Annotated in this window: 49 protein-coding genes and 1 tRNA gene (1 of these 50 running past the window's edge); 28 read left to right on the top strand and 22 right to left on the bottom strand. The window is 64.5% G+C overall.

Going from position 1 to position 57,553, the window contains the following annotated elements; translation table 11 throughout:
- The 6 genes from Y88_RS15610 to Y88_RS15580 form a co-directional block, all read left to right on the top strand.
- Positions 1 to 623: the 3' portion of a serine hydrolase domain-containing protein gene (locus Y88_RS15610; protein ID WP_232281112.1), read on the top strand. It extends 928 nt beyond the left edge of the window; only the last 623 of its 1,551 coding nucleotides appear in the window; its start codon lies off the left edge, out of view; its stop codon occupies positions 621 to 623.
- Between the two features lie 55 nt (positions 624 to 678).
- The gene (trmD, locus tag Y88_RS15605; protein ID WP_018075852.1) at positions 679 to 1,425 is read left to right on the top strand and encodes a tRNA (guanosine(37)-N1)-methyltransferase TrmD; all 747 of its coding nucleotides are present in this window, start codon (positions 679 to 681) and stop codon (positions 1,423 to 1,425) included.
- Positions 1,422 to 1,802, top strand: a complete 381-nt coding sequence (gene rplS / locus Y88_RS15600; RefSeq protein ID WP_008070959.1) for a 50S ribosomal protein L19 — start codon at positions 1,422 to 1,424, stop codon at positions 1,800 to 1,802. Before trmD ends, rplS begins: the two co-directional genes overlap by 4 nt.
- Positions 1,803 to 1,937: 135 nt before the next feature.
- Positions 1,938 to 4,259, top strand: coding sequence for a S9 family peptidase (locus Y88_RS15590; protein ID WP_008070958.1), 2,322 nt, complete (start codon positions 1,938 to 1,940; stop codon positions 4,257 to 4,259).
- Positions 4,260 to 4,346: 87 nt separating this feature from the next.
- Positions 4,347 to 5,372, top strand: coding sequence for an aspartate-semialdehyde dehydrogenase (locus Y88_RS15585; RefSeq protein ID WP_026166983.1), 1,026 nt, complete (start codon positions 4,347 to 4,349; stop codon positions 5,370 to 5,372).
- 136 nt (positions 5,373 to 5,508) lie between these two features.
- Entirely contained in the window at positions 5,509 to 5,709 is a 201-nt protein-coding gene (locus Y88_RS15580) for a hypothetical protein (RefSeq protein ID WP_008070955.1), read from the top strand.
- Between the two features lie 12 nt (positions 5,710 to 5,721).
- Here Y88_RS15580 and Y88_RS15575 read toward each other — a convergent pair whose 3' ends face one another.
- From Y88_RS15575 to Y88_RS15555, 5 genes are read right to left on the bottom strand one after another with little or no spacing between them, the layout of a single operon-like run.
- Complete coding sequence (locus tag Y88_RS15575) at positions 5,722 to 6,654, bottom strand: 2-hydroxyacid dehydrogenase (protein WP_008070954.1); 933 nt, start codon at positions 6,652 to 6,654, stop codon at positions 5,722 to 5,724.
- 10 nt (positions 6,655 to 6,664) lie between these two features.
- Complete coding sequence (locus Y88_RS15570) at positions 6,665 to 7,423, bottom strand: class II aldolase/adducin family protein (RefSeq protein WP_018075851.1); 759 nt, start codon at positions 7,421 to 7,423, stop codon at positions 6,665 to 6,667.
- Positions 7,423 to 8,613: a TauD/TfdA family dioxygenase gene (locus tag Y88_RS15565; protein ID WP_008070952.1), complete on the bottom strand. Its 1,191-nt coding sequence runs from the start codon at positions 8,611 to 8,613 to the stop codon at positions 7,423 to 7,425. The genes Y88_RS15570 and Y88_RS15565 overlap by 1 nt, the downstream gene beginning before the upstream one ends.
- A gap of 12 nt (positions 8,614 to 8,625) precedes the next feature.
- Positions 8,626 to 9,204, bottom strand: a complete 579-nt coding sequence (locus Y88_RS15560) for an HD domain-containing protein (RefSeq protein ID WP_008070951.1) — start codon at positions 9,202 to 9,204, stop codon at positions 8,626 to 8,628.
- Between the two features lie 42 nt (positions 9,205 to 9,246).
- Positions 9,247 to 10,338, bottom strand: coding sequence for a TauD/TfdA family dioxygenase (locus tag Y88_RS15555; RefSeq protein ID WP_008070950.1), 1,092 nt, complete (start codon positions 10,336 to 10,338; stop codon positions 9,247 to 9,249).
- A 173-nt stretch (positions 10,339 to 10,511) separates the two neighbouring features.
- Here Y88_RS15555 and Y88_RS15550 point away from each other — a divergent pair, with 173 nt between their 5' ends.
- On the top strand, positions 10,512 to 11,504 hold the full coding sequence (locus Y88_RS15550; RefSeq protein ID WP_008070949.1) for a GlxA family transcriptional regulator: 993 nt from the start codon (positions 10,512 to 10,514) through the stop codon (positions 11,502 to 11,504).
- A 27-nt stretch (positions 11,505 to 11,531) separates the two neighbouring features.
- Positions 11,532 to 12,755: an MFS transporter gene (locus Y88_RS15545; protein ID WP_008070946.1), complete on the top strand. Its 1,224-nt coding sequence runs from the start codon at positions 11,532 to 11,534 to the stop codon at positions 12,753 to 12,755.
- A gap of 16 nt (positions 12,756 to 12,771) precedes the next feature.
- Here the strand turns inward: Y88_RS15545 and Y88_RS15540 are convergent, their stop codons facing one another.
- Together Y88_RS15540 and Y88_RS15535 are read right to left on the bottom strand one after the other, a co-directional pair.
- On the bottom strand, positions 12,772 to 13,827 hold the full coding sequence (locus tag Y88_RS15540) for an alpha/beta fold hydrolase (protein ID WP_008070945.1): 1,056 nt from the start codon (positions 13,825 to 13,827) through the stop codon (positions 12,772 to 12,774).
- Positions 13,824 to 15,290, bottom strand: coding sequence for a purine-cytosine permease family protein (locus tag Y88_RS15535; protein WP_008070944.1), 1,467 nt, complete (start codon positions 15,288 to 15,290; stop codon positions 13,824 to 13,826). Before Y88_RS15535 ends, Y88_RS15540 begins: the two co-directional genes overlap by 4 nt.
- 270 nt (positions 15,291 to 15,560) lie before the next feature.
- Between Y88_RS15535 and Y88_RS15530 the strand changes: the two genes are divergently transcribed.
- The 8 genes from Y88_RS15530 to atzF all read left to right on the top strand — a co-directional run bounded on the left by Y88_RS15530 (position 15,561) and on the right by atzF (position 27,247).
- Complete coding sequence (locus Y88_RS15530) at positions 15,561 to 16,457, top strand: BKACE family enzyme (RefSeq protein WP_008070939.1); 897 nt, start codon at positions 15,561 to 15,563, stop codon at positions 16,455 to 16,457.
- Positions 16,458 to 16,459: 2 nt separating this feature from the next.
- Positions 16,460 to 17,956, top strand: a complete 1,497-nt coding sequence (locus Y88_RS15525) for a carnitine 3-dehydrogenase (RefSeq protein WP_050805640.1) — start codon at positions 16,460 to 16,462, stop codon at positions 17,954 to 17,956.
- Positions 17,957 to 18,063: 107 nt separating this feature from the next.
- Entirely contained in the window at positions 18,064 to 18,987 is a 924-nt protein-coding gene (locus Y88_RS15520) for a LysR family transcriptional regulator (protein WP_018075849.1), read from the top strand.
- Between the two features lie 123 nt (positions 18,988 to 19,110).
- A complete protein-coding gene (locus Y88_RS15515; protein ID WP_232281111.1) occupies positions 19,111 to 20,202 on the top strand; it encodes a putative urea ABC transporter substrate-binding protein in 1,092 nt (363 codons plus the stop codon).
- A 42-nt stretch (positions 20,203 to 20,244) separates the two neighbouring features.
- Positions 20,245 to 21,063, top strand: coding sequence for an ABC transporter permease (locus Y88_RS15510; RefSeq protein ID WP_008070932.1), 819 nt, complete (start codon positions 20,245 to 20,247; stop codon positions 21,061 to 21,063).
- A complete protein-coding gene (locus Y88_RS15505; protein WP_008070929.1) occupies positions 21,060 to 21,842 on the top strand; it encodes an ABC transporter ATP-binding protein in 783 nt (260 codons plus the stop codon). The genes Y88_RS15510 and Y88_RS15505 overlap by 4 nt, the downstream gene beginning before the upstream one ends.
- Positions 21,843 to 25,475: an urea carboxylase gene (uca, locus tag Y88_RS15500; protein ID WP_008070926.1), complete on the top strand. Its 3,633-nt coding sequence runs from the start codon at positions 21,843 to 21,845 to the stop codon at positions 25,473 to 25,475.
- Positions 25,476 to 25,483: 8 nt separating this feature from the next.
- Positions 25,484 to 27,247, top strand: coding sequence for an allophanate hydrolase (gene atzF, locus Y88_RS15495; protein ID WP_008070924.1), 1,764 nt, complete (start codon positions 25,484 to 25,486; stop codon positions 27,245 to 27,247).
- Here the strand turns inward: atzF and Y88_RS15490 are convergent, their stop codons facing one another.
- Genes Y88_RS15490 through Y88_RS15480 form a run of 3 tightly spaced genes read right to left on the bottom strand, consistent with a single transcriptional unit; the run spans position 27,248 to position 29,620 of the window.
- Entirely contained in the window at positions 27,248 to 27,493 is a 246-nt protein-coding gene (locus Y88_RS15490) for a hypothetical protein (protein ID WP_008070922.1), read from the bottom strand. It lies immediately after the preceding gene.
- Positions 27,490 to 28,902: a radical SAM protein gene (locus tag Y88_RS15485; RefSeq protein ID WP_018075848.1), complete on the bottom strand. Its 1,413-nt coding sequence runs from the start codon at positions 28,900 to 28,902 to the stop codon at positions 27,490 to 27,492. The genes Y88_RS15490 and Y88_RS15485 overlap by 4 nt, the downstream gene beginning before the upstream one ends.
- A complete protein-coding gene (locus Y88_RS15480; protein ID WP_008070919.1) occupies positions 28,835 to 29,620 on the bottom strand; it encodes a prolipoprotein diacylglyceryl transferase in 786 nt (261 codons plus the stop codon). The genes Y88_RS15485 and Y88_RS15480 overlap by 68 nt, the downstream gene beginning before the upstream one ends.
- Before the next feature lie 139 nt (positions 29,621 to 29,759).
- Between Y88_RS15480 and Y88_RS15475 the strand changes: the two genes are divergently transcribed.
- The 4 genes from Y88_RS15475 to Y88_RS15455 all read left to right on the top strand — a co-directional run bounded on the left by Y88_RS15475 (position 29,760) and on the right by Y88_RS15455 (position 34,619).
- The gene (locus tag Y88_RS15475) at positions 29,760 to 32,222 is read left to right on the top strand and encodes a TonB-dependent receptor (protein WP_008070918.1); all 2,463 of its coding nucleotides are present in this window, start codon (positions 29,760 to 29,762) and stop codon (positions 32,220 to 32,222) included.
- 217 nt (positions 32,223 to 32,439) lie between these two features.
- Positions 32,440 to 33,267, top strand: coding sequence for an urea amidolyase associated protein UAAP1 (locus tag Y88_RS15465; RefSeq protein WP_008070917.1), 828 nt, complete (start codon positions 32,440 to 32,442; stop codon positions 33,265 to 33,267).
- Between the two features lie 9 nt (positions 33,268 to 33,276).
- A complete protein-coding gene (locus Y88_RS15460) occupies positions 33,277 to 33,918 on the top strand; it encodes an urea amidolyase associated protein UAAP2 (protein WP_008070916.1) in 642 nt (213 codons plus the stop codon).
- 35 nt (positions 33,919 to 33,953) lie between these two features.
- Entirely contained in the window at positions 33,954 to 34,619 is a 666-nt protein-coding gene (locus Y88_RS15455) for an HNH endonuclease signature motif containing protein (protein ID WP_008070915.1), read from the top strand.
- 60 nt (positions 34,620 to 34,679) lie between these two features.
- On the opposite strand, the gene Y88_RS15450 is transcribed toward Y88_RS15455, so the two are convergent.
- Together Y88_RS15450 and Y88_RS15445 are read right to left on the bottom strand one after the other, a co-directional pair.
- Entirely contained in the window at positions 34,680 to 35,309 is a 630-nt protein-coding gene (locus Y88_RS15450) for a ParB-like protein (RefSeq protein ID WP_026166981.1), read from the bottom strand.
- On the bottom strand, positions 35,257 to 36,939 hold the full coding sequence (locus tag Y88_RS15445) for a SulP family inorganic anion transporter (protein WP_008070913.1): 1,683 nt from the start codon (positions 36,937 to 36,939) through the stop codon (positions 35,257 to 35,259). Before Y88_RS15445 ends, Y88_RS15450 begins: the two co-directional genes overlap by 53 nt.
- Before the next feature lie 314 nt (positions 36,940 to 37,253).
- Here Y88_RS15445 and Y88_RS15440 point away from each other — a divergent pair, with 314 nt between their 5' ends.
- Positions 37,254 to 38,777 (top strand): hypothetical protein, encoded by a 1,524-nt coding sequence (locus Y88_RS15440; RefSeq protein WP_008070910.1) that lies wholly within the window; start codon positions 37,254 to 37,256, stop codon positions 38,775 to 38,777.
- Between the two features lie 25 nt (positions 38,778 to 38,802).
- Here Y88_RS15440 and msrA read toward each other — a convergent pair whose 3' ends face one another.
- Entirely contained in the window at positions 38,803 to 39,330 is a 528-nt protein-coding gene (msrA, locus tag Y88_RS15435; RefSeq protein ID WP_008070908.1) for a peptide-methionine (S)-S-oxide reductase MsrA, read from the bottom strand.
- Between the two features lie 110 nt (positions 39,331 to 39,440).
- Between msrA and aguB the strand changes: the two genes are divergently transcribed.
- The 3 genes from aguB (at position 39,441) to Y88_RS15420 (ending at position 40,898) form a co-directional block, all read left to right on the top strand.
- Positions 39,441 to 40,295, top strand: a complete 855-nt coding sequence (gene aguB, locus Y88_RS15430) for an N-carbamoylputrescine amidase (RefSeq protein WP_008070905.1) — start codon at positions 39,441 to 39,443, stop codon at positions 40,293 to 40,295.
- Positions 40,292 to 40,867, top strand: coding sequence for a 2-amino-4-hydroxy-6-hydroxymethyldihydropteridine diphosphokinase (gene folK / locus Y88_RS19015; protein WP_008070903.1), 576 nt, complete (start codon positions 40,292 to 40,294; stop codon positions 40,865 to 40,867). Before aguB ends, folK begins: the two co-directional genes overlap by 4 nt.
- Positions 40,823 to 40,898, top strand: a tRNA-Lys gene (locus Y88_RS15420). Before folK ends, Y88_RS15420 begins: the two co-directional genes overlap by 45 nt.
- 219 nt (positions 40,899 to 41,117) lie before the next feature.
- On the opposite strand, the gene Y88_RS15415 is transcribed toward Y88_RS15420, so the two are convergent.
- Positions 41,118 to 42,881 (bottom strand): putative bifunctional diguanylate cyclase/phosphodiesterase, encoded by a 1,764-nt coding sequence (locus tag Y88_RS15415; protein ID WP_018075844.1) that lies wholly within the window; start codon positions 42,879 to 42,881, stop codon positions 41,118 to 41,120.
- A 389-nt stretch (positions 42,882 to 43,270) separates the two neighbouring features.
- Between Y88_RS15415 and Y88_RS15410 the strand changes: the two genes are divergently transcribed.
- On the top strand, positions 43,271 to 46,381 hold the full coding sequence (locus tag Y88_RS15410) for a DUF748 domain-containing protein (protein ID WP_008070901.1): 3,111 nt from the start codon (positions 43,271 to 43,273) through the stop codon (positions 46,379 to 46,381).
- Between the two features lie 52 nt (positions 46,382 to 46,433).
- Here Y88_RS15410 and Y88_RS15405 read toward each other — a convergent pair whose 3' ends face one another.
- The 5 genes from Y88_RS15405 to Y88_RS15385 form a co-directional block, all read right to left on the bottom strand.
- On the bottom strand, positions 46,434 to 47,204 hold the full coding sequence (locus tag Y88_RS15405) for an anti-sigma factor family protein (protein ID WP_008070900.1): 771 nt from the start codon (positions 47,202 to 47,204) through the stop codon (positions 46,434 to 46,436).
- On the bottom strand, positions 47,201 to 47,785 hold the full coding sequence (locus tag Y88_RS15400) for a sigma-70 family RNA polymerase sigma factor (RefSeq protein WP_008070894.1): 585 nt from the start codon (positions 47,783 to 47,785) through the stop codon (positions 47,201 to 47,203). Before Y88_RS15400 ends, Y88_RS15405 begins: the two co-directional genes overlap by 4 nt.
- A 16-nt stretch (positions 47,786 to 47,801) precedes the next feature.
- A complete protein-coding gene (locus tag Y88_RS15395) occupies positions 47,802 to 48,173 on the bottom strand; it encodes a c-type cytochrome (protein WP_008070892.1) in 372 nt (123 codons plus the stop codon).
- A 15-nt stretch (positions 48,174 to 48,188) separates the two neighbouring features.
- Positions 48,189 to 49,145 carry a metallophosphoesterase family protein gene (locus Y88_RS15390; protein ID WP_008070891.1) on the bottom strand — a complete coding sequence of 319 codons (957 nt, stop codon included), beginning with the start codon at positions 49,143 to 49,145 and terminating at the stop codon, positions 48,189 to 48,191.
- A gap of 67 nt (positions 49,146 to 49,212) precedes the next feature.
- The gene (locus Y88_RS15385; RefSeq protein WP_232281110.1) at positions 49,213 to 50,997 is read right to left on the bottom strand and encodes a sensor domain-containing diguanylate cyclase; all 1,785 of its coding nucleotides are present in this window, start codon (positions 50,995 to 50,997) and stop codon (positions 49,213 to 49,215) included.
- 332 nt (positions 50,998 to 51,329) lie between these two features.
- Between Y88_RS15385 and Y88_RS15380 the strand changes: the two genes are divergently transcribed.
- The 3 genes from Y88_RS15380 (at position 51,330) to epsC (ending at position 54,282) form a co-directional block, all read left to right on the top strand.
- On the top strand, positions 51,330 to 52,370 hold the full coding sequence (locus Y88_RS15380) for a mannose-1-phosphate guanylyltransferase (RefSeq protein ID WP_008070886.1): 1,041 nt from the start codon (positions 51,330 to 51,332) through the stop codon (positions 52,368 to 52,370).
- The gene (locus Y88_RS15375; RefSeq protein ID WP_008070884.1) at positions 52,367 to 53,170 is read left to right on the top strand and encodes a class I mannose-6-phosphate isomerase; all 804 of its coding nucleotides are present in this window, start codon (positions 52,367 to 52,369) and stop codon (positions 53,168 to 53,170) included. The genes Y88_RS15380 and Y88_RS15375 overlap by 4 nt, the downstream gene beginning before the upstream one ends.
- A 167-nt stretch (positions 53,171 to 53,337) precedes the next feature.
- On the top strand, positions 53,338 to 54,282 hold the full coding sequence (gene epsC, locus Y88_RS15370; protein ID WP_232281109.1) for a serine O-acetyltransferase EpsC: 945 nt from the start codon (positions 53,338 to 53,340) through the stop codon (positions 54,280 to 54,282).
- 119 nt (positions 54,283 to 54,401) lie between these two features.
- Here epsC and Y88_RS15365 read toward each other — a convergent pair whose 3' ends face one another.
- The 3 genes from Y88_RS15365 to Y88_RS15355 all read right to left on the bottom strand — a co-directional run.
- Positions 54,402 to 55,268 (bottom strand): hypothetical protein, encoded by an 867-nt coding sequence (locus Y88_RS15365; RefSeq protein ID WP_232281108.1) that lies wholly within the window; start codon positions 55,266 to 55,268, stop codon positions 54,402 to 54,404.
- 152 nt (positions 55,269 to 55,420) lie between these two features.
- Entirely contained in the window at positions 55,421 to 56,506 is a 1,086-nt protein-coding gene (locus tag Y88_RS15360; RefSeq protein WP_008070876.1) for a calcium-binding protein, read from the bottom strand.
- Positions 56,507 to 56,667: 161 nt separating this feature from the next.
- Positions 56,668 to 57,553 (bottom strand): hypothetical protein (locus tag Y88_RS15355; protein ID WP_232281107.1); only part of this gene is annotated, 886 nt, incomplete at its 5' end.

The following is a 57,553-nucleotide window of genomic DNA, read 5'->3' as shown; positions in this document are numbered from 1 at the left end:
TTGCCCAGGGGCTGAATTTCCAGTCGGTGTTCCGCCGGTTCGGTGCGAGCGGTGCCAGCGCCTGTCCGGGCGCGCTCGCCTATGGCATGGGCTGGCGCGTGGTGCAGGATTGCGATTTCGGCCTGACGCTCAACCACGGCGGCGGCTTTCCGGGCTATGGCAGCCACGTCCTGCTCTTGCCCGAATTCGGCGTTGCCCTGTTCGCGCTCACCAACCGGACCTATTCGGGACCATCGGCGCCGGTCTGGGATTCGGCGGTGCTGCTGTTGCAGAAGGGATTGCTCAAGCGGCCCGAAGCGCCGGTCTCGCCCGAGCTTGCCGGGTTCTATGTTTCTGCCCGCGATGTCTGGGCCGAGGGCAACGTGGGGCCGCTTGCCGGGCGCGTGGCGATGAATTTCGCGATGGACCGCAGCGACGGCAACTGGGTGCGGTATCTTGCCGAGACCAAGGTCAAGGCCGGCCTCTGCGACACTTCCGCGCCGATCGTTCCGGGCGGGGCCATGGCGGGGACGTTCACCTGGCCTTGCACCCATGGGCACATCGACGGCACGGTCCTGCTTGCGCCGACGCACCCGGTGACGCTTCAGGCCTTGCGATACGTCTACGTGCCGTCCCAACCGTGACCGGGGCGACGAACCGCCTCGACAGCGGGCGGCTCAGGGGGCAATGGGCCAAGCCATGACTTTTGCCGCCACTGTCCTGACGCTTTATCCCGACATGTTCCCCGGACCGCTGGGGCACAGCCTTGCCGGTCGTGCCCTGGGGGAAGGGACGTGGACGCTCGACCGCGTGCAGATTCGCGACTTTGCCGCCGACAAGCACCGCACGGTCGACGATACGCCCGCTGGCGGCGGGGCCGGGATGGTCCTGCGCGCGGATGTGCTGGCCAAGGCGATCGACCACGCCCGCACGCTTCATCCCGATGCGCCGGTCGTGGCGATGACACCGCGCGGGCGACCGCTGACGCAGGCGCGGGTGCGCGAACTGGCAGCGGGGCCGGGGGTCACCGTGCTGTGCGGACGATTCGAGGGGTTCGACGAGCGCATCTTCGAAGGGCGCGAGGTCGAGGAGATTTCGGTCGGCGACATCGTGCTTTCGGGCGGCGAATGTGCCGCACTGATGCTGCTCGATGCTTGCATTCGACTGCTTCCCGGAGTAATGGGCGCGGCTTCCAGTGGGCACGAGGAGTCGTTCGAGAACGGCCTTCTCGAATACCCCCACTATACCCGACCCGTTGACTGGGAAGGGCGCACGATCCCTGAAGTGCTGCGATCGGGGGATCATGCGAAAATCGCCGCCTGGCGCAAGCAAAGGGCGGACGATGATACTCGGCTACGCAGGCCGGACCTTTGGGAACGCCATGTCGGCGTTCGGGGCCAGCCTGCCTCTGGCGCGCAGCGTGGAACGACGGACGTTAGAAAATGAACCTGATTCAGCAGCTTGAAGCTGAAGCCATTGCCGAGTTCAAGGCGAAGAAGGAAATCCCGAACTTCCGTGCGGGTGATACCGTTCGCATTGGCGTGCGCGTCGTCGAAGGCGAACGTACCCGCGTGCAGGCTTTCGAAGGCGTGGTGATCGCGCGTTCGAACCGTGGCCTTGGCTCGAACTTCACCGTTCGCAAGATCTCGTTCGGCGAAGGCGTCGAACGCGTGTTCCCGCTCTATTCGCCCAACATCGATTCGATTACCGTCGTCCGTCGGGGCGTCGTGCGTCGGGCGAAGCTCTACTACCTGCGCGGCCGCACCGGCAAAAGCGCCCGAATTGCCGAGCGGCGCGAAACCCGCTCCGGCGCCGAGGGTTGACCAGGACGGGCTGACAAGGCCCGTAGCCGCGACACGAAACACACGTGAAAAGGCGTCCTGGCAAAACAGCCGGGGCGCCTTTTTGCCTGTTCAAGCCTCGCTTGTCGAAGATCCCACTTGTCGAGTTTGCGCCGGATGCGTTTTCCCCTCCGTCCGTTTTCACGCCCGCGTGCCGGAGCCGGTCTTGCCGCGCTCCTTGTGGGCATGACGGCGCTGTCCGGTCTCGCTTCGCTTCCTGTCCATGCCCGGGAGACTGCCGTGTCCTCTGCCGCGCCTGCAAAGCTGACGCTCGAGCGTGTCTTCGCCAGCCCCGGTATCGCCGGGGCGACGCCGCGCGCCTTGCGCCTGTCGCCGGACGGACGTTTCGTCACCGTCCTGCGCAACCGGGCCGAGGATCGCGACCGCTATGACCTGTGGGGGTTCGACCGCCATACCGGGCACTGGCGGATGCTGGTCGATTCGGCGCGCCTGTCGAGCGGGCACGAGCTTTCCGAGGCGGCCAAGATGCAGCGCGAGCGGCAGCGGATCGGCGGGATCAAGGGCGTGGTCAGCTATGACTGGTCGCCTGACGCGCAGAGCGTGCTGGTCCCGGTCGACGGGCAGCTGTTCCTCGCCCATGTCGCCGGCAAGGATGCGGGCAAGGTCGTGCCGGTGGCGGCGGCGACCGGGGGCGAAGTGCTCAATCCCGGGCTCGGTCCCAAGGGCGGGCACATCGCGTTCGTGCGCGACCGACGCCTGTGGGTTGCCCCGCTCGACGGCGCGGCACAGGACAGCGCGGCACAGGCGGTGACGCCCGAGGAAAGCAATGCCGACGTCCATTGGGGCGAGGCCGAATTCGTCGCCCAGGAAGAAATGAACCGCATGGCGGGGTTCTGGTGGGCGCCGGATGAAACACAACTGGTGGTCGAACGCTTCGACGAAAGCGGCGTCGGCATGGTGACCCGCGCCGCGATCGGGGCCGGGGCGACCAAGGTGACGCAGCAACGCTATCCGGCGGCAGGAACCCCCAATGCGGCGGTTTCGCTGTTCGTGATCTCTGCCGATGGCAAGAGCCGCGTGGCGATCGATCTGGGTCCGGACAAGGACATCTATGTCGCGCGGGTCGATTGGGCCAAGGACGGCAAGACCGTCTATGTCCAGCGGCTCAATCGCGTGCAGGACCGGCTCGACATGCTCGCGGTCGATCCCGCGACCGGGGCCTCGCGCGTGCTGTTTTCGGAACAGGCCGCGCCCCACAGCTGGGTCAACCTGTCGAACGACTATCGCTTCCTTGCCGACGGCAGCCTGATCTGGTGGTCCGAACGCGACGGTCACGGCCATCTCTATCGTTTCCGTGACGGGCAGTGGCAGCAGCTGACGCAAGGAAACTGGGAAGTCACCGGCCTGGTCGGTGTCGATGAAAAGGCCGGGCGGGTGATCCTGACCGGCAATCGCGACGACGTGCTGGCAGGCCAGCTCTATGCGCTCGATCTTGCGCATCCGGGCACGCTGACCCCGCTTGGCGATCCGGGCTATGACAATGCCGCGAGTGCCGATCCCAGCGGTCGCACGCTGATCGTGACGCGCAGCGCCGACCGGCAGCCGCAGCAGTCCTATCTTGCCGACGAGACCGGCAAGCGGCTGGCGTGGATCGAGGAGAACCGGGTCGAGGGCGATCACCCCTATGCCCCGTTCCTTGCCACGCATCGCCCGGCACAGTTCGGCACGATCAAGGCGGCGGACGGTTCGGACCTGCACTGGGTCATGATTACCCCGCCGCTCGAACCGGGGAAGACCTATCCGGTCTTTACCTATCACTATGGCGGGCCGACCGTGCAGGTGGTCAAGCGCGGGTGGCAGGGCGCTCTGGCGCAGGCGGTGGTTGCGCGCGGCTATATCTGGTTTGCGATCGACAATCGCGGCTCGGACAACCGGGGCGTCGCCTTTGCCAGCCAGATCCACCACGCGATGGGCACGGTCGAAGTCGAGGACCAACTGGCCGGGACGCAGTATCTCAAGACGCTGCCGTTCGTCGATCCCACCCGGATTGCGACGTTCGGCTGGTCCTATGGCGGCTACATGACGATCAAGATGCTGGAAAAGCACGCGCACGTCTGGGCCGCAGGGATCGCGGTCGCGCCGGTCACGCGCTGGGAGCTGTACGACACTGCCTATACCGAACGCTATCTGGGCGATCCCAAGGCGCAGGGCGGGGTCTATGAGCGCGCGGGCGCGATTGCCGAAGCGGCGAAGATCCGCGATCCGCTGCTCGTCATTCACGGCATGGCGGACGACAACGTCGTGCTCGACAACACGACCGCCTTTGCCGCGACGATGCAGGCAGGGGCGGTGCCGTTCGAGATGATGCTCTATCCCGGCCAGACCCATGCCATCGGCGGGCCGAAGATCAGCGTGCATCTCTACGAACGGGTATTCGATTTCCTCGATCGCCACGGGGTTGTCCCGGGCGGCAAGTAAACGGTGGATGGGCGGCACTTGCCCGCTCGATGAGGCCCTCACCAAGCGGTTCGCGTGTTTGCGGCCGGGGCCAAGGGAGTAAAGACGATGGGTTATCGGGTAGTGGTCGTTGGCGCGACGGGTAATGTCGGGCGCGAAATGCTCAACATCCTGGCCGAGCGTGAGTTTCCGATCGATGAGATCGCGGCTCTGGCTTCGTCGCGTTCGCAGGGCTCCGAAATCGAGTTCGGCGAAACCGGCAAGAAGCTGAAAGTGCAGAACGTCGAGCACTTCGACTTCACCGGCTGGGACATTGCGCTGTTCGCCGCCGGGTCGGGTCCGACCAAGATCTATGCGCCCAAGGCCGCCAGCCAGGGCTGCGTGGTGATCGACAACTCGTCGCTCTATCGCATGGACCCGGACGTGCCGTTGATCGTTCCGGAAGTGAACCCGGAAGCCATCGACGGATACAAGGCACGCAACATCATCGCCAATCCGAACTGCTCGACCGCGCAGATGGTTGTCGCGCTCAAGCCGCTGCATGACCGCGCCAAGATCAAGCGCGTTGTCGTCTCGACTTACCAGTCGGTGTCGGGCGCGGGCAAGGAAGGCATGGACGAACTGTTCGAACAGAGCCGCGCGATCTTTGTCGGCGATCCGGTCGAACCCAAGAAGTTCACCAAGCAGATCGCGTTCAACGTGATCCCGCACATCGACGTCTTCCTCGACGATGGTTCGACCAAGGAAGAGTGGAAGATGGTGGTCGAAACCAAGAAGATCCTCGACCCTGCGGTCAAGGTCGTCGCCACCTGCGTGCGCGTGCCGGTCTTCGTCGGCCATTCCGAAGCGCTTCATGTCGAGCTCGAAAACGAACTGAGCGCGACCGAAGCCCAGGAAATCCTGCGTGAAGCGCCCGGCGTCATGCTCGTCGACAAGCGTGAGAACGGCGGATACGTCACCCCGATCGAATGCGTGGGTGACTATGCCACGTTCGTCAGCCGCGTTCGCGAAGACCCGACCGTCGAAAACGGTCTCGCGCTGTGGTGCGTTTCGGACAACCTGCGCAAGGGCGCGGCGCTCAACGCCGTGCAGATCGCTGAACTGCTCGGACGTCGTCACCTGAAGAAGGGTTGATCCCTTTTGCCCCACCCGCCTTCCTCGTGACGGGGAAGGCGGGTGGGCGCTCTATCCCCACGATCCATCCCCGGCATCATGGACGGATTGCTGTTCCTGTGCCTAAGGGGCGCTCCTTCAACGACAGGGGACCGCAGTGGCCAAGTCTATCAAACTGACCCTTACCGAGGACGAAGCTGAAATCCTCGTGGACGCACTCGAAGCGGACATGGAAGGCTACCTCGAATCCGCCAAGGAAGCGCGCGGCAACGGCAATCGCGCCGACGTCGAAACGTTCAGCGAAGCGGCTGAACGCATCGGCGCGCTGCTCAAGAAGATTCAGACCCTGCTCGACTGAAGCAGGTCGAATTCAAAGGCCGAGTGCGGCGCGCTCGGCCTTGAGAATTTCGACGCCGCGACCGACCAGGCGCGTGACTGCTTCCGGACTGTACCAGCCGGTATGGGCAGTGAGCACGGCGCGCGGCGCACGGCGCATGGGATGGTCGACCGGGAGCGGCTCCCGCAAAAAGACGTCGAGCCCGGCGCCTGCCAGATGGCCGTCTTCGAGCATGGCGAGGATTTCCGCTTCGTCGGTCAGCTCGGCCCGCGCCGTGTTGATGAAGACCGCGCCGCGCTTCATCGAGCGCAATTTGGCAGCATCGAGAATACCTGCAGTTTCCGGCGTGAAAGCCAGGTGGGGCGACACGATGTCCGCGCGCGCCAGCAAAGTGTCGAGATCGACTTGCTTGACGCCGGGAAGATCGATCGGGCGCCGGGCCCATGCGATCACGGTCATGCCGAGGGCCGACGCGATCCGCGCGACTTCCTGCCCGATCGCGCCAAGTCCGACAAGGCCGATGGTCTTGCCCAGCAGTTCCCCGATGGGCGCGCCGTGCCAGCCGCCGCTGCGGATGGTGGCGTCTTGGGCGGGAATATCGCGCCAGACCGCAAAGAGCAGGGCGATTGTGTGTTCGGCCACTGCGCGGTCGCCATATCCCTTGATCGTGTGAACGGGGATGCCGCGCTGCGCGGCTGCGTCGAGATCGACGAAATTGGCCGCCCCGGTACCGAGGAAAAGGATCTGCCGGAGCGCCGGATTGGCGTCCATGACGCGTGCAGTGACGCAACTGTCATTGACGACGATTACCGGATAGCCCGCCGTCCGCGCGATCATGGTCTCCTCGTCCGGTTGGCCGTGAAAATGCGTGACCAGCGTTTCATCGGCACCGGCGGCCGCAAAGGCTTTGACCAGAAGGTCGGAGGAATCCGCGATGACCGCGAAACTGGCGGGCGTGCTTGTCATGCCGAGATCCTCAGTCCGCGAAATCGGGATCGGTCAGGGCAAGATCGCGCAACAGGGCCGTCCATTCGGGCACGCCGGTTTCCTGACCAGCGAAACCGACGGTCTGCTGGGCCGTGAGTTCGCAGATGTGGTCGGGAATGGGATAGAGTTCTGCGCCACCGGTCATTGCCGCGATCTGGATCTGGCAGGCCCGTTCGAGATTGTACATCGCTGCAAAGGTTTCAGCGATCGTGGCATAGGCGGTCAGCAGCCCGTGATTGCGCAGGACCAATGCGCCGTGCGTGCCCAGATCCTTGACGAGCCGGGGTTTTTCATCGTCGAGAAGGGCAATGCCCTCGTAGTCGTGATAACCGATGCGGTTATAGAATTGCAGCGCGTGTTGGCTGATCGGCAGCAGGCCCTTGGTCTGGCAGGCAACCGCGATGCCCGCGACGGTGTGGGTGTGCATGACGCAGCCGACATCGTGGCGCGCGCCGTGGATGGCCGAATGGATCAGATAGCCCGCCGGATTGACGTCCTGTTCCGAAGGTGTGTCCTCGATCGTGAACTTGACGAGATTGGAGGCTTTCACTTCGTGGAACATGTCGCCGAAGCGATTGATGAGGATTTCGTTGGTGCCCGGGATGCGCGCGGAAATATGGGTATAGATGATGTCGGTCATGCCGTAGCGCGCGGCCAGGCGATAGCACGCGGCCAATTCATAGCGCGTCTGGCGCTCGGCATTGTCGAAACGGCCAAAATCCTGACGATCGGCGGGCACTGTAGCCATCAGCAAGGTTCTCCCAACTGACGCGAAAGCACGCGCCAGCGTGAATTGATCTCGTCGCGGTCGACATAGGCCCCCTGCAGGTGGCGCTCCCCGGTCTGGGGGTCGAATTCGCGGCGGGCATGCATAACCCGGCGGTTGTCGAATGCCCACATATCGCCCGAAGAAAGGCGGCGTTCGATGAAGAAGCGCGGATCGCGGGTCATCGCCTGGAACAGGCGCAGCGCGGCATAGATTTCGCCCATCCGTTCGGCGGGGGCATCGATCGGCCCGCGCAGGAAATTGGCAAAGCGCACTTCGTCGAGATCGCCTTCGACGTTGAGCGCGATGGCGGGCGCCGTCCAGCGATAGTCGGTGCGGTCGTCGCGGTTCCAGAACGCCATGGGGGCGGTGGTGATCGTCGCGAATTCGTCCGGGTGCTCGGCGCGCATGGCTTCACCGATGGCAAAACCGTCGACGAACACGCTTTCCCCGCCGACCGCCTCGTTTTTAAGGCAATGGAGGAACTGCACTCCCGGCTGCAATTCGCGGGTGGGGAGGTCGGTGTGCGGAGGCAGGTTGACGCTGGTATAGGCGGCGCTGTCGGCACGCGGCTTGGATTTCACATCGAACACGCGGCCGAAATTGGTTTCGCGCAAATGCGAGATGCGGGAAATCGGGGCGAGCAGGGCCTCTTCCTCGACCGGCACGTTGCGGACGAGCGTCAGCCCGGAGGAGCGCAAGGCACTGAGCCAGGCCCAGAGAGCGCCATCGTCGGCCATGATGTCGGCGTAGTCGAACGATTGCAGGGCGTCGGCATATTCCCGTCCCCAGATGAAGGGACGCGCGCGCGCCGCATGGCGTTCGGCGCGGCTCTCGGCATCAGGCGCGTGGCTGCGCAGCCAGCCGGGCGCATAGCTGCTCTTGTGTCCGTCGGACCAGCCGACGACGAGATTGCCTTCGGCATCGATCCCCGCGCTCGCCGCGGCAAGGTCTGCCGGAGCGTCGGTGATCTCGAACAGCTGTTCGCGTGTCAGGGGCAGGTAACAGGTCGAACAGGTGCAGTTGTCGCGCAGGAAAAAGCGGTTGAGCGGGGTCTTACGCCCGTCGCTCCAGGTGACGATCGCCTCGTCACCGGACAGTTCGACGGCGGAAAGGCTGTGTTCGGTGGCAAAGACGCGCCAGTCCTGAACGATTTCGAGCTCGGTGGTCATCGCTGGAACCTTTCAGAGTGCCGGTTCGGAAGGAGCCTCGACGCGAGTGTGCTCGCCCCAGGGCTTGCGCGAGAAGACGTGCTCCATTGCGGGAAGGAACGCCTCGATCGGCAGCGTGTCGTAATCGGGGTCGAACGCTTTCTGGTCCCACTCGTCGGTGAAACGGGCGGTGCGTTCATAGGCGGGATGGCCTTCGTACTGGTCGCGCGCGTGCTTGTTGCCGCCGAAATACTCGGCATAGTAATAGCCTTGGAATTCCTCGTGATGTTCGATCATCCAGGCATTGAGCGGCGAGACGTAAGGGGCCAGCATGGCAGCGGCCATCGGCCCGTGGTTCACCGGCGAGAGAGTGTCGCCGATGTCGTGGAGCAGGGCGCAGACCACCATTTCGTCATCCGCCCCGGCGCGCAGGGCTCGCGTCGCGGTCTGGAGCGAATGGGCATAGCGATCGATCGGATACCCGAGGTCATGGGGTTCGAGGAGACGCAGGTGGGCGACGAGCTGGCCGACCAGACCCGTCTGGAAAATGTCGAACTTCTCGCCGATCGGCACCCAGTCTTCGGCAGTCGCTTCATCGAAATGGCGGAACACGGGCTCTCTCCTTGAAGCGGGGCAGATGTGTCGGGGATGGAATCAGGCCGGCGCGAGCAGGCGACGGCGGCTGCCCACGAAATCGCGATCAAGATAGCACTGGCGCATGTGGCGCGAGCCGACCGCGAGCGTGTATCCGGTGCGCCCGTGCAGCAGGCGGTAATTGTCCATCATCAGCAATTCGCCCGGTTGCAGGCGGAATTGCAGCGTCAGCGGCGAAGTCGGCGCGATCAGTTTCCAGAACGCGGCGCGCGCCTCGTAATAGCGTTCGAGCTTTTCCACCGGCAGACGGTCGATCATCTCGGTGCGGTTGGAATAGCGGATCTGCACAACGTCGCCGCCCGCATTGCATTCGATCAGCGGGCCGTGGTTTTCGAGGAATGCGGTCTCGTCGTGATAGCGGAAAGTGACGTCGGTGGTGACGAGCGCCTCGAACGCTTCGGGATCGTCGCGGCGCAGGATCGCGGCGGCATGGAACCCGTCGACCAGCGTCGAATCCCCGCCATCGGCATCGTTGGTCAGGCAATGCAGCAGGATGTAACCGGGCACCGGCTCGCGATAGGGATTGTCGCTGTGCGGTTCGAGATGACGCGGGGTCATCGTCAGGTCATAGGCATTGGGAATCGCCTTCACATCGGCAACCCCGCCCCAGTTGGTGCGGCGGATCGGCCCGATCAGGCCGGCAAATTCGAGCCCGCCGTCAAGATCGAGCGGAACCCCGCGCACAACGCCGAAGCCATGGGTTTCAACGCCGTCGAGAAAGCGTCCGAGCACGGCTGGATCGTCCTTCATCGCGGCAAGGTCGGCCGCCGGGAACAGCGCGGGATCGAGCGTGCCGTCCCAATGGACACGATTGCCGCTGGCCGGCTCGGCAACGATCGCGCGGGTCAGCCAGTCGGAGGGCAGCAGCGTCGCAAAGCCGTCGGAAAAGGAAATCGTGCCGTCGAGTTCGGCCGCCGTGACGCGCAAGTCGGTCGGGGTTTCTGCCGACTCTTCCAGCCGCTGACCGGTCCGGGCATCAAGCACGGCTGCGTCGGGAAGCCGTTCGCGCAGCCAGATCGGGTGCAGTACGACCGCTTCGCTGCCGGGGGCGGCAACCTTGAGCTGGCCTTTTTCGGTGATCGTCAGATCCATCGACAAGCCCTTTCGATTCGATCCTTTTCGGTCGGGGCAGTCTACCTGCGAGGCGGCGCTTCGTTTACGCCTTTGCGACATTGTGGAATCAATTTACGACATCGGCAAATATAGCTTGTCATTGCTTGAAACGGCGTTTGCAAGCGGCCGAATCTGTGTTTGTTTCCTGATTCATGAGTGCCGCATTCGCTCCGCTGGAGCAGGAAACCTACAGCTTCTACCTCGTCCCCGGCTTCTCCGCGATGGCCTTCGTCGCGGCGATGGAACCCCTGCGCGTGGCCAACCGATTGGCACAAAAGCCTGTTTTCGGTTGGCGCCTGTTCTCTCCCGACGGGGCAGCGGTCGAGGCGTCGTGCGGGTTGAAAGTGGCGGTCGATGGCCCCCTCGATGAAAATGCCGCAACCCTGATTCTGTGCGCGGGGTTCGAACCGCGTCGGGCGATCAACCGGCCTCTGGTCGCAGCCCTGCGTCGCATGGCGCGCAAGGGCGTCGTCCTGGGGGCACTCGATACCGGCGCTTATCTCCTCGCCGAAGCGGGGCTGATCGGTGACGCGCCGGTCACGCTGCATTGGGAAGCGGTGCCCGCCTTTCGCGAGGATTACCCCGATGTGCGCGTGACCGAGGAACTGTTCTGCCTCGGCGACCGGCTCTTCACGTGTGCGGGCGGGACGGCGGCGATCGACATGATGCTCGAACGCATTTCCCGGCGACAGGGGCCTGCGCTTGCCCGTGCGGTGTCCGAACAGTTCATTCACAGCCGCATCCGCAGCCGCGAAGAGCGCCAGCGGCTCGATCTCGTTACCCGCATCGGCACCAGCGACCCGCGTCTCGTCTCGGTCATTGGCCGGATGGAAACGGAAATCGAAAGCCCAAGGCCGCTCGAGGATCTGGCTCTCGATGTCGGGATCACCCGGCGACAGATGGAGCGGCTGTTCCTGGCCCAGTTCGGGCTCGGGCCGGCGGCCTATTACCGCAACCTGCGGCTCGAGCGCGCGCGCACGTTTCTCAAGGAAACGAGCCTGCCGCTGATCGAGGTCGCGGTTGCCACCGGCTTTTCGTCCAAAAGCGCGATGACCCGCGCCTATCTCCAGAAATTCGGGCGTCCGCCCAGTGCCGAGCGGGGGCGATGGAAAGCTCCCCCGGCGCGCCTGCTCCATCCGGCCTGACAGCCCCGCGCACCAAGGATCCCAGCCATGTCCGAGCCTGCTGCCGAAACGTCGTTTCCCGGGACTTCCTCGTCGCAGTCCCCCGCTTCGAGTCTGGCCGTTTATGGCGGTATCGCGGCTGCCAGCGCGGCGGCCCATCTCGGGATCAATTTCACCCCCTATCTCGTCGGTGGCCTCATTGATCGCTATGGTTTCGGCCCGGCGGAAATGGGGGCCTTTGCCACGGCCGAAACGCTGTCCTTTGCAATTGCGATGTTCCTGTTCGCGCCGCGTGCCCATGTGGTGAGCGCCCGAACGCTGGGACTGGCTGCGAGTGGCCTCATCGCGCTCTTGCAAGTCGGATCGGCCCATCTGTCCTGGTATCCGCTGCTCTTGCTGGGCAGGCTGGGGACGGGCTTTGGCTATGGCATGCTCAACACGGCGGTGAATGTTGCGGCGGGGCGGACCGGGCAACCGGCGCGGGCGATTTCGATCGGCATTTCGTTGCAGGTGCTGCTCTTTGCGGCGATGAATGTGACGCTGCCGATGATCGGGGTCGCGGGCGGGCTTTCGGCGATGTTCCTGACGCTGGCAGGGATTTCAGCGGCGCTTGGCGGCGCGATGGTCCTGTTGCCGCGCGGGGGTGAACGGGATGAACCCGAACACAAGGCGGAAGCGGAGGTGGAGCCGGTGCCGCCGGGCGGCTGGCCCGTCATTCTGGCCATGGCCCTGTTCGCGTTCGGAACCATGGCGATCTGGCCCTTCATGGAACGTGCGGCTCATGCCATCGGCCTGCCCGCAACCGCGTTCGGACGGTATCAGAGCATGGGAACACTGCTCAGTTCGCTCGGCAATTTTGCCCTCACCATGGCGCTTGCCCGTGGCCAGCGGCGCGGCTTGCTCGAAGCTGGGCTGCTGACCTGCGGGGTGACCTGCGCGGTACTGACCACGGTCAACAGCCAGTTGGTTTTTGCCGTCGCGCTGCAGCTTTACGATGTCAGCTGGTATGTCAGCTATCCGCTGATCCTCGGCCTTGCCTATGCCCACGATCCGCGCGGGCGGCTGGCGGTGCGAACCACGGCGACCTGGCTGGTGGCGCAGTCGGCGGGGTCTCTGGCGGCAGGGTTTCTGGCCGAAGCGACGTCGGGCTATGGTCTGGTCGGGTGCCTCGGCCTTGCCACGTGTGCGGCGGCAGTGGCGGTCGTGGTGGCGTTTCAGGCGCGCCGCGGGGCGGAGCTTTCCGAAGGTCCGGTCGTACTCGCAGCGCATTGAGCCGCGAGGGGGCGGATCAGTCCGGCCTTTGCCACAGGCACAGGCCGAGGTTCGCCTTCGCCTCTTTTGCAGGAACGAGACGGCTGCGCCCCTTGGTGCAGACGAGCGTGCGACTGCCGAGGCCCGCAAGGTCGATCAGGACCTGATCCCAGTGGCGGTATTGTACGTCGTGCCCTTCGCCGGGGTAGGCGCGAGCCGTGACCGGGCCGCCCAGATGCGTCTGCCAGAACCGGGCATTGGCGGGCGTCACCGTCCGGTCGGCAAGGCCGTAATAGGTGAACGTCGGCGCCTTGACCCGGTCGAGCGGAAGCGCGTCCAAGGTCGCGTGGCAATAGCGCAGCAATTCGGCCGCTTCGGGTCGCGCGTCGCCCATCTGGCCGCGAATGAAAAAGGTGCGGGCACCTTCGTCATAGGCGCGTTCGGAAAAGCCGGGGATCGCGTGCGTGGGGCTTTGTGAGGGATAGGCCCACCAGCTTTCGGGATTGTCGACCGTCGGGGCAAGAGCGTGGGCAAGCTGGTCGAGATCGGCCTTGCAATCGGCGCCATCCCCGACCGGCGCATCGGCAAGCGCGGCGGCGAAATGGAGCGAGATCAGTCGCTCCGGCATGGTGGCGGCGATATGCGCGGCATAAGGTCCGCCCCCCGAGATCGCGACCATGCCGAAACGGGCGATGTGCAGGTGATCGAGGACGGTGCGGACGTCCCGGGCATAGTCGCCCAGCGTCCAGGCAGGGTCGAACGCCGTGTCGCCAAAGCCGTTGCGTTCGACCGTGATGAACCGCAGGCGCAATTGCCGCCGCAGCGTTTCGAGATAGCCGGTCATCAGCATGGCGCGCACACTGGTACCGGTTCCGCCCAGGAACAGCACTGGACGCCAGCCGGGTTCGCCGGTGTCGGCGTAATGGAGCGTCCGTCCGGCCGGACCGGGCAGGGCGACGACGGCCGCGCCCATCGGGTCGAAGCGAGTCTGGAACCGGACCGGCGGCGCGACGGTGGGCGGTTCGGCCAGAGCGGGGCCCGAGCATACAAGTGCCGCGCCCAGCGCCATGGCGAGTGAGCCTTGCGCGTTCACGCGGCGGCTTCCGGCAGGGCGTTGTCGAAATCGATCGCGAGCGACGGTTCCGCGTCGTCTTCGAGGCCGGCATCGGCCTTTTCGATATGGGCACGTTCGCCGGCAAGATCGAGCGAACGGCAGGCGAGGTAATAGACCAGCGACGACACCGGCAGTCCGACCAGCATCGAGACGTCCGCTCCGCCGAGCCAGTGGGCGATCGGGCCGGTATAGACCGGGGTCGCAAAGCAGGGGACCATGGCCAGGAAGCCGACGCCATAGGCGAGCAGGCCGCGCCAGTTCCAGCGGCCATAGATCCCGTCGGGATTGAAGATTTCGCGCACCGAATAGTGCCCGTGCCGCACGAAGAAGAAATCGACCAGATTGATCGCGGTCCACGGCGTGAACAGGTAGATCAGCACCGACAGCAGCCGTTCGATCAAGCCGAGCACATTGCCTCCGGCAAAGGCGGCCAGCCAGACCGAGACGATCCCCAGACCGCCCAGCGCGACGAGCCGCGCGCGTCCGGGATTGGCAATGTGGCGAAAGCTGTCGAGGATCGACAGCAGCGTCAGCGACCCGCCGTAGAGATTGAGCGTGGTGATCGTGAGCAGGGGCAGGGCGCAAAGCACCACCACCGTCGGCCCGAAATGGGGAAAGACCAGATTGCCCGCACTGATGAGCGCGGCGACGATTTCCTTGCCGGGAAACAGCGCGGCGGCGGCCGCACCGGCCAGCATCATCCACGCCCCGCCGATGAACGCGCCAAGGAAAGTCCACCAGAAGCTCGACGTGATGCCGACATCGCGGGGGAGATAGCGGGAGTAGTCGGAGACATAGATCGACCACGACAGCTGGTATCCTGCCGCCGCGAAGAACTGGACGAGGAAGGGCAGCGGCAGGAACGTGCCGAACACGAATTGCGGGGAATGCCCGCCGACCAGCCAGATCCCGACCGAAAACAGCGCCAGCGTGCCGATGACCACGGCTGCCAGCACGCGCTGGGCAAGGTGGATCCAGTCATAGCCGCAAATCGCGAGCGCCATGGCCATGAGCGTGAACAGCCCGAACGCGGTAACGAGCCCCCCAGGTGACAGTTCCGTCCCGGACAGGTCCTGGACCGCGACGCCGAACATGACCGCGTTGAACACGGTATAGCCGATGTAGGTGACGAGCGCGAAGCACCAGACCAGCAGCGCGCCCCGATAACCGAATTGCGGCCGCGACTGGATCATCTGCGGCAGGCCCAGTTCGGGCCCCTGGCTGGAGTGCGAGGCCATGAACAGCGTGCCGAGCGCGCCACCGGCAAGGATCGCCAGCACCGACCAGCCAAAGCCGAGCCCGGCGGCAAGGCCGATGGCCCCGGTCGCCAGAGTCGCCAGATGCGCGTCGCCGCTGAACCAGATCGGCCAGAGGTGCCAGACTTTGCCGTGGCGTTCGGCCAGCGGGACATAATCGATCGATCGGGATTCAACCAGTTGCATGGGGCTTGGCCATTCGCATCGTGGGTGTCCGGGGGAATGGAATGCAAGAGCGGCCCATCACCCCGGCACGCCCTTACGCATGTGAGCGAACGTACAGGCCGGTTTTGCGGATTCGCAAGCGGTTCCCGCCCGCCTTTTTTGCGCGCCGCGGGCCTTGTTGGCGATGTCGCAAAATGTGCCCTGTGCTTCGCAAAACGAGATCATGCTGTCGTGTGGCGTGGGTATCGTCATGGCCGCGAAAGCCCGGATGACAGCAAAGGCGATCCAGCGATGAATTTCGAACCTTTCATTACGTGTGCGGTGACCGGTGCGGGCGAAACTGCCGACAAGCACCCGGGTCTTCCGATCACGCCCAAGCAGATTGCCGAAGCCGCGATCGAGGCCGCCGATGCAGGCGCGGCCATTGCCCACATCCACGTGCGCGACCCCGAAACGGGCAAGGGCGCGCGCGACCCCAAGCTCTATCGCGAAGTGGTCGAGCGCATCCGCGATTCGGGCAAGGACGTGATCATCAACCTCACTGCCGGGATGGGCGGCGACATCGTGTTCGGGCAGGGCGAAAACCCGCTTCCGCTCGATCCGTCGGGCACCGACATGGTGGGGCCGCTCGAGCGGCTCGTCCATGTCGAGGAACTGCTCCCTGAAATCTGCACGATCGACTGTGGCACGATGAACTTTGCCGCCGGCGACTATGTCATGACCAATACGCCCAGCATGCTGCGCGCGATGGCCAGGCGCGTTCAGGAACTGGGCGTGCGGCCCGAACTCGAAGTGTTCGACACCGGGCACCTCGTTTTCGTGAAGCACCTGATCAAGCAGGGGCTGCTCGACGATCCGGTGATGATCCAGCTGTGCATGGGCATTCCCTATGGCGCGCCCGACGATCCGTTGACGACGATGGCCATGGTCAAGCAGCTTCCCGAAGGCGCGATTTTCAGCGGCTTCTCGATCGGTCGCATGCAGCTTCCCTATGTGGCCATGGCCGCTCTTGCCGGTGGCAACGTGCGCGTCGGTTTGGAGGACAATCTCTATCTCGGTCGCGGCCAGCTCGCCTCGAACGGCGATCTCGTCAGCCGGGCGAAGCAGGTTCTCGAAGGCATGGGCGCGCGTCTGCTCGGCCCGGCCGAAGTGCGCGAAAAGCTCAAGCTCGTGAAGCGGTGGGGGTGACCATGACCGACATTTCCGCAATCCGCACCATCGGCCTTGTCGGCGGCGGCGTCATCGGTGCGGGCTGGGCCGCGCGCTTCGCCCTTGCCGGATACGATGTGAAGATCTTCGATCCCGATCCCGAAATCGGGCGCAAGGTCGAGGAAGTCCTGGCCAATGCCCGCCGCGCGCAGCAGCGCATGCTCGGTGCCCTGTTGCCGGTCGAAGGCACGGTGACGGTTGCCGCCAGCCTTGCCGAAGCAGTCGCGGGCGTCGATTTCATTCAGGAAAGCCTGCCTGAAGTTGAAGAGCTGAAGCAGCGCGTGCTCAAGGAGATCGAGGCAGCGGCCCGGCCCGACGTGGTGATCGGTTCGTCGACGTCGGGGCTGTTGCCCAGCCGCCTGCAATCGGTGCTCGTGCATCCCGAACGCTTCGTCGTCGGACATCCGTTCAATCCGGTCTATCTTTTGCCGCTGGTCGAAGTGTGCGGCGGGGAACAGACCACGCAGGCGACGAAGGACATTGCCGCCGCGCTCTATACCGAGTGCGGGATGCAGGTCCTGCACGTTCGGGTCGAAATCGACGGTTTCATTGCCGACCGTCTGCTCGAGGCGCTCTGGCGCGAGGCGCTGTGGCTCGTCAATGACGGCGTGGCAACGACGGCCGAGATCGACGATGCCATCCGCTATGGTGCGGGTCTGCGCTGGTCGTTCATGGGCACGTTCCTGGTCTATCGCCTTGCGGGCGGGGAAGCCGGGATGCGGCATTTCCTGTCGCAGTTCGGCCCGGCGCTCAAGCTGCCATGGACCAAGCTGGTCGCGTGCGAATTGACCGACGAACTGACCGACCGGATTGCCGCGCAGTCCGACGATCAGGCAGGCGGGATCGACTTGCGCACGTACGAGCGCAAGCGCGACGACTGCCTTGTCGATGTCATGACTTCGCTCAAGGGCAACGACTTTGCCTCGGGCGCGACGCTCAAGGCCCATGCCGAACGGCTGGCTGCAAAGAAGAGTGTGGCAAGCGAACCGGAACGTGCGGACGCGCCGTTGCCGCTCTTGTCCACGTTCGTCGATACCGCGTGGATCGACTACAACGGGCACATGACCGAATGGGCCTATCTCAAGCTGTTCGGCGACACCACCGATGTGCTTCTGGCGCGCATCGGGGCCGGGCTCGACTATGTGGCGGCGGGGCACTCATTCTATACGGTCGAGACGCACTTGCGCCATCTGGGGCAGGCCCGTCTGGGCGAAGCGGTCCGGGTCACCACGCAGATTCTGGGCGCCGATGCCAAGCGGCTGCATGTCTTCCACTCCATGACCGGGGCGGACGGCAGCGTGATCGCGACGGCCGAACAGATGCTGGTCCATGTCGATGCCGCGGCCGAACGCTCGGCGCCGATGCTTCCGGCCGTCGCTGCCGAGGTCGAAGCACTGGCCAGGGCCCATGCAGACCTGCCGCGTCCCGACGCGGTCGGGCGCAGCATTGCGCTTCCCGCAGCGAAAGTTCCGGCCTGACTTCGATCACCTTTGTCTGACAGCGCGCGTCGGGGCTCTCGCCTCGGCGCGCGCTTCGTTTTATGGCCTTGTGCGGGGACGAGTTCGGGTGCGCAAAGGGGCAGACCATGAGGATCGACCGCAATTTCGCCTCACGGGTTGACTGGAATCTCCTGCGCACTTTCGTCGAGATCGTTCACGCGGGCGGGATCGGTGCCGCCGCGCGCAAGCTCAATCGCCAGCAGCCCACGATCAGCGTTGCGCTCAAGCGGCTCGAGGATCATGTCGGCACCCAGTTGCTGCACCGTTCGGCAAGCGGGGTGGAACTGACGGTGGCCGGACGCGCCATGCTGCTCATCTGCGAGGACATGTTCGAGGCCGCGCGGACCGTGCCGCACCAGATGGCGCAGGCGATGAAGCAGGTCGAAGGGCTGGTCCGCATCCAGATGATGTCCTCGATCGTTTCGCCCGAATTCGACGAGGCCATCGCCACGTGCCGCCGTCGCCACCCGGCGGTGCAGATCGAATTGCGCGTCTCGCCCTGGCGGCAGGTGCTCGACGCGCTGGAGCGGGGCGAAGTCGAACTGGGTGTTGGCTTTGACAGTGGGGTGCGTACCGGGCTCAATTACGAGCCGCTGTTCGTCGAAGTGCAGCAGCTCTATTGCGACCGCAATCATCCGCTCTACGGGCGCCGGATCACGCGCCTGTCAGACTTGCGCGAACAGGGGTTCGTCCTCACCGGAGAAGACGAGCTCGACACGATCACCCGCCTGCGCCAGCGCTATGGCCTCGGCACGGTGGTCAACGGTCTTGCCGAGGATATTCACGAAGCCAAGCGGTTGATCAGCCTTGGCGTCGGGATCGGTTTCCTGCCGGTACTGGCGGCGGGCGATCTGGTCGAGCGGGACCGGCTGTGGCCCTTGCTGCCGCATGATGCGGAGCCTTCGTACAATATCTATCTGTTGTCGCGCGAAGGTGAAACGCGCGACACCCCGACGCAATTGTTCCTCGACGAGATCCTGCGCCGCCTGCGCGCGCGGCCCCATGCGTGATGGAAACGCGTCGGACGTGTGACTCATAGATCTGATCTATGCCCTGCATCACGAAACACTCTCTAGTGTGATGGCCTGGGCTTGGGCACTGCTGTTACCACCACGCGACAAAGGAACCCCGCCGTGATCCGACCGCCGCTTTTCCTCCGCTCGCTTGCTTTGGGCAGTCTCGCCCTGCTGGCAGCCTGTGGCCATTCTGGCGGGGGAGCTCCGGGGGCCGAGGCGCCGAAGAAGGACTTCACCATCGGCTGGTCGATCTATGCCGGATGGATGCCCTGGCCTTATGCGCAGGAAGCCGGGATCGTGAAGAAATGGGCCGACAAGTACGGCATCACGATCAAGCTGGTGCAAGTGAACGACTATGTGGAATCGGTGAACCAGTACACTGCGGGCAAGCTCGATGGGGTGGTGGCAACGTCGATGGACACGCTCACCATTCCGGCGGCGGGCGGGAAGGATACTTCGGTCGTCATCCTGGGCGACTATTCGGACGGCAACGACGGCGTCGTGCTCAAGAACGCGCATTCGCTGGCTGATATCAAGGGGCGCCCGGTCAATCTGGTCGAGCTGTCGGTCTCGCAATACCTGCTCGCGCGCGGGCTGGAAAAGGCCGGGATGAAGCTGTCGGACGTGAAAATCGTCAATACCAGCGATGCCGATATCGTCGGGGCCTTCGCTTCGCCGCAGGTCAATGCGGTCGTCACCTGGAACCCGCAGCTTTCCGAAGTGAAGAAAGCCCCGGGCGCCAGCCTCGTTTTCGACAGCAGCCAGATTCCCAACGAGATCCTCGACGTGATGGCTGTCAGCAGTGCGACGCTCAAAGCCAATCCGGCGCTGGGCAAGGCGCTGGCCGGGATCTGGTACGAAACCATGGCGCTGATGCAGAAGAATGATGCGGCGGGCCGGGCGGCGCGGGCGCAGATGGCGCACGATGCGGGAACCACGCCCGATGCCTATGACGCGCAACTCAAGACGACGCACCTCTATTACGGTGCCGCCGATGCGGTCCGTCTGGCAAAAAGCGGCGAACTGGTGACGGTCACCGACCGGGTCCGCCGGTTCTCCTTTGCCAGGGGGCTGTTCGGTCCGTCGGCGACTTCGGTCGACAGCATCGGCATCGGTTTCGCCAACGGCAAGACGCTGGGCGATGCGGCCAATGTGAAGCTGCGGTTCGATCCGACCTACATGCAGATGGCCGCCGACGGAAAGCTTTGAGACCTGCCCGCCGGGGGGCACGCAGCGGAAAGGACACTGAGGATGACCCGCATCATTGCCGTGCGGCCCGGAAGACGTGGCCGTCTGATTGCCGGGGCGCTTCCCCTGCTCCTGCTGCTGCTCGGCTATGCCCTGGCTTCCGCGCTGCGCCATGCCGACAACCCGGCGGACAAGGTTCTGCCGACGCTTTCGGCGATGGCTGCGCAGGCCTGGCGGTTGGCGACCGAGCCTGACCCTGTCACCGGCCAGATCACGCTGCTCGCCGATACGCTGGCGAGCCTCACCCGGCTCGGCGCGGGACTGGCGCTGGCGACCGGCACGGCGCTTGTGCTGGGGCTGGTGCTTGGGGTGGTTCCACTGGCGCGGGCCGTGCTTGGGCCGGTCATCACGCTGATCGCGGTGATCCCGCCGATTGCGGTGCTGCCGATCCTCTTCATCGCGCTGGGGCTCGGCGAAGCGGCCAAGGTCGCGTTGATCGCCATCGGTATCGCCCCCTACATGACGCGCGATCTTGCCGCTTATGTCGCGGGACTTCCCCCCGAACAGTTCGTCAAGGCCCAGACGCTGGGTGCCAATTCGTGGCAGGTCGCGATCCGTGTCGCCCTGCCGCAGATGATGCCGCGCCTCTTCGAAACGCTGCGGTTCTCGATGGGGCCTGCCTGGGTGTTTCTGATCGCGGCGGAGGCGATCGCGTCGGACGTCGGGCTCGGCTACCGCATTTTCCTTGTCCGCCGCTATCTGGCGATGGACATCATCCTGCCTTACGTCGCGTGGATCTCGATCCTGGCCATTGCCGCCGACGCCTTGCTGTTGCTGGTCTCCCGGCGCGCCTTTCCCTGGGCACAGGGAGGCGCACGATGACGGCTCCCCTGATGACCGCTCCCTTGCTCGAATTGCGCAACGTCTGGGTCGAATACGGCGACAAGGTCGTGCTCGAAGGTGTCAATCTGGCCATCGCGCCGGGGGAATTCGTTTCGGTGGTGGGGCCGTCGGGGGCGGGCAAGAGCACGTTCCTGCGCCTTGTCCTGGGACAGGAAGCGCCGAGCCGGGGGCAGGTGCTGTTGGCGGGGGACCCGATGCCGCCCGAATGCGGCCCCGATCGCGGCGTGGTGTTCCAACGCTATTCGGTGTTTCCGCATCTGACTGTCATCGGCAATGTGCTGGTGGGGTTCGAATTCGCGGGTGCGCCGGTGCTCGGACGCCTGTTCGGCGCACGACGTCGGGCCGCTCTTGCGCAGGCGGAAGCCATGCTGGCCGCAGTCGGTCTTGCCCATGCGCGGGACCAGTACCCGGCGCAGTTGTCGGGGGGGATGCAACAGCGGCTGGCCCTGGCGCAGGCTCTGGTCAAGCATCCGCGCATCCTGTTGCTCGACGAACCGTTCGGCGCGCTCGATCCGGGCATTCGTGCCGACATGCACGAACTCGTGTCCGGCCTTTGGCGCGACCATGGCCTCACCGTCATCATGGTTACGCACGACATTGCCGAAGCGTTCAAGCTCGGCACGCGGGTGCTCGCTTTCGACAAGCGGCGCCACGATCCCCATGCCCCACACCGCTTCGGCGCGACCGCGACTTACGATGTGCCCTTGTTGCGCAAGGTCGCGGTGCCTGAGCCCGCTCCAGCAGCGGAGATTGCCTGAATGACATCCCTGCCTTTTCCCAAAGTCCTCATTGCCAATCGTGGCGCCATCGCCTGCCGCATCATCGGCACGTTGCGCGCGATGGGCATTGCCTCGGTCGCGGTGTTCAGTGAGGCCGACGCCGGATCGCGTCACGTTGCCCTTGCCGATGAAGCCGTGCCGATCGGTCCGGCCCCGGCAACGGAGAGCTATCTCGACATCGATGCCATCCTGGCGGCGGCCAAGGCTACCGGGGCAGAGGCGATCCATCCCGGCTATGGCTTCCTGTCGGAGAACACCGGCTTTGCCGAAGCCTGCGCAGAGGCGGGCATTGCCTTCATCGGGCCGACGCCGGACAACATCCGGGCGTTCGGATTGAAGCATACCGCGCGCGATCTGGCACAGGCGCATGGCGTTCCGTTGGCGCCGGGGACCGGATTGCTGACCGATGCGGTGATGGCCGCGCATGAAGCGGCGCGGATCGGCTATCCGGTGATCCTGAAAGCGACGGCGGGCGGAGGCGGCATCGGCATGAAAGTCTGTGCCGACGAAACCGAACTGACCGAGGCCTTTGCTACCGTGGCGCGACTTGGTGCGGGCAATTTCGGCAATGGCGGCGTTTTTCTCGAACGCTATGTCGCGCGGGCCCGCCATATCGAGGTGCAGGTCTTCGGCGATGGCAAGGGACACGTGGTCGCGCTGGGCGAGCGGGACTGTTCGTTGCAGCGGCGCAATCAGAAAGTGGTCGAGGAAACCCCCGCACCGCTCTTGCCCGAAGGAACCCGTGCGGCCCTGATCGATGCAGCAGTGCGCCTGACGGCGGGGGCCTCTTATCGCTCGGCCGGGACAGTCGAATTTCTCTACGATGCCGAACGCGGCGATTTCTTCTTCCTTGAAGTCAACACCCGGCTTCAGGTCGAACATGGCGTGACCGAACAGGTTACCGGGGTCGATCTGGTCGAATGGATGATCCGGGGGGCGGCCGACGATTTCTCCTTTCTCGACGGGTTCGAGGCGCGGCCGCAGGGGCATTCGATCCAGGTCCGGCTCTATGCCGAAGACCCCTCGCGCGATTTCCAGCCGAGTTCGGGCCGCCTGATCGAAGTCGCCTTTCCGCAGGGCGATCGATCGACCCTGCGCGTTGATAGCTGGGTCGAAAGCGGCAGCGAAGTGCCCGCATGGTACGATCCCATGCTGGCCAAGCTGATCGTGACGGCACCGACGCGGGAGGAAGCCGTGGCCGCGATGCAGGCCGCGCTCGATGCGACGCGTCTTGCCGGGATCGAGACCAATTTGCGCTGGTTGCGGGCTGTGGTGCGCAGCACGCCTTTCGTGAGCGGGGCGGTATCGACCCGCGTGCTCGGTGATTTCGCATGGCAGCCGCGCGCGATCCGGGTGGTGACGGCCGGGGCTGCGACCACGGTTCAGGACTATCCGGGCCGGGTCGGCCTGTGGGACGTGGGCGTGCCGCCATCGGGGCCGATGGATGCGCTTTCGTTCCGGTTGGGCAATCGCGTGCTCGGCAATCCCGAAAGTGCGGCGGGGCTGGAAATCACGGCAGCGGGGCCGACGCTCGAATTCCTGGCCGACACGCGGGTCTGCCTTGCGGGGGCCGAATGCGGGGCGACGCTCGACGGCGTGGCCGTTCCGCGCTGGCAGCCGGTTGCCGTTGCGGCGGGACAGGTCCTGCGGATCGGACGCGTGCAGGGGGCCGGGATGCGGGCCTTTCTGATGGTTGCGGGCGGGATTGATGCGCCGGTCTATCTCGGCAGCCGCAGTGCTTTCACGCTGGGTGAATTCGGTGGTCATGCCGGGCGCGCGGTCATGACCGGCGACTTGCTGCATTTCGCCGACATGGCGGTCGGGGCCGAAGGCGCGCTCCCCGATGCAGGCATTCCCGCGATCGGGCAGGAATGGACTTTACGCGTGCTCTATGGGCCGCACGGGGCGCCCGATTTCTTTACCCCCGGCGACATTGCGATGATCCGTGAGACGGCCTGGCGCGTGCATTACAATTCCAACCGGACGGGCGTGCGGCTGGTCGGGCCAAAGCCCGAATGGGCGCGGCGCGACGGGGGCGAGGCGGGCCTGCATCCTTCCAACATCCACGACAATGCCTATGCCATCGGCGCGGTCGACTTCACCGGCGACATGCCGATCATTCTCGGGCCCGACGGTCCTTCGCTGGGTGGTTTCGTCTGCCCCTTCGTCGTCATCCAGGCCGATCTCTGGAAAGTCGGGCAATTGTCGCCCGGCGACACCGTGCGGTTCGAACCGGTCGCGGAAAGCGCGGCGCGGGCCGCCGAAGTTGCCCAGGACAGGCTGGTCGAAACGCTCGACGTTCTGGCACCTCCGGTTTCGTCCGACGCTCCTCCGGTCTCGCCGGTGCTGCATACCATTGCCGCCCAAGGCGTGCGGCCCGAAGTCACTTACCGGCGTCAGGGCGACCGGCATCTGCTGGTCGAATATGGCCCGATCGTGCTCGATCTCGAACTGCGGCTTAGGGTTCATGCGCTGATGCTCGAACTCGATGCGCTGGGGTTGCCGGGCGTGATCGATGTGACGCCCGGCGTGCGCTCGGTCCAGGTCCACTATGACGCGCGGGCCTTGTCGCAGGCGGCGCTACTCGACGCCTTGGTCGCGGCGGAGGATCGCCTCGGCGGGCTCGACGATTTCGTCATCCCTTCGCGCGTCGTTCATCTGCCGCTGTCGTGGCAGGACCCGGCGATCTACCAGACGATCGAGAAATACATGGCGGCCGTGCGCGACGATGCGCCGTGGTGCCCCGACAACATCGAATTCATTCGCCGGGTCAACGGCCTCGACCATATCGAGGATGTGCGGCGGATCGTGTTCGATGCCGAATATCTCGTGCTTGGGTTGGGCGACGTTTATCTCGGCGCGCCGGTGGCAACGCCGGTTGATCCGCGTCACCGGCTGGTCACGACCAAGTACAACCCTGCGCGGACATGGACGCCGCCCAATGTGGTGGGCATCGGCGGGGCCTATATGTGCGTCTACGGCATGGAAGGGCCGGGCGGATACCAGCTGTTCGGTCGCACCATTCAGGTGTGGAACACCTGGCGCGAGACCGAGGCCTTTCGCGACGGCAAGCCGTGGCTGCTGCGCTTTTTCGACCGCATCCGCTTTTTCCCGGTCAGCCATGAGGAATTGGTCGAGTGGCGGCGGGATTTCCCCCTCGGTCGTCGTCCGATCCGGATCGAGGAAGAGACGTTCCGCCTTGCCGACTATCGCGCGTTCGTTGAGGCCAATGCGCAAGGGATCGCCGAATTTCAGGACAGGCGACAGGCAGCTTTCGATGCCGAACGCGCGGCCTGGCAGGAAAGCGGGGAGTTCGACCGTGTCGCGGCGCTTGTCGATGCCGACGGCAGTGCGGGCGGTCAGGATGCGGCAAGCATCGACCTGCCGCAAGGGAGCGAACTGGTCGAAGCGCCGTTTGGGGGCAGCGTGTGGAAGCTGCTCGCCGGGGAAGGCCGCGCTGTTGCGGCAGGCGAGCCGATCGCGGTGATCGAGGCGATGAAGATGGAATGCCCGGTGCCCAGCCCAGCCAACGGCATCGTCCGCCGCGTCTATGTCAGCGAAGGGCAAGTGGTCAGCCCCGGTGCTGCCATGCTTGCCATCGAACCGGCGTGAGGGACACCATGAACGAACCGATGAGCGCCGCCTTGATCGCCCGCGCGGTGATGGCCGGGGAACGCAGCGCGCAGGATGTCGCGCGCGACGCACTGGCGCGGGTCGAGGCCTATGCCGCGATCCAGCCTGCCGTGTGGATCACGCGCCTTTCCGAAACCGATGTCCTTGCCATGGCGCGGGCGGTCGATGCCCGGATTGCCGCAGGGGAAGTCCTGCCGCTGGCCGGGGTTCCTTTCGCGATCAAGGACAATATCGATCTCGCCGGGGTGCCGACGACGGCGGGCTGTCCCGAGTTTGCCTATGATCCGGTCCAATCGGCAACGGTCGTCGCGCGCCTGATCGCGGCGGGGGCCGTGCCGATCGGCAAGACCAATCTCGACCAGTTCGCAACCGGTCTCAACGGCACGCGCAGTCCCTATGGCGCCCCGGCCTGCGTCCATAACCGCGCCTATGTCAGCGGGGGATCGAGTTCGGGGTCGGCGGTCGCGGTCGCAGCGGGACTGGTGGCCTTTGCGCTCGGCACCGATACGGCAGGATCGGGGCGGGTTCCGGCCGCCTTCAACGGGTTGATCGGGTTCAAGCCGACCAAGGGACGGTGGAGCACGGCGGGCCTTGTCCCGGCGTGCCGGTCGCTCGATTGCATCACTGTCTTTACCCATCGGGCGAGCGATGCGGCGCTGGTCGATGCCGTTGTCGCCGGGCACGATCCTGCCGATCCGTGGTCGCGCGAAAGTGCGGAGCGGGGGCTCGACCCGAGGCGGATCGGGGTGCCCCGGCCCGATCAGCGGCAGTTCCTTGGCGATACGGCGTCCGAGCGGCTCTATATGGCCGCGCTCGACCGGCTGGCGGCGATGGGGGCGGAACTGGTCGAGATTGACCTCGCGCCGCTGTCGGAGGCGGCGCGCCTCCTTTACGACGGGCCATGGGTGGCCGAGCGCACGGCAGCCTTGCGCGAATTTCTCGAAGCCCGCCCCGAGGCTTTCGATCCCACCGTGCGGACCATCGTCGAAAGCGGATTGCATGTCGGCGGGGTGGAAACCTTTCGCGGGATCTATCGCCTTGCCGAATTGCGGCAACAGGCCGAAGCGATGTGGGAGCGGGTCGATTGCCTGTGCCTGCCCACGGCGCCGACGATTTATCGCCTTGCCGAAATGCGTGCGGCGCCGATCGCGCTCAACAGTGTGCTCGGGCTCTATACCAATTTCGTCAACCTGCTCGACATGGCCGCGATTGCGGTGCCGGGCGGCTGGCGCGCGAATGGAACGGGCTTTGGCGTGACGATGATCGGCCCGGCCTGGACCGACTGTGCCTTGCTCGACTTCGCGGCACGCTGGGGCGCGGACTTGCCTTTTGAAACACCGCCGCTGGATCTGGAGGGTCGAATGGAAACCGTGCACCTTGCCGTCGTCGGCGCCCATCTCGAAGGGATGCCGCTGCACTGGCAGCTGACGTCGCGCAACGCGCGGCATGTTGCAACGACGACGACCGCGCCGACCTATCGGCTTTATGCCATGGCCGACACGGTGCCGCCCAAGCCCGCGTTGATCCATGACGAGACCGGCGGGGCGATCGCGGTCGAGGTCTATAAACTCGATTGCGGCGCCTTCGGCAGCTTCGTCGCGGAAGTTCCGCCCCCGCTGGCGATCGGGACCGTCACTCTGGCAGACGGCAGCATGGTCAAGGGCTTCGTCGCCGAACCGCGCGCCACTGTCGACGCCACCGACATTACCGCATTGGGTGGTTGGCGGGCCTATATCGCGTCGCGCGGGTAGTCATTCGAAGTACTTCGCGCTGTCGCGGTGATCGCGGCGCCTTTCCCGACGGAGCATGGCGGTTCCGCCGGCGATGAAGACGATGCCCGACAGGAAAGGCAGGCCGCCGAACAGCGCGACGAGCGGCAGGAGTTCGTTCGAATCCCCCCGAGCCATTCCCCACAGGAATGTGAGCGAGCAGATGCCGCTGGCCCCGGCAACGAGAATGCCGATCGCCATCAGGATGCCGCCGATCAACCGGTTCATCGTTCGTTTCCTTCCCCCGCACGATGGCGCGCAACGACATCGGTGCCTTCCGCGCCCTTGCGATAGAACGTGTTGTAGGTGTCGAAGGGATAGATTTTCCCTTCGGGCGTGACGAAGTGGACGCAGCTGCGTTTCACGGTGGCGAGGTCGAAGTTGTAGCGGTCGAGGAACTGCATGACGACGACACGGAACGAGTTGGCATAGCTCAGATCCTGCGGGACCATCGCCTGCGGCAGGCAACACAGCAGGCTCGCGAGCTTGTCCCCGGTATTGGCTTCCCCGGTCGACAGCGACAGCAGGTCGAACATGCGCGCGCGCAGTTCGGGAAAGCCTTCATAGATGACGGTGTTGGGGCCTTCGAGAATGACGTCTCGCGGGATCATGCGCGTGATCGGGGTGACTTCGCGTCCGTGACGCAGGCCATACCCGATGGAAATCTGATCCGGGTTGCAGGGTAGGGGGATCATGTCGTCGACGGCAAAGACGCCCGATTTGCCGATTTCCCGCCGGATCTGCGTCAACAACACGCGGTGGCGGGCCGGATCGAACCCTTCGTTGCGGCCCGCGTCCTGAACCGGCTGGAACGTCACTCCGCGCACGCAAGTCCATTCGAGTGCGTGGCGGACGATCGCGCCGATCTCGTCGTCGTTGACCCCATGCTTGACCGCGACGACCAGAGTGGTCGAAATCCCGGCCTGTTCGAGAGCTTCCAAGGCTTCTTTGCGGATGCGCGAAAGCCGCGCGCCGCGAAGATCCATCAGCGCCTCGTCGCGCAGGGAATCGAATTGCAGATAGATTTCGAGTGCGGGCCGATAGGTGGCGAGCCGGGCGACGAACGTGGGGTCCTGCGCCAGTCGCACGCCATTGGTATTGATCATGACATGGCGGATCGGGCGTCGTTTGACCGCGTCGAGAATGGCGAAGAATTCGGGGTGCAGCGTCGGTTCCCCGCCCGAGATCTGTACGAGATCGGGCTCGCCTTCGCTTTCGACGAGGACGTCGAGCATGGTTTCGATCTCGGCCAGCGGGCGGTGGCGTCCGTTCCGGTCGGCGGCATCGGCAAAGCAGACCGGGCAGGCCAGATCGCAGGCCTCGGTCACTTCGATGATGGCAAGGCAACTGTGCTGTTCATGGTCGGGGCACAGCCCGCAGTCGAAAGGACAGCCCGCCTCGGTCCGGGTCTGTGCGTTCAGGGGGCGGTCCCCCGGCTTGAGCCACAGTTTCTGCGCCTGCCAATAAGCGAGATCGTCGCTGACCAGCGTTTTCATCACCCCGTGGGTGCGGCACCGCTTGAGGTAATAGACGTTCTCGCCTTCGATGATGACTTTGGCGGGAACCGGTTCAAGGCAGGTTTCGCACAGGCTCGTCGTCTGGCTGTGAAACAGATAGGGCGCTGCCTTGCGCTCCATGATCGGCGCGCACGCCGCCGTTTCTCCACCACACAAACCCATATGCGATCAGCCCCCCGCAAATCAGGTGGAAGAGGTTAAACGGTCCGATAAGTTTTGGATAGGGCTTCAAAAATTCCCACAGGAACCGCTGCGCTCCATAGACGATGACGAAAGCGTGGAAGCCGTGATCGCGGGCCCATGCCCGTCCACGCAGCCGCGCCGGGACATAGGCGAGCAGGAACAGCGCCATGCTCAGCGATTCGTAGATCTCCACCGGATGGCGGGGAATGCCGTCGCCCAGATCGACGCCCCAGGGAAGGTCGGTCGGCACCCCGTATGTCTGGTCGGCAAGGCCTGCAAAGAGACAGCCCCAGCGCCCGACCATGATCCCGACCGCGACCGGCAGCACGAAAGCCCCGCCCGTCGATCCGCGCACGCCGTGAAGCCATTTCCACCCCTCGACCCCGACGATCGCCCCGGCAAGAGCCCCGGCAATGGAATGCGATGGAGCCAGACCCGAAGGCACCGTGTTGAGCGATCCGGCAAGCCAGGCCCCGACGACCCCGCCCAGCGCGAGCGCGACATAATACCCCGGCGGCGTCACCTGCGCGAGCCGCTCCGTCTCGCGCGGAAAAGCGCGATGCTGCCACCATCCGGCAAGGCTTGCGGCGATCCAGGCCAGGATGTCGCCCGGATAATGGACCAGCGGATGGGTGGGGATGTGGATCATGACCATGCTGAGTGGCAGTCAGGCGGACGGCTGCCAAGGGTCATAGATCGCATCTATGGGAACCATCGGAAATTGGCATCTACCGTGATGGGGGGCTGCGCGTCATCTTTTCCTCGCAGGATACGAGGAAACGGGGAGCGCAGCGATGGCATCGCATCGGGGGACGTCATTTCAGAGACAGGCGCGCAAGGGGGCGATGGCGGCTGCGGCATCGGCTTTGGCCCTCGTTCTGGCCATGGCGCCCGGCCTTGCGCTGGCCGAAGAGGCTACGGCTCCCGCGACCGATGCGCCTGCCGCCGCAGGAGCCGTCGGGGGCAGCGAGATCATCGTCACCGCGCAAAAGCGCAAGGAAGACATCCGCACCGTTCCCATCAGCCTTTCGGTCCTGTCCGGTTCCGCGCTCAAGGACCAGCGGATTGCGAGCTATGACGATCTGAGCCGCGCGGTTCCCGGCGTCGCGTTCAATGCCGTCGCGGGGGAAGAAGGCCGCACCAATATCGTCATTCGCGGGATCAGCTCGACCTCGGGCGCCTCGACCGTCGGGCTCTATCTCGACGACGTGCCGATCACCGTGCCCAATCTCTATCGCGACGGGTCGATCGACGTGCGGTTGCCCGATATCGAACGGGTCGAAGTGCTGCGCGGGCCGCAGGGAACGCTCTATGGCGACAGTTCCGAAGGCGGCACGATCCGGTTCCTGACCACCCCTGCGTCGAGCGATGCCTTTGCCGCGACGTTCACCGGTGACCTTTCGACGACCGAGCACGGCGGCACCAATTACGGGGCGAGTGCCGCGTTCAACCTGCCGGTGGTCAAGGACAAGCTCGCCGTCCGGGCCAGCGTCAATTACGTCAACGACAGCGGCTGGGTCGATCATTACAACAAGGACGGAACGCTCGACCGCAAGGGCGTGAATTCCTCCAACAGCCTGACCGTTCATGTCAGCGCGAACTGGACGCCCGATGCCACGCTGACGGTGACGCCCGCGTTTTTCTATCAACGGGCCAACGACGCGGACAACGGCGCGTTCTATCCGACGCTGGGCTTGTGGAAACAGGACAAGCTGGTTTCCGAACCCAGCCATGACCGCGTCCTGCTCGGCAGCCTGACCGTCAAGAAGACGTTCGGGTTCGCCGACCTGACTTCGGTTACGGGGGTGTTCGATCGCGTCGCCGACCGGCAGGAAGACGGGACCTATTTCAACAGCACGGCCTTTGCGCTGTTCTTCCTCGATCCGGTCTATCCGCAGTACCAGGCGCAGAACGACAGCGTCATCGCCAACCTGCCGTCCTATGTCCATTATCGCACCCGGTATCAGCAGTTCACGCAGGAACTGCGCCTGTCGTCCAACGACACCAGTCCGGGGGCAAGCTGGCTCAAATGGGTGGCGGGCGTCTATCTTTCGGCCCAGCGCGTTCACAACGTCGATTACCAGACCATCGGCGGCATCAATTCGACGTTCCAGTCGATCTATGGAACCTCGCTCGAACAGTCGCTGGTCGAGACGACGTACGGCAATCCGACGTATGGGCAGCCGGGCGGAGGCGATGCGATCACCCTGTTCCCGGGCGACGTCGATGAATCGGACGACCGGACCTATAAACAGCAGCAGATCGCACTGTTCGGGCAGGTCAGCATTGCGTTCCTGCCGGGATGGAAACTCGACCTCGGCGGACGTTTTTCCGCCGCGCACGAGGATTTCGTCTCGGTCGAGACCGGTTTCTACCAGATCGGCAATCTCGGCTACCAGACGCCGGGGCAACCGGCCTCTGCTCCCTATACGCAAGGCGCGACCAGCCATGCCTTCCTGCCCAAGGCGACGCTCTATCACGACCTGACCGCGACCAATTCGCTCTATGTCACGGCGGGCAAGGGGTTCCGCCTCGGTGGGCCGACCGGGCCGATCGTGTTCGGCCCGACCTCGGTCTGCAACAGCGATTTTCAGGCGATCGGGCAAAAGGAACAGCCGACCCAGTTTTCCAAGGACAGCCTGTGGACGTATGAAGTCGGGTCCAAGAACGAGTTCCTGGGGCGCCGCCTGCGCGTCAACCTGTCTGGTTACCTGACAAACTGGAACAACATTCAACAGCAGATCTATCTGCCCACTTGCGGCTATTATTTCACCAGCAACGTGGGCGACGCGCGGATCTGGGGCGGGGAAGTCGAAGCCTCGTTCAAGCTGACGCCGAGCCTGTCGCTGACTGCGACGGCCAGCGGCAACGACGCAAAGATCGTGCGGTCGAACAATCCGATCGACGTTGCCGTGGGACAGCATCTTATCGACGTGCCGGGCGTGACTGCGACGGCGGGGGCCAACTATGTTCATCGCGTCGGGGCGGACACCACGCTCGTGGCGTTGGTCAACTATTCCTACACCGGGCACAGCAACGGCAGCTACCTGCTCACCGATTCCAACTATTACAACCCGTCCTACAGCGTCGTGAACGCCAGTGTCGGGCTGCGCTTCGGTCCGCACCAGTTGACCGTCTATGCCAAGAACCTGTTCGACGATCGCACCATCATCCAGCGGCCCCAGATCAACACCGTGGTCGAAGGCTATACCGTGCATCCGCGCACGGTCGGGGTGACGCTCAAGATCGTCGAATGATCGGGACCATGATGACCTCAGACATGATCAGGAAACTGTCGCCCGCGCCGCTTTGGGCCCGGCATCCTTTCGTCTTCGCGCCGGGCGTGTCGAGGCACGCCTTGCGGCACCCGTCCATTCCGTCCTTGCCAACTCGGGACCGGATGCAGCGGGCGTGCCTCTACCGGCCCGGTGCGGAGATTTCAGGTATGGGGACTTCTGCTGCGGAGATCGGGGCATGAGCGAGACGACCGCCGATCCGGCTGGCGCCCGCGCCCATGCCCGCGCCATGGCCGGCACGAAAGTGGAAGCCATGCCGACCATTCCGGCAACGGCTGCGACGGCTCTTCCCGCCGGGGTCGATCCCGAGACGGTCGTCTGGGACGAGACCATCGCGGCGGGGGGCTATACCGCCCGCACCATCCGGCGCGGAACGCGGCTGCGGCTGACCGACCTTTACGGCGATGCCTGTCTATCGATGATGGTGTTCAATGCCGAACGCACGGTCGAACGGCTCAATGTCGCCGACACGGTCAAGGTGCAGTGGAACGCCTATCTCGGCGCGGGCCGTCTCCTGCTCTCGGACATGGGCCGGGTGATGCTGAGCGTGGTCGAGGACACGTCCAAAGGGCATGACGCCTTTTGCGGAGCCTCCAACCAGGCGTCGAACGCTCGCAAGTACGGCGACGGGTTCAATCACGGCGCCCATCCCAATGCCCGCGACCGCTTCGTCATCGCGCTTGCCAAGTACGGGATGGACCGTCGCGACATCCACCCCTGCATCAACTGGTTCACGCCCGTGGAGATCGAGGCGGACGGCGCTATCGTGCTGGGTGTCGGACCGCACCCGGCAGGCGCGCATGTCACGCTGCGGGCGGAAATGGACGTGATCGTGGTGCTCGCGAATTGCCCCCATGTGCGCGATCCGCGCGGGGACTATGCCGTCACGCCGGTGCGCGCGACCGCATGGCGCGGGCCGGTCACTCCGATCGACGATCCGATCCGGCTGATGACGCCCGAAGGCCTGCGCGCGTTCGAGAATGTCGAAGACTATTACCGGCGATAAGGTGCAGCAATGATCCCCAATACGCCCATCGAAGATCTTCCCGGCAAGATCATCCATGACGAAGTCGTCGCGGCGCGTGCGCCCTGGCACCATGTCGTGCGCAAGGGGGAAACCCTGCGCATTGTCGATCTGGAAGGCAATCAGGCGGTCGATTTCCTGATCTATGCGCTTGCCGACGATGCCGAACGCTATAGCGCGCAGGATACCATGGCGGCGCAGGGCAATGTCTATCTCACCACCGGCACGCAGCTCCTGTCGAACGAAGGGCGGCCGATGATGACGATCGCGGGAACTTCGGTTGCCCGGCACGACACCATCGGCGGGGCCTGTTCGTGCGAAAGCAACACGCTGCGCTATGGCCATCATACCAAGGCGCAACATGCCTGCGTCGACAATTTCCTGCTCGCCAATGCCGACTATGGCCGGACCAAGCGCGACATGGTGTCCAACATCAACTGGTTCATGAACGTCCCGGTCGAGGCAGACGGTTCGCTCGGCATCGTCGACGGGATTTCCGCGCCGGGGCTGCATGTCGATCTGGTAGCGGACATGGACGTGGTTGTGATTGTTTCCAACTGTCCGCAGATCAACAATCCCTGCAACGGGTTCAATCCCACATCGGTCCGGATGATCGTGGCGGCGCCTGCCTGAGTTGCGTTGATCGGGGCTCGGTGTAAAGGCGGGCCATGACCGATCGTCCGGAACGCGGCGGACCGCGCCGTCCGCTGATTTCGCCGCAAACGCTGGCGATTGTGCTGATCCTTGCCAGCCTGATCGTGATTGCGGTCTGGCTGGCAACGCGCCATCGGGCGCCGTCCTTGCCAACGCCCGTTCCGACGCCTCCGGCTGTTCAGACCGGGCCGCTCGCGCCCGGAACCTTGCCCGACCGGACCGACACGCCCGGCGCGATCGATCCGGCAGTGACGGGCGCGGATATCTGCGCGCATGACTGGGCACCGGGCGATCCCCCGACCCACGGCGGCGATCTCACTTATTCGCAGGCGGCGCGGCATACGTCGACGCGGCTCAAGAACGATGTGTTCGAAGAATACGGCATTCCCCGGCCGCATGACGGCGGACGCTCGTATGAAGTCGATCACCTTGTCCCGCTGGCCCTCGGGGGGCGGGACGTGAAGGAAAACCTTTGGCCCGAAAGCCGGACTGCACCCGATCTCAATGCCTGGGCCAAGGATCGGCTCGAATACCGGCTCTATCGCATGGTCTGTCACCCTGATGCGGGAGCCTCGCCGCTACCGCTCGGCGAGGCGCAGGCCGCCCTGCGCGACAACTGGGTCGCGGCCTATCGCCGCTATTGCTCCAATCCCGCCGACTGTCCGGCTCACGCGGAATAAGGCTGCGCGCCGCTTGAGCGACACGACCAGCAATGAGGTTTCCTCATCGCAGGTCCCGTATCAGTCGGTGCTGTCGGGGCCTGCCCAGCCGGGCAGGTGCCGGGCGTCCTGGCTGCGCGCGAGGGGGAGTGCATGGCTCAGCGCATCTCCGAAATCGTTCTCCAGCTTGCCAGACTTGATCCGGTCGCGAAAGAAATCGGCCCAGAGGAATTCGGTATAGGGCGTGGGCGACTTGGCATAGCCCCCGGCGCGACGAACTTCTCCGGCAAGCGAGCGATAAGGGTCGTCGACCAGATCCCGGATATGACGGGGCAAGTCGGAAAACTCGCGCCGCTTGCCGTCTTCGTCATAGGGGTGCAGCCAGTTGTGCGCATCCATGAAGGCCATGAACCGCTTTTTCGGCAAGTCGTCGAGCCGGGCGAGGACCGAGATCATGACCTCTTCGACCCCTTCCTGCAACATGGCGAGGGCGAGGTGGTGGTGATCGACGATCCAGGGTTGTCCCTTGGGACCGATCACGGCGGGGATCATGTGCCCGCCGAGGAAACGTCCCGCCGCATCGCGCGGCCGGTCGCGCCACTGCCGCCGCTTGGTTTCCACTTCGCGCAGGCCGACCGTGATCTGGGTCGGGCGCAAGTCATGGATGGAGACCGGGTGCAGGATCGGATGGACGGGGTGGGACAGAGCCATCGCCGGTCTCCTCTCGTGTGGCGCGCGTGGCGGCGTCCGCCACGCTGAAGGTGGAATTCTCGGCCAGCATAGCAAGACCGGCGGCGGAAAGCACGTCGCGTACGCGATCGTGCGCGCGGGCAAGGATCAGGCGGCATCCCGCGCCGTGCAGTCCTTGCGCGAATTCGTCCAGCGCATCGAGCGCGGTGGCGTCGAGATCGTCGCTTTCCTCAAGGCTGAGGATGACGACATGCACGCCGCTGGTCCGCGCCTTGTGGCCGATGTCGTGCAGGACCGTCTCGGCATTGGCAAAGAACAGCGGGGCATTGGGGCGCCAGATGGCAACGCCGGGAATGCGTGCGGCCGTGTCGTGATGGGCAAGGTCGACGAAATCGTGGCTACCGACCCGGCCCAGTTCGCTCGTTACCGGATGCGACCAGCGATAGAGCAATTGCGCGATCGAAAGCGCGATTGCCGCGAGCATGCCGTTGAGAACGCCGAGCAGCAGAACGCCCATGGCCGCGGCAAAGGCAACCCACGGATCGCGGCGCAAGTGAAAGAGCCGCGCGATCGGCGCCGGAGACAGCGCATGGAGCAGGGCGCTGACGACCACCGCGGCTAGAACCGGTTCGGGTACGCGGGCGATCAGCGGCCCGGCAAAGAGCGCCAGCGCCAGCGTGGCCAGACTGGCAACGGCGGCCGACAGGCGGCTGGTCGCACCGGCGGCGGCATTGGCGGTGCCGATCGAGAACCCGGCGCCGACGGGCATGCCCTGAACGAGCGCGGCCGCTCCGTTGGCAAGGCCGATCGCGGCCAGTTCCCGGTTCGACGAGATGTCGTCGCCATGGGCGAGCGCAAGAGTGCGGATCGTTCCCCAGCTTTCGGCAAAGACGATCAGGGTCAGCGGCGCGGCCAGTTGGATGACTCGTCCCCAGACCGCAAAGTCGAGCGGCAGCGCCAGCGTCGGCCACTGCAAGGGGGCAGGCCCGGTCAATTCCAGTCCGGAATGGGCGAGGGGGCCAAAGGTGCCGAGCGTGATGCCCGTAGCCATGACTAGGAGTGTCGCGGGCATTCCGCGTATGCGACGCAGCAGGATCAGCGCCACCAGGGAGCCGAACCCGAGTGCTGCAGTGGGCCAGTGCCATTGCGGGATATGCAGCAGCAGCCCGGCGAGAACTTCGCCGATATTCCCGCCCGGCGTCGGCATCCGCACGAGTTTGGGCAATTGCCGAATGATGATCGTGGCGGCAAGGCCGAACGCGAACCCGCGCAGGACGGGCCGCGAGACGAACCCGGCAAGGCCACCCAGCCGGAATAGAGCCAGACCGCAGAAAATGAGGCCGACCATCAGTGTGAAGGCCGTTGCCAGTTCATCCGCGCTGACTGCTCCGGCAAGAGCGGGAGTGGCTGCGAGGCTGCCGAGCGAAGCGGCAAGGATCGAGGCGGACGAGGATGTCGCCGAGACGACCGCAAACCGGCTGCGCCCGATCAGCGTATAGACAAGTCCTCCGGCCACCGCCGCGATCAGGGCGCGTCCCGGAGCCAGTCCCGCAATTCCGGCATAGGCCACCGCTTCGGGCAGCATGAGCCCGGCAATCGACAGCCCGGCAAGTCCGTCCCGCCATGCCGTTCCCGCTTTTGCCGGGATCATTGCAACTCCTTCACGACCTCTCGTCGCGCGACCATAAGCCTTCGCCGCAGGGGCGCAACCGCATGGCGGAATGGAAAATCGTCCAAAGCGCCAGGGAGTTGATCCACGCATGGCGAGTGTTCCGAAACGCGCTCTTCGGACAAGAGCGCGCAGGATCGTGCCGCCTCGTCCGTTGAGGGGAGCTGAAGGGGCCCTTCCATACCTCCTGTGACCGGTCACAGTGCGGTTTTCGGGAGGCGCAAATTTGTCACAAAAATGTAAGATTTCGCATTGTGCCGCCCGTTTCGGGGGACTAGAGGGCCGCGCGAGACAGCATGCGCAAGATTTTTCGTACCACCGCCAGCCGACTGGCTTTCGCCGGGATGCTGGTTTTGCCCCAGCTTGCCCATGGCGCCACGCAAGCCGAAACGACGGCTTCGGTTGGGACGCAGGCCGCGCTTGCCCGGCAGCTCGACACGGCCCGCAACGAAATTCGCGAACAGCAGCGCGAGATCGATGAGCTCAAGGCTTTGGTGGCGCAGCAGGGCGCCGCGATCGCAGCCCTGCAACACGGTGCAGCCGCATCGCCGCCCGCCTTGGCGAGCACTGCGCCGGCACAACCGGCAGCGCCTCAGGTCGCGCCCGTAGCTCTGGCCGGTGCCACGACCAGCGCCGCCCCGGTCGTCGTCTCTCAACCGGCGATGCTACCTGTTCCGGCGAATGCCCCGATGCCTGCAACATCGCCTGCCCCGGTGCTGGCCGCGAACCAGCCGGTTCCCGCACTCCCGGCGGGCACGCGGCCCGTGGGCAGTACACGGTTCCAGGCGATCGCCTATTTCAACGAGAGCACGATCCACCAGACTTCGGCCGGGGCCCCGGTCGCGGCCGAGGGGACCGGCTTCAACATCAAGCGTCTCTATCTCGGCGTCGATCATCAGTTCAGCAAGGCGTTCTCGGCGACCGTGCTGACCGACATCCGCAATGTCGTGGGGACGACCTCCAACGGCAACAATGCGAGCAATTCGAGCACGTCGAGCACTCCGGTCGCGCGTGCGCTGTTCATCAAGAACGCCTATCTCCAGGCAACCGTCTCACCGGAGCTGACCGTTCGGCTGGGGGCGGCGCCGATGCCGTGGATTCCCTATCTCGAAGGGCAGTACGGCTATCGCCATATCGAGAATACACTGGTCGAACGGGTGAAGCTGGGCAATTCGGCCGACTGGGGCGTGCATGTCCTGGGCGATCTCTTCGGCGGGCACTTGTCCTATCAGGTCTCGGCCGTCGACGGTTCGGGCTACAGCAACGTCAACGTCACCAAATACGTCGATGTCGAAGGGCGCATCTCGGCCCGCTACGCTGGATTTTATGCGGCCATCGGCGGGTATGACGGGCATCTGGGCAAATCGGTGTCGACCACGACGTCGATGACGTTCCTGCCGGTCTATCATTCGGCACAGCGGCTTGATCTGGCGGTGGGGTACAAGTCGCGCCTGTTCGGCCTCGGCAGCGAATATTTCCACGCCAAGAACTTTGCCAGCATCAATTCCACGACCGAGGATTCCAGCCTCGGCTATGCCTTCTTCGGCAATGTGCTGATCCTGCCGAAGCTGACCGCGTTTGGTCGCTATGACTGGGTGCGCAATATCGCCCGTCTCGACGAACCGACGCCGGTGCGCGATCACTATTTCAACCTCGGCCTGCAATGGGAGCCGGTCCGGGTGGTCGATCTTGCCCTTGTCTACAAGCGCGAGGCTATCGACAACGGTTCGATCTCGACCCAGAACGGCACCATCGGCGGTTCGGCCGGAACCCGCGGGACTTACAACGAAGTCGGCCTGTTCGGTCAGTTCAAGTTCTGATCGAACAGGAGGCAGGCCGTCCCGATCATGCCTTGGCGCGGGCGGCAAAGCTCTTGCGCAGCTTGGCAAGCTTGGGCGGAATGACCGCGAGGCAATAGGGATTGCGCTGTCCTTCGCCTTCCCAATAGTCCTGATGATAATCCTCGGCCGGATACCAGGTCGCGGGGCCTTCGATCGTGGTGACGATCGGGGCAGGGCGATCGGCCTGGGCCCGCGTGATGGCGGCCTGCGCTTCGTCGCGCTGCGCCTCGTCGAGGGGGAACAGGGCAGAGCGGTATTGCGTGCCGACATCGTTGCCCTGGCGATTGAGCTGCGTCGGATCGTGCGTCGCAAAGAAGATGTCGAGAATGTCGGCAAGCGCGATCGTTTCGGGATCGAATGTCACGCGGATCGCCTCGGCATGGCCGGTGTCGCCGCCGCAGACCTGCTTGTAGGTGGGGTGGGGTACGGTGCCGCCGATATAGCCGCTTTCGACGTTGCTGACGCCGATGACATCGCGGAACACCGCTTCGGTGCACCAGAAGCAGCCTCCGGCAAGGATGGCCTGAGCCATGGGATCGGTCCTTTCTGTCGTCATCCTGCCCATCAGATAGGAAGCCTTGTGCGACCTGTCATCGTCCCGTCGTTGAAACAGGGCGGCGATCGGACTAGGTCTGGCGCGTCATGACCCAACTCACCCTTGCCGCGCTGCAACTGGCGCTCAACGATCCCGATCCGGCCGTCAACATCATGGCGGTGGCAGAGCTTGTCGAACAGGCCGCCGGGCACGGCGCGCGCGTGATCCTTCCGCCCGAGCTTTTCGCCGGTTTCTATTTCTGCCAGCAGGAAGACGAAGCGCGTTTCGCGCTCGCGCATCCGCTGGAAAGCGATCCCTCGGTCGCGACCATGCGCAAGCTGGCGCGGGCGCTCGGCGTTGCCATCCCGACCAGCTTTTTCGAGCGCGACGGACAGCATTTCTACAACACCCTGGCGATGATCGGCCCGGACGGCGAGATCATGGGCATCTATCGCAAGAGTCATATTCCCGATGGGCCGGGGTACGAGGAAAAGTACTATTTTCGTCCCGGCAATACCGGGTTCAAGGTGTGGGACGTTTTCGGCGCGCGGATCGGTGTCGGGGTGTGCTGGGACCAGTGGTATCCCGAATGCGCCCGCGCCATGGCGCTGATGGGCGCCGAAGTGCTGTTCTATCCGACCGCGATCGGGTCCGAGCCCTATGACGCGGATCTCGACACCAGTCGGGTCTGGCGCCGCGCGATGCAGGGCCATGCCGCTTCGAACTGCATGCCGGTCATTGCCGCCAACCGCATCGGCGTCGAGGAAAACGGGCAGACTTTCTACGGCAACAGCTTCATCAGCAACGAATGGGGCGATCTGGTCGTCGAATACGGGGCCGAGGAAACCGGCGTGCTGGTGGCGACGCTCGACCTTGCTCTTGCGCGCAAGCATCGCGCAGGGATGGGCTTTTTCCGCGACCGTCGTCCCGAACTCTACGCCCGGCTTGCTCAGGACAAGTGACGCAGACACGCGGGGGCAGTGACCGCTTCCTGATCGCTCTGGGATCCAATATCGCCCACCCGCGCCACGGCACGCCGTCGCGGGTGCTGAGTGCGGCTTTTGCCGCGCTCCGGGCCGATGGTCACCGGGTTCTGGCAACGTCCCCGGTCATCGCGACGGTTCCGCTCGGCCCTTCGCGGCGCATGTATGCCAATGCTGCGGCCTTGATCGAAAGCGCGCTCGCTCCGCTTGAGCTGCTCGATCGATTGCAGGCGATCGAGGCCTCCTTCGGGCGCACTCGCCGCTCCCAACGCTGGAGCGCCCGCACGCTCGATCTCGACATCGTGTTGTGGAGCCGGGGTGTCTGGCGCGACCGCCGTCTTGTCATCCCCCATCGCGAATATCGCAAGCGGGCTTTCGTCCTGATCCCCGCCGCCGCGATCGCCCCCGATTGGCGCGACCCTGAAACCGCACTTCGTGTGAAACACCTCCTCGCCCGCTTGACCCGCCGCCCCGCGCCCCCTAAGGCACGCGCACCGCAAGGTGCCGGGCCCATAGCTCAGTCGGTAGAGCAACTGACTTTTAATCAGTAGGTCGCTGGTTCGAATCCAGCTGGGCTCACCAAACACCACCCCTGAAAGATTTGCTTTATTAGGCTTTCTGCCTCTCAGGGGGTGTTGGTGGACGCTGAGATAAGGTATTTTCATCAGTCGGCAGATGCGCTTTCGATCATTTTGATCCGCGAGACATGCGCATCCATTTTGTCACTGACAGAGGCAGCTTCTCTTGCTTCGAAAGTGAAGGCTTTGCCCATCCGAAGACGTTGCCTCGTTCGGCGCCAGATCAGATCCTGAGTTCGTCGGCTCGTCCGTCGAGGAGGAATTGGCGGATGGCGTCGAGCGGCAGGGCGGGGGAGATCAGGAAGCCCTGGATGGAATCGCAGCCGAATTCTCGCAGGATCGCGAGTTTGGCGGGGTCGTCCACGCCTTCGGCGACGACCCGTTTCCCGAGATGGTGGGCAAGCTCGATGACGGTTTGCACGATTGCCCGGTCGGCCGCGTCGGTGGTGAGGGAGACGATGAAGCTCTTGTCGATCTTGATGAAGTCGACCGGCAGGTCGCGCAGGTCGCGCAGCGAAGCGTAACCGGTGCCGAAATCGTCGAAGGCGGTCAGGATGCCGTGGGCATGGAGTTTTTCGATGCCGGCGCGTGCGACGCTGCTGCGGTCGTCCAGAATCATCCCCTCGGTAATTTCGACACAGAGGTTGGCGGGGGCGATCTCGCCGTCCTCGATCGCGGTCAGAATGCGGGCGATGAAATGCGGGCTGCGAAAATCGCCCATGGTCGCATTGATCGTCACCATCTGCGGCCTTGCTCCATCGGCGTGGAATCGGCGGAGATCGCGGAGCACGGTTTCCAGAACATGGAAATCCGCCATGGTTGCTAGCCCCTCGTCGAGCAGGGCATCCATGAATTGGGGAGGGTAGAGCAGGCCTTGCTCGGGATGGCGCCAGCGTAGCAGGGCTTCCATCTTGAACGGGGCCTGCCGGGTCAGGGGCATGACCGGCTGATAGTGGACTTCGAGTTCGTTGTTCCGAAGCGCGTTTTCGAAGCGATGCAGCAGTTCGGTGTGCCGGATCACTTCCTCGCGCATGGAATCGGTAAAGAATTCGGTGCGATTGCGACCGTTGGCCTTTGCCTTGTAAAGCGCGATGTCCGCGTGCTTCATCAGTTCGTTCGCGGTTGCTCCGCCTTCGGGGAAGCGGGTCAGTCCAAGCGAGGCGGACACCCGCCTGCTGTCCCGGCCCAGCGGGATGAGTTCGGACAAGGCATCCTCGATCCGGGCAATGCGTTCTTCAGCCTCGGTATTGGAGGCACAATGACGCAGAATCAGGGCAAATTCATCGCCACCCAGGCGTGCGACGATGTCTTCGGCTTCCAAAGTTTCCCTGATCCGGTTCGCCACATGCTGAAGGACATGGTCGCCGACGGTATGCCCGAGGCTGTCATTCAGTCCCTTGAAGTTGTCGATGTCCATCAGGCCGAGGATGATGCCGTTTTCAGCGCCGGTGTCGGTCAGGGACTGCAGGTTTTCCAGAAAACGACGACGGTTCGGCAGTCCGGTCAGGGGGTCGGTGTTCGCCAGTTTCCACAGGCGTTCTTCGGCGACCTTTTGCGGGGTGATGTCGAAACGGATTGCCGTGTAGCTGTGGATGCGTCCGGTGGCGTCCTTGTGCGGGACGATCGTCGTGTCGACCCAGTAGTGATGGCCTGATTTTGCCCGGTTGCAGATATTGCCGTGCCAGACGTGACCCCGGGTGATCGTCTGGTAGAAGTCGCGCCAGAACGCGCGATCGTGGATCCCCGATCGCAGCAGTCGGTGGTTGGCGCCGATCAGTTCATGTTCGCGGTATCCGCTGATTTCACAGAACTTCTTGTTGACCGAGGTGATCGTGCCGTCCGGGTCCGTCATCGCGACGATGGCAGCTTCGTCGAGGGCTTCCTTGTAGAAAGTTGCCCAGTCGTCCGGATGCCGCATCGACAGTGCGTTGGAGATGTCGACTTCCTGCGCGCCTTTGAACAGGTCATCGGGTTTGACGGTTTTCATGGCGCGCACTGGTCCGGTCGTGGGGGGATTGTCGAAACAAAAGGAAGGTGGAATTTATGACTTTAGTTTATTGTTGATTTCTTAAGATGAAGTTTCCGCTGGGGTGTCGGTTGATGGCTGGTATTCGTTTTCGAATCCCGTGGTCGGCTTAGTTGATGGCGAAGGTATCGTTGGTCTGTATTGACGTCTTGTTTTCGAGATAACTCGGCAAGAACTGGAAATGGCGATGCCTTATCCACTTTCGTTCAGGAAGCGGGCTGTAGCTGGGGAGAGGCGATGAAGCTTTCGAAATTCGCCGATAGGCTAATTGTGAAACAGCCACTAAGGGGCTGATCGGAAACGGACGCCGAGAGTTATTGGACATGGTAAATCCCGCTGAAACGCCTCGCATGGCCCCCGCACGTCGCAAGTGGTGGATCGCTCCGGCCGTCCTGATCCTGCTTGTGCTCGGCTATCTTGCCGCGGGGTATTGGCTGGTCCCCCGTGTATTGCGTTCGCAAGCGGTGGGTTGGACCCATGATCGCCTGCACAAGCGGCTGGCGCTGGGTGAAATCCGTTTCGATCCGCTCCGTTTCACGCTCGATATCGACTCGATCGCGGTGGACGATCCGACGCATCCGATGGTTGCGCTGGGGCATCTGCATCTGAAGATGGCGCCGCTGTCGGTGTTCGAGAAAGCCTGGCACTTGCCCGAAGTGGGGCTCGACAGGCCTGCCGTCGATGCGATCGTGCGGCGGGACGGTTCGCTCAATCTGGCCGAGTTGATTCCGCCCTCGACCGGTGAAGCGACCAAGCCGCTGGCCTTGCGCATCGATCGTCTGACCATTGCGGGCGGGCAAGTGGCCTTTGCCGATCTCAGCCTGCCGTTGCAGCCGCGGTCGCGACTGGAGCCGGTCACGTTCACGCTCAAGGATTTGCGTACGTCGGCGAGCGGATCGGGTGATTTCACGTTCGCGGCGGCAAGCGATGCGGGCGAGCGGTTCGACTGGCGGGGGCGTCTCTCGCTGACCCCGCTTGGTTCGACCGGCAGTTTCGCGGTCGCGGACCTGCGTGCCGACACGCTCTATCGCTATCTCAGTCCGTGGTTACCGGTGATTCCGACCAGCGGCAAGGCATCGGCTGCCGGACGCTATGCCGTGCGTTACGCCGGTGGCGCGACCCGGCTCGGCGTCGATGTCGCGCGTCTGGGACTTGCCGATGTCGGTCTCGACGGCGGCACGCTGTTTCGGGGCAGTGCCCATGCCGGAAAGATGGATCTGGGGCATGGCCGGATCGACCTTGCCATCGGGTCCGATCACGCGCTCGGCAGCCTGACCGGACTGGCGCAAGGGGCGGTTCTGAACGATGTGCGGGTCGATGGGCCAGACAAGACGCAGGCGCTTCATCTTGCCGAAGCGCGGCTCGACGAGGCGCGGCTGGATTACGGCGCGCGCCGGATGATGCTCGGGGCTCTGCATCTTTCGGGACTCGAGGTTCCGCTGCGCCGGTCTGCCGGAGGAGCGTTCAATCTGGCGCGGCTGATGCCGCCATACACGCCTGTTGCTGCGAAGGCCAGCAGGGTAAAAGCGGACGGCGAAGCGCAGGCCACGCCGTCCTGGTACGTCCATCTTGCCGACTTCGCGCTCACCAACGGTGCCGTGTTGTGGGAAGACCACGCAGTTGGACCGACCGTTCGCATGAAAGTCACCGGGATCGATCTGGCATCGGGCAATCTCGATACCGACATGGTCCGTCCGCTCGATCTGCGCTTTGCCATGCGCATCAACGGCGCAGCGCGGCTTTCGGGCGAAGGCACGGTCGCACCGCGAACCGGGGCGGGGCAGGTGCGGTTCGATCTTGCCGGGTTCCAGGTCGGGCCGGTGCTGCCCTATCTGCCGTCGTTGCCGGGGCTTGTCCTGCGGTCGGGCAAGGTGGGGGCAAAGGGTGTGGTCACTCTTGCCCAGGGGTGGTCGCCTGCCGGTGTCCGGTTTGTTGGGGACGCATCGCTTGATGGCGTTGCGCTGCATGAAGCGGGAACCGATGCGCCGCTCGTCGCGTGGAACGGCCTTGCTCTGTCGGGATTGCGTTACGCGCCGTCCGGCGTGGACATTGCCGGCGCGCGTTTGAACGGAGCGGTGGGGCGGATCGCGATCATGGCCGATCGGACGTTCAATTTCTCTCCGCTGGTGTCCGGGGCAACGCCCGCCGCGACGCCTGCTGCGAAAAGCGATGCGGCAAAATCCGAGGGGCAGGTCGTGGCGGTGGCAGCGCCTTCACCTGTGGCTCACGCCGTTTCACCGTCACCCGTTTCGTCGTCTCCCGCCTTGCCGATCCGCCTGCACGATCTCGCGTTGCAGGGCGGGACGCTCAACTTTGCGGACTATTCGATTTCGCCCAGTTTCGAGGCGCGGATCGATGCGCTCCATGGACACGTGCGCAATATCACCAACAGTGGTGGGGCACTGGCCGCGATCGATCTGCAAGGGCAAGTGAACGACCGTTATTCCCCGGTCACCCTGAGCGGCACGATGGACCCGTTCCATTACGACCGCGCGAGCGATGTCCAGGTGGCTTTCAGCAATATCGAACTGCCGATGTTCAATCCCTATTCCGGGGTCTACGCAGGCTATTCGATTGCCAAGGGCAAGCTGTCGACCCGCTTTACCTATCACATTGCCAATCGCGCCTTGCAGGCCGAGCACCATGTCATCGTCGATCAGTTGCAGTGGGGCCAGGCGAGCGCCAACAAGGCGCGCGTGTCCTGGCCGGTGCGGCTGGCGACGGCGCTGCTCAAGGACAGCCATGGGGTAATCCGGCTGGACGTTCCGGTGCGCGGGACGCTTGACGATCCGACGTTCCGGCTGGGGCCGATCATCTGGAAAATCATCGGCAATGTCATCACCAAGGCCGTGACAGCGCCGTTCCGTTTCCTCGGCTCGCTGTTTGCCGGAGCGGAAAAGGCGCAGTTCGTCGACTTTGCCCCCGGTTCGGCGCAGTTGCCCGACACAGCCGGGGAAAGCCTGACCGCGCTGGGCAAGGGGCTGGCCGATCGCCCCGCGCTCAATCTCGACATTCCGGCGGGCCCCGGTCTTGCCGGTGATGCAAAGGTTCTGGCCGACCGCAAGATGAATGCAGCCCTGATGGTCAAGCCCATACGCAAGGGGCAGCCGGTCGACTTTGCCGCGCTTGCGCCTGCGGATCAGGAAAAGCGGTTGAAGGCCCTGTTCAAGCAGAGCTTCCACCAGAACCCCGACTTTGCCGGACTGGCGCCCGAAGCGAAGGGGGACGATGGGCACAAGGCGCGGGTGACGGGTGAGATCGACTGGTTGCGCGACCACCTGCGTAAGGGCTTCATGCCCGGCCCGGCCGATCTGGAAGCGCTTGGCCGCGCCCGGGGTACGGCCATCCGCGATGCTCTGGTCACCAAGGGCGGCATCGATCCGATCCGCCTGTTCCTGTCCACATCGACGTCGGGCGAGGAAAAGGACGGGACCGTGCGCTTCGAGCTGAAACTGCGGTAATATGCCGACCTTGCGCGCCGCATAAGTCGCGCGAAAGCCGCCGGTGTGGCGATCAGCGGCTTTCGCGTTCGAAATTGCGGCGGAATTCCTGAAGCTCGGAGGACGCGAGGTCGGACACGGCCCAGAATTCGAGCCCACCCGAGCTCCAGCGGACGAGGTTGTAGCCCGCGCGGTGGGTTTCCCCGGCAAAGGGAGAAGCCAGCCGGGGCATGGGGCGGATGAACAGGTTGATGCAGTGCAGGCGGCGGCGATAGACGAGCACGGCGACGTTTTCGCGCTCGACCACGTCGAGGCGCCCCCCGACCAGCGGAAAGCCCGCGTCGCGCAAGTCGACCACCGGCGGGGCATAGGTGATGCGCCCGTTGAACCAGGGTTTGACGGTGTGGCGGTCGGACGTTTCGACGTCGACGAGATGGGCCCCTTGCAACGATCGGATCTGCCCGTCGACAAAGGCGTCGGACAGGCCCGGTTCGGCCATGTCGGGAACCGCGAGCAAAAGCGCAAGGCTGGCCGCGAGAGCGCCGATCACGCCGCCGCCCAGCCATGGCGCGACGCCCGCACGACGGGATTTTCGATTCTGTCCGGCGCGGGGGGCGACTTCGGCCAGGATGCTCTCGCGCAAGGCGCCGGGGGCTTGGTGGCGCAGGGAAGTGCGCGAGAGCAGGGCGCGTGTCGCCTCGATCTTTTCGAGTGCGGCGCGACACCCCGCGCACGTGCGCAAGTGCTCCTCGATCGCGACAGTGGTCAGCGCGTCGAGTTCGCTATCGGCAAAGGCATGGAGCGCAAGGAGTTTGTCCGCGCAAGGGATGGGCGTGTCGGTCATCGCTGCATCGCCTCTCTCTCGTCCGGCTCTTCGCTTTCAAGCATCAGTTTTGCCAGCATTTCGCGGCCACGGGCAAGGCGGGACATGACCGTGCCGATGGGGGCTCCGGTCACTTCGGCAATTTCGCGATAGGACATTTCCTCCAGCTCGCGCAGGACGAGCGTCTCACGAAACGGTTCGGGCAAGTCGCCGAGCACGGCGCGCAGGCGATCGGTTTCGCCTTGCCGTTCGAGCAGGCTTTCCGGTGTGTTCTCGTCCACCGGATCGGTCAGGATGGCGGCTGTTTCGACACGGCGATGCGCGCGCAGCCAGTCGTGCCAGCAATTGCGCACGATCGCCATCAGCCATGCCTTGCCGTCCCCGTGGCACGATGCCTGCGCCCGGAATGCCCGCAGGAACGCGTCCTGCACGATGTCTTCGGCAAGGGCCGCATCGCGTGTGAGATACCGCGCGTAAGTCCATGCCGCGTCGAGATGGGGCAGGATCAGCCGGTGAACGCGGTCCTCGTCATGGCCCGCTTCCTCACGCGCCGGGCGGCGGCGAGAGAAGGCGAGCCGGGGAATGGGCCAGCGGCGAGTCATGGGCGCGCAGTCTCGCCTATTTCTGGCTGGCGAGAAAGGCGATGATGTCGGCGCGCTCGCGTGGGTCGGAAACGGAAAAGTACATTTTCGTTCCGGGCACGAGCACTTGCGGGTCGGTCAGCCACTTGTCGAGATTGGCGGGCGTCCACACCAGCCCCGATCCTTTGATCGCGGGGGAATAGGCATAGCCCGGGACCGTTCCGGCGGAGCGCCCGACGACGCCGCGATGACTGGGGCCGATGTCGTTCTCCTCGATCGAATGACACCCCATGCAGGCCTGATACAGGCGGGCGCCATTGGCCGCGTCGCCTGAAGACGGTGAGGGAATTTCGGTGGCGGCGACCAGAACGGTGGTCGCGCCTGCGAGAGCGGCAAGGCGTAAGCGCATGGCGGTTCGCTCCGATCAGGCGAGGGTCGCGTCGGTGATGGCGAGTGGAGAGGGCGCGTGACGCACTTCTGCCGAGGAATAGCCGATCGCGCTGCGCAATTGTTCGGCGGGAAGCGCGAGAGGACCGGGGCCGGGGCCCTGACCCGGCGCGGGTTGGGGATAGGCGGTCGAGCGGGCGGTGTGGAACTGTACCTTGCCTTCGAGATGGCGCTGGATCTGGTGAATGTGGCCGTTGAGCGCGGTGACCGAGCCGAACCGGGCGAGATAGCCGAAAGCTTCGGCGGCATCGCTCGTCCCCCAGCCCCATTCGGGATAAAGGCCCCAGAGCGGGAAATGGGCGATGAGCACGATCGGGGTGGATGCCGAGAGGCCCGCCAGATCGGCCTTGAGCCAGTCGAGCTGGTCGCGGCCCAGTGTCCCCTGCCCATGATCGCCAAGGCGCACGACATTGACGAGGCCGATGACGTGGACGCCGTGAAGGTCGAAGCTGAACCAGCCGTCGCCGCGCGTTTCCTTTCCGAATGCCGTCAGGAACGGACGCGGATCGCTGCCCCCGGCCAGGTCGTGTTCGCCCGGAATGAAGAAGGTGGGGGCGGGCAGTTCGGCCAGAAGCTGACGGGCATGGTCGAACTGTTCGGGCGTTGCGAGGTGAGTGACGTCGCCGGTGTGGACGATGAAATCCGGCGTCCGGGGCAGGGCGCGGACATGGGCGATCGTTTCCCTGAGCGTTGCGACCGGATCGGGATTGGCGGGTTTGGAAAAGCCGACGTGCGTGTCGCTGATCTGGACGAAGGAAATCGGGGCGTGGCCGGTGGCGGCCTCGGCGGCTCCGGTGCCCATGACCGAGGCGATGCCGCCCGAAAACGTGAACAAGGTTCCCGCACCCAGCCAGCCCATGCAGGAAAGGGCGGCCCGGCGGTCGAGGATGGGCGTGGTGGAATGAGGCGGGTTGGAATAGGGATTGTGGGTCATGGTTCGGCTCCCTTGCGGTTTCGCGGGGGGAGACGGGGATGGGCCGCGTTTTATTCCCGAGGCGCGATCAGGCGACGGTCTTGACGCCGTTTCGTCCTGAATCCTTGGCCTGGTAGAGCGCCAGGTCGGCAGCATCGACCAGCTGTTCGCGCGACATGCCCGGGGCGAACTGCGCGACGCCGCAGCTGATCGAGGTCAGCAGCAGGACATTGTCGTTGGCGTGGATGGGGTCTGTGGAAACGAGGCCGGTAATGCGCTTGCAGATCGTTTCGGCCTTGGCCATCTCGCAGCGAAACAGGATGGCGAACTCGTCTCCGCCGAGGCGTCCGACCACGTCGCCTTTGCGCGTGCCGGTCTTCATGCGGCGGACGATCTCGATCAGGGCAGCGTCGCCGACCGGGTGGCCATAGGTATCGTTGATCGACTTGAAACGGTCGACGTCGATCAGGGCGAGGCTGAACGGTTCCTCGCTGGTCTCGATGGCAAGGTTGAGCCGCTGGTGGAAGCCCGCGCGATTGAGAACGCCGGTGAGATCGTCGGTTTCCGCTCTTTTCGAAATGGCGACTTCGCGAGCCTTGCGGACGGTGATGTCGCGCATGATGATGACTGAACCGATCGTGCTGGTCTGCCGGGGGGCAAGGCGCAGCGAGGCCTCCAGCGTCAGTTCGGGGTGACGCGCGGGATTGAAGTCGCTGGTGTGGTGATGGCCGTTGCTGGCGAGCAGATGGTGATACATCCGCTCGAGCGCGCCTCCGGTCTTGACGCTGAGTTCGGTGATCGAGGCGCCGACGATGTCGTCCGGTTCGATGCCGAGATATTCGCGCAGCGGGCCATCGGCCCAACGGCAGATCCCGTTGCCGTCGAAGGCGAGAATGGCGTCGGGAGAGCGCGCCATGACGAGACGCAGGGTTTCCTCGCGCGCGGCGAGTTCGGCCTGTGCGTCCGCGCGGGCGGAAACGACGGCGGCAACCGGCAGCGAGGTGCAGAGCAGAACCGCAAGATAGGCTTGCAGGAACACCGTCTGGATCAAGGGGCCCTGATCGATGAGCGCCATCGGCCCGCTGTGGTTGAGCGCCGCAATGATCGCGACCACCGCAACCAGAAGCGTTCCCAGATGTGTAGCCAGCCGCCCCATGCGGAACGTCAGCAACAGGAGCGTGGAAAAGGGCAGGTAGAGCAGCGGCAGCCGGTTCTGTGCGAAGACCAGCAGCGTCACGGCGACATGGAGGCCGAAGACGGCAAGGTTTTCGGCCAAGGTGATTTTCTTGAGCGAGCCGAGCGCGCGGGCATAGCTGCCGTCGAAGATGCCCTTGAAGAACGGGGTGAAGATGACGAAGCCCAGCGAGTTGCTGGCGATCCAGCGGCCGAAGGAGGGTAGCAGGGGCTGACCGTAGATCATCTGCGAACTGAGCGCACCGGCCGCCGCACCGAGCGCTGGCGCGATCAGCCCGGCCCAGAACAGGAATCGGCCGAAAGAACCCGAATCGGCCATGACGTCATCACCGACACGCGAGCGCCGGACGAAATGAGCGGCGAGCAGAGTCTGGCCCATGTTGATCGCGCCATAGAGGACAAGGCCCAGGACCCAGCCCCGGGCAACCCCGTTGGCGACGAGATTGCCTGCCCATCCGGCAAGAAGCAGCACCGGCCAGTGCCGACGGGGGCGGGAAAGAAGAAGCGCCAGAATGACTGCGTCTGCCGGCCAGACCATGGCGTGATTGCGCCCGTTGCTGGTCAGGACGATCGTCGCTGTCGCAAACAGGAAGTAGCACAATCCACCGGCAAGGGCGTCCGCCCCCATGAGGGCCCCCATGCGGGCCAGGTTATACCAACTGACTTTGCGAAACTTCATGGCGGCAAAAATCACCGAAAGTGGTTAACATGATGATTGTCGCGAATGGTGAATATACGATTCACGAATAATGAATGAAACTTCATTGTCCGGAAACGTAAATGTTATGAAAAACGTTTCTCCTGGGCCTTGCTGATCCACTCCCGATCCGGCGGGGTGCAAGAGTGCCGGGGCACAGGGCAAGTAATGTAAACGCTCTAACCCCCCTGCATAATCCACACGAATTCGCACCAATTTTCGGCATGACATGCCATTCCCGGTGTTATAAGCGGAAGCGAGAAGCTGTCGTGCCTCACGACGGATGTTGCACTTGCTAAGAGAGATTTGACGGCGTGAACAAGATCGTACCGGTCGTCCTGTGCGGTGGCAGCGGCACTCGCTTGTGGCCTCGTTCGCGCAAAACCAATCCCAAGCCGTTCCTTCCGCTGGTGGGCGAACGTACGCTGTTTGCGGCGACCGTTGCGCGGTGCAGCAAGGACGCCGGGTTTGCCGATCCGATCGTCGTGGCCGGTGGCGCGCATGTCCCGCTGGTGGAAAGCCAGCTGCCCGATCCCGACGCAGCGACGATCATCGTCGAGCCCGAAGGGAAGAATACGGCAGCCGCGATCGCCCTTGCCGCCGCGACTTTGCCCGCCGATGCGATCATGCTGGTCTGCCCGAGCGATCACCATATCGGCGACTGGAAGGCTTTTCAGGCGGCGGCCCATGCGGCTGCAGCCCTGGCTGCCGACGACTGGCTGGTTTCTTTCGGGATTACCCCGACTGCGCCGGAAACCGGTTTCGGTTACCTTAAGCATGGTCCGGAAATTCCGGGAACCGGCGGTTATCGGGTCGACAGGTTCGTCGAGAAGCCCGATCTCGAACGGGCACAGGCTTTCCTCGCCTCGGGCGACTATTCCTGGAACGGCGGCATTTTCGCATTCCGCGCCGGGGCTTTCATGGACGAGCTTTCCCGGCACCGGCCCGACATTGCCGATGCGGTTCGCGCGGCCGTGGCGGCCGGAAAGGCGGACGGGCATCGGTTCCACCCCGATCCGGCGATCTTCGCCACGATCGCGGGCGAATCGGTCGATTATGCGGTGATGGAAAAGACCGATCGTGCGGCCATGGTGCCGGTCGCGATGGACTGGTCCGACATCGGCAATTGGCAGGCCCTGCACGAAGCCTTGCCGTGCGATGACGCCGGCAATTCGGTCAAGGGTTCGGTCGAGCTCAAGAATTGCAGCAATGTCCTGGCCCAGACCGACGGTCCGCGCATTTCGGTCGTCGGGGTCGAGAACCTGATCATCGTCGTCGATGGCGACGAAGTCTTGGTGACCACGCCTGCCGGTGCGCAGCTTGTCGGCAAGCTGCACGGAGCGGCCAACCAGTGAGCCGCCTGCCGATCCGGACTGTCGAGAAGCCGTGGGGCAAGGATGTCCTTCCCGCGCCTTTCGCGACGCCGGATGGCAAGCGGATCGGCGAAATCTGGTTCGAACCCCCGGCGCAATTGCCTTCGGTTCTCGTCAAATACATCTTCGCCAGCGAAAAGCTGTCGGTGCAGGTCCATCCCGACGATGCCCAGGCTGCTGCTGCGGGGGAGACCGATTCCGGCAAGGAAGAATGCTGGCTGGTGATCGATGCGGAACCGGGCGCCACGCTTGGCGTGGGGTTCCGCGACCGAATTGATGCGGAAACGATGCGCGCGGCGGCCCTCGACGGCTCGATCGAAGGCATGATGGTCTGGTATCCGGTTCGTCCGGGTGATTTCTTCTACATTCCTGCGGGGACGGTGCATGCGATCGGGGCAGGGGTGAGCCTGATCGAGATTCAGCAGAATTCCGACATCACCTATCGCCTGTTCGATTATGGGCGTCCGCGCGAATTGCATCTCGACGCCGGGATCAAGGTGGCGCGGGGCGAGCCGCACGATCCCGCGCTCCGTCGTCATATCCCGGACGCGGGTACGGTCGAACTGGCAGACGGACGGTATTTCCGGGCTGATCGGCTTGACGGAGAGCCCGATGCCGCGATCCGGGCGGCTTATCCCGGGCCCCTGCTGGTCATTCCACGCCGGGGCGAAGTGCGCATCGGTGGCGATGTGCTGGTTCCGGGAGATTGCGGTCTCGCCGAGATGCTCGATGCAGTGGCGTTCGCGCCCGAGGGGCAGGCGATCCTCGTTCGGGCCGCCTGATCGGCTCTTCGGATCGGGCGGGACGGGGCGTTTTCAGGCGGTTGGTGTGCGGTCGGAACGGGAATTGTTCGCGCCCGTTCGGTAAAGGACAGTTGCGCTCGGCGCATTTCGTCATAGTACTCGCCGTGACCCTGCGTGCGGATGCCGCGCGCACAGACGGAAACAAGATGATGGGTGATCCAAACGTGGCGGCCGAGGACGCGCCGTTCGATATCGGGCCGGTCGTGGCCGAACTGCGCGGATTGCGCGCGGACTGGCGCAAGGAAAAGGGGCATCCGGCCGAATTCGGGGCTTTGGGCTTCCCGTCACGCCATGCCATCGGGCGCGTGATCGACACGCTGGCAGCGGCGCTGTTCCCCTTGCGGCTGGGTCCGCCGGATCTGGGGGCTGCCAACGAGGACTGCTTCGTTCGCGCCAGTCTCGAGTCGGCCCTGCCGCTGCTGGCGGCACAGGTGCGGATGGAACTCCATTACACCCGGCACGAACGCGGCGGTCCGGCCATCGAACGGGCGGTCAATGCGATCGTGGAGGAGCTGGCGCGTCGCCTGCCTGCGATCCGTCGCCTGATCGACGGCGATACCGAGGCTGCTTTCGACGGTGACCCGGCTGCGCGCAGCGTCGATGAAGTCCTGCTCTGCTATCCGGGGATCACGGCGCTGATCCATCACCGGATCGCGCACGAACTCTATCATCTGGGTGCGCCGCTGGTTGCCCGCATCATTGCCGAGGTCTCCCACTCGCGCACGGGGATCGACATTCATCCCGGCGCACAAGTCGGCGAGCGTTGCTTCATCGATCACGGGACCGGCGTCGTCATCGGACAGACCGCAATCATCGGCAACCGGGTACGGCTCTATCAGGCGGTGACGCTGGGGGCCCGCAGTTTCTCGACCGACGCGGAAGGTCGGCTGGTCAAGAACGAACCGCGCCATCCGATCATCGAGGATGATGTCACCATCTATGCCGGGGCGACCATTCTGGGGCGCATCACCATCGGCAAGTGTTCGGTCATCGGCGGCAATGTCTGGCTGACCCATTCGGTCCCGCCGGGTAGCCGCGTGCGCCAGACCCAGCCGAGCATCAATATCGAACCGGGCGATCCCTGCGACTGATACCATGGCCCGATGCTGTCGAGGCGTCGGGCGTGCCGGAGTTTGACGGCATTATTCCGGACGAAATGAAAACCCCGCAGCTTTGAAGGCCGCGGGGTTTTTCTTGTTCGCCAATGGGTTCAGTAATGGTCGTGTCCGCCGCCGCCATGCCAGCCGCCGCCGCCATGCCAGCCGCCGCCGCCATGCCAGCCGCCACCATCATGCCAACCACGCCCGTCGCCACGCCATCCGGGACCACCACGCCAGCCGTCGCGGTACCACGAGGGGCCGCGATAACGATGCCAGTACCAGTCGTGGTACGGGTAGGGACGATAGATCCAGGCTCCGCCCGTGTAGATCCACGGCCGATACCAGCCGGGCGCGGCATAGTAATAGTCGGGATAGGAATAGGCATAGACGGGGGCATTGTGCCGCACGACATAGCCCGGAGGGCAGCCCGGACTGGTTTCGTTGCTGCCGGTAGACGCTGCCACTGCCGCACCGCCTGCCGCGCCGAGTGCTGCACCGGCAACGACTGCGCCGCCGCCGTCATGGCGTCCGGCGAGGCTGCCGCCGACGATCGCGCCCAGAATGCCGCCGATGACTGCGCCCGCAGCCACGTCGCCATGTGACTTCACGCAATTGTCGCGAGCCCATGCCTGGGCCTCGGCGGCATAGCGGGCGTCTGCGGCTCGCTGTGCGGAGATATCGGACGGAGCGATATAGCCGTCCGGAGCCGGGGGAGGCTCGGACCCGTTGTATCCGACTGGTGCCGAGGGTTCGGGAGGCGGCGGTGCGTCGTAGTTCTGACCATATTGAGAGTAGTTCTGGTCATACTGAGAGTAATTCTGGTCGTATTGCGAGTTGTACTGGCCAGATTGATCCGGCGACGAAGTGCCATAGTTCGGGTCCGACTGTGCCGAGGCGACAGTCGGGCCGAGTGCGAGAGCCATGGCCGAAACAAGGGCGACGCCGCTGTGGCTGCGGAAACGATCCGGGCGGGGCATGATCAACAATTCCTCATTCAAATCGGGCACGCGACACTTCATGAAGCCGTCATGCCAACGACCATGATCATGGAGCAGGGCAACTGAACGAACGCTGATCTTGCGCAAGCGGGACCTGCGACGCGACAATATATTACAACCGCGCCAAGCCTTCAAAGAAGGAAATCGGACGCGACCAGCGTGCTGATCGACTTGGCCACGATACAGAAATCGGCGGTCCCGTCGCCGTCGATATCGCCATAAATGGCCAGGTTCTGTCCAACCGTCTCATAGCGGACTTCACCGGCATGACCGTCGAAGGCGGCCGTTCCGATGAAGGTCAGGTGCGTCGGCCCCCCGGCAGGCAAATGGGAATCAAATAGAGACAGATTGATGTGGTCGCCCGCCGTATGCGAGAAATCGTTGATGACGTCGGCTGTCGAGGGGCTGGAGCCTCCGGTATTGCCGAGCGCGAAGACGAAGGTGTCGGCACCGTCGCCCCCGGTCATTGCCGTGTGGCCGGTCCACGCCCGCAAGGTGTCGTTGCCCGCCCCGCCTTTCAACACGCTGGTGCCGGTGCTGCCATAGAGCAGGTCGTTGCCTGCGCCCCCATAGAGCGTGTCGTTGCCCGCTCCGGCAATGAGGACGTCGGCGCCATTGCCGCCATACAGCATGTCCGCCCCGCTGCCCGCGACGATCCGGTCGTTTCCGTCCATGCCGAGCAAGGTCTGCGGTCCGGTCGTCCCGGTGATCGTATCGGCCTTGGCCGTCCCGAACACGACTTTGGCCGAGGGCGTGAAGGAATAGAGATCGCTTTCCTTGAACTGGATCGATTGCGACGCTGCCTGCGCAATGTTGTAGCCGAGCACGAAGGCCGAGCCCATGAGCGAGGGGAGATTGGTTCCGGTAAGCACCATGGCGTCGATCGGAATGCTCGAAAGCGCGAGCCCGGCCGCGCTGAAACCGGTGACCGTGAAGCCCAGTTCGGCCACCATCGATGACCCGTAATAGGCATCGATGGTCAGTTCATTGGTTGCGTCCGATACGCTCACCACCTTGAAGGAAATGTTGGGCAGCGTGATGAACGGCGATCCCACCGTCGCCGAGAGGCCATAATAGGTCAGAACTTCGGTTGTCGAGGCGGTCGTATTGGTGACCGTCCCGTTGATCTTGGTCGGAGCGGAATAAGCCAGGGAAGCGGAATCAAAGCTCAATCCGACGAGGGCATCGAGGCTTCCGAATTTGACTGTCTTGACCATTGTTCGCCCCCAGGCTCGTGGATGAGCATGGGTGCGGGCCTCGTCTCGTTACGACAACGAAGGTTCCTTTCACTTCGGACCGAGAAGGCGGGCGTCGGCCGGTGGAAACTTTGTCGGGCGGTGTCGGCTGCGGACGTGCGCCGGCGGGAATCCTTGGTCCTTCATGATCGGGCCAGCGTCGATCCCGATCGTGCGGATTGCTCCGGCGTGGAGGCAGCCGGATCGGCGTTGCAGGCCTTGCTTGCAAGCGCTGCCGGGGCGCTCAACAGTTCGCATGGCGAGTGGGCCCGCTGCAACCTGATGGCGGCTTCATGACAAAGCGAGGGGCCTTCGCTGTCGTCCATGGGCTCGGTTGCGGACGAGCAGGCGCCGGTAAAGTCGCGACTGGCCAACCAGTGGACGTCGGTGGGTGGGGCACTGGCGGAGCCCGCGATCGCACTGCCGTCGTGCTGGATGATCATATGCAGGAGTTGGTGGACCAACTGGCGTTCGGTTTCGTGTGCGGTGAGGTAGTCGTCGTGGGCGAACGCGGTCCGGATCTGGGTGAACGGCGCGTCGAGCGTGCGGACGGTCTGCGTGGGGATGCCCATACGGAGCAGTGTGCGGGTGGTCGAGTGCCAGCGGGCCTGCGTGGCGGCGGCGCGTTCCGGCATGACGGTTTCCGACTCAAGGCAGGCGAGCATGGAGCGATAGGCATAGCGCGTGTCGGTTTCGTCCACACGATTGACGACCGCCCCCGCAAGGCCGTCGCGGATCGTCTCGGGGAGCGAGGCGTGAACGGAGGACCGCCCGACCGCTTCGCGTAGGCCGGGGTCGAGCTCTATGCCCTGACTGCACCGATCGATCCGGCTGATGGTGTCGTGCGAACCGGCAATTCCGGGGGCGAGCGCGAACAGCAAGGTCGCCGCGATGCCCAATGCGAGACCGGCCGTCAGCGGACCCCGGATGTGTTGGAGACGCCTGCGCCGGACTTTTGGGGTGGGGCCGAAGCGGGATGTGGGCCATGCTGCAGATCGTCGCGGATCGGCGGCGCTGTTACCCTTGGCG

This window comes from Novosphingobium nitrogenifigens DSM 19370 (genome assembly GCF_000192575.1).
In the GTDB taxonomy this organism is placed as follows: Bacteria; Pseudomonadota; Alphaproteobacteria; order Sphingomonadales; family Sphingomonadaceae; genus Novosphingobium; species Novosphingobium nitrogenifigens.
The sequence above is the reverse complement of the archived record's forward strand: the minus strand, read 5'-3'. Positions and strand labels throughout refer to the sequence as shown.

What these genes read in the sequence shown, in the direction of transcription:
- trmD (WP_018075852.1), top strand. Translation starts at nt 679, where the DNA reads ATGACTTTTGCCGCCACTGTCCTGACGCTTTATCCCGACATGTTCCCC.
- rplS (WP_008070959.1), top strand. Translation starts at nt 1,422, where the DNA reads ATGAACCTGATTCAGCAGCTTGAAGCTGAAGCCATTGCCGAGTTCAAG.
- Y88_RS15590 (WP_008070958.1), top strand. Translation starts at nt 1,938, where the DNA reads ATGCGTTTTCCCCTCCGTCCGTTTTCACGCCCGCGTGCCGGAGCCGGT.
- Y88_RS15585 (WP_026166983.1), top strand. Translation starts at nt 4,347, where the DNA reads ATGGGTTATCGGGTAGTGGTCGTTGGCGCGACGGGTAATGTCGGGCGC.
- Y88_RS15575 (WP_008070954.1), bottom strand. Translation starts at nt 6,654, where the DNA reads ATGACAAGCACGCCCGCCAGTTTCGCGGTCATCGCGGATTCCTCCGAC.
- Y88_RS15570 (WP_018075851.1), bottom strand. Translation starts at nt 7,423, where the DNA reads ATGGCTACAGTGCCCGCCGATCGTCAGGATTTTGGCCGTTTCGACAAT.
- Y88_RS15565 (WP_008070952.1), bottom strand. Translation starts at nt 8,613, where the DNA reads ATGACCACCGAGCTCGAAATCGTTCAGGACTGGCGCGTCTTTGCCACC.
- Y88_RS15555 (WP_008070950.1), bottom strand. Translation starts at nt 10,338, where the DNA reads ATGGATCTGACGATCACCGAAAAAGGCCAGCTCAAGGTTGCCGCCCCC.
- Y88_RS15550 (WP_008070949.1), top strand. Translation starts at nt 10,512, where the DNA reads ATGAGTGCCGCATTCGCTCCGCTGGAGCAGGAAACCTACAGCTTCTAC.
- Y88_RS15545 (WP_008070946.1), top strand. Translation starts at nt 11,532, where the DNA reads ATGTCCGAGCCTGCTGCCGAAACGTCGTTTCCCGGGACTTCCTCGTCG.
- Y88_RS15535 (WP_008070944.1), bottom strand. Translation starts at nt 15,290, where the DNA reads ATGCAACTGGTTGAATCCCGATCGATCGATTATGTCCCGCTGGCCGAA.
- Y88_RS15530 (WP_008070939.1), top strand. Translation starts at nt 15,561, where the DNA reads ATGAATTTCGAACCTTTCATTACGTGTGCGGTGACCGGTGCGGGCGAA.
- Y88_RS15525 (WP_050805640.1), top strand. Translation starts at nt 16,460, where the DNA reads ATGACCGACATTTCCGCAATCCGCACCATCGGCCTTGTCGGCGGCGGC.
- Y88_RS15520 (WP_018075849.1), top strand. Translation starts at nt 18,064, where the DNA reads ATGAGGATCGACCGCAATTTCGCCTCACGGGTTGACTGGAATCTCCTG.
- Y88_RS15510 (WP_008070932.1), top strand. Translation starts at nt 20,245, where the DNA reads ATGACCCGCATCATTGCCGTGCGGCCCGGAAGACGTGGCCGTCTGATT.
- Y88_RS15505 (WP_008070929.1), top strand. Translation starts at nt 21,060, where the DNA reads ATGACGGCTCCCCTGATGACCGCTCCCTTGCTCGAATTGCGCAACGTC.
- uca (WP_008070926.1), top strand. Translation starts at nt 21,843, where the DNA reads ATGACATCCCTGCCTTTTCCCAAAGTCCTCATTGCCAATCGTGGCGCC.
- atzF (WP_008070924.1), top strand. Translation starts at nt 25,484, where the DNA reads ATGAACGAACCGATGAGCGCCGCCTTGATCGCCCGCGCGGTGATGGCC.
- Y88_RS15490 (WP_008070922.1), bottom strand. Translation starts at nt 27,493, where the DNA reads ATGAACCGGTTGATCGGCGGCATCCTGATGGCGATCGGCATTCTCGTT.
- Y88_RS15485 (WP_018075848.1), bottom strand. Translation starts at nt 28,902, where the DNA reads ATGGAGCGCAAGGCAGCGCCCTATCTGTTTCACAGCCAGACGACGAGC.
- Y88_RS15480 (WP_008070919.1), bottom strand. Translation starts at nt 29,620, where the DNA reads ATGGTCATGATCCACATCCCCACCCATCCGCTGGTCCATTATCCGGGC.
- Y88_RS15475 (WP_008070918.1), top strand. Translation starts at nt 29,760, where the DNA reads ATGGCATCGCATCGGGGGACGTCATTTCAGAGACAGGCGCGCAAGGGG.
- Y88_RS15465 (WP_008070917.1), top strand. Translation starts at nt 32,440, where the DNA reads ATGAGCGAGACGACCGCCGATCCGGCTGGCGCCCGCGCCCATGCCCGC.
- Y88_RS15460 (WP_008070916.1), top strand. Translation starts at nt 33,277, where the DNA reads ATGATCCCCAATACGCCCATCGAAGATCTTCCCGGCAAGATCATCCAT.
- Y88_RS15455 (WP_008070915.1), top strand. Translation starts at nt 33,954, where the DNA reads ATGACCGATCGTCCGGAACGCGGCGGACCGCGCCGTCCGCTGATTTCG.
- Y88_RS15450 (WP_026166981.1), bottom strand. Translation starts at nt 35,309, where the DNA reads ATGGCTCTGTCCCACCCCGTCCATCCGATCCTGCACCCGGTCTCCATC.
- Y88_RS15445 (WP_008070913.1), bottom strand. Translation starts at nt 36,939, where the DNA reads ATGATCCCGGCAAAAGCGGGAACGGCATGGCGGGACGGACTTGCCGGG.
- Y88_RS15440 (WP_008070910.1), top strand. Translation starts at nt 37,254, where the DNA reads ATGCGCAAGATTTTTCGTACCACCGCCAGCCGACTGGCTTTCGCCGGG.
- msrA (WP_008070908.1), bottom strand. Translation starts at nt 39,330, where the DNA reads ATGGCTCAGGCCATCCTTGCCGGAGGCTGCTTCTGGTGCACCGAAGCG.
- aguB (WP_008070905.1), top strand. Translation starts at nt 39,441, where the DNA reads ATGACCCAACTCACCCTTGCCGCGCTGCAACTGGCGCTCAACGATCCC.
- Y88_RS15415 (WP_018075844.1), bottom strand. Translation starts at nt 42,881, where the DNA reads ATGAAAACCGTCAAACCCGATGACCTGTTCAAAGGCGCGCAGGAAGTC.
- Y88_RS15410 (WP_008070901.1), top strand. Translation starts at nt 43,271, where the DNA reads ATGGCCCCCGCACGTCGCAAGTGGTGGATCGCTCCGGCCGTCCTGATC.
- Y88_RS15405 (WP_008070900.1), bottom strand. Translation starts at nt 47,204, where the DNA reads ATGACCGACACGCCCATCCCTTGCGCGGACAAACTCCTTGCGCTCCAT.
- Y88_RS15400 (WP_008070894.1), bottom strand. Translation starts at nt 47,785, where the DNA reads ATGACTCGCCGCTGGCCCATTCCCCGGCTCGCCTTCTCTCGCCGCCGC.
- Y88_RS15395 (WP_008070892.1), bottom strand. Translation starts at nt 48,173, where the DNA reads ATGCGCTTACGCCTTGCCGCTCTCGCAGGCGCGACCACCGTTCTGGTC.
- Y88_RS15390 (WP_008070891.1), bottom strand. Translation starts at nt 49,145, where the DNA reads ATGACCCACAATCCCTATTCCAACCCGCCTCATTCCACCACGCCCATC.
- Y88_RS15385 (WP_232281110.1), bottom strand. Translation starts at nt 50,997, where the DNA reads ATGAAGTTTCGCAAAGTCAGTTGGTATAACCTGGCCCGCATGGGGGCC.
- epsC (WP_232281109.1), top strand. Translation starts at nt 53,338, where the DNA reads ATGATGGGTGATCCAAACGTGGCGGCCGAGGACGCGCCGTTCGATATC.
- Y88_RS15365 (WP_232281108.1), bottom strand. Translation starts at nt 55,268, where the DNA reads ATGCCCCGCCCGGATCGTTTCCGCAGCCACAGCGGCGTCGCCCTTGTT.
- Y88_RS15360 (WP_008070876.1), bottom strand. Translation starts at nt 56,506, where the DNA reads ATGGTCAAGACAGTCAAATTCGGAAGCCTCGATGCCCTCGTCGGATTG.